The following is a 56,665-nucleotide window of genomic DNA, read 5'->3' on the forward strand; positions in this document are numbered from 1 at the left end:
GGTTGGGCGCGTGACGCCGACGCGGTCACGCCCTGCGGTCAGGGTTTCTGCGGGGCATGACTTGCGGCGAGTCCGGGTTGTGCCGCTGGTTGCGCCCGCCCGCCGGACCGACCACCACCGCCGCGACTTTCGCGCGGGCCACCAGCACCACCGCCGGGCTGTGCGTCACCGCCGGGTCGTGCGCTACCGCGGGGCCGCGCGCTACCGCTGGGCTGTGCGTCACCGCTGGGCTGTGCGTCACCGCCGGGTCGTGCGCTACCGCCGGGTTGTGCGTCACTGCTGGGCCGCGCGCTACCGCTGGGCTGTGCGTCACCGCGGGGCTCTGCGCTACCGCGGGGCCGCGCGCTGCCACTCGATCGCGCGCCACCAGCGATTCGTGCCCGCCCGAGATTCGCGCCATGTCCAGGAGCGGGGTGGCCGGAGGCCACCACATCGTCGACGTGGTGGCCTCCAGACTGCGCTGTGCTGTGCTGTGCGGGGGTGGTCAGTGGCCGGTGGAGGCGAGGTAGCGGTCCTCGTTCGGCATGAGGATCCAGAGGATCAGGTAGACGATCACCTGGGTGCCGGGCAGCAGCAGTGACAGCAGGAACAGCAGCCGGACCATCCCGGCGGACATGCCGAACCGCTGACCGAGGCCGGCGCAGACACCGGCGAGCATGCGCCCCTGGCGGGGCCGAACCAGTTTGCGACTCATCGTCGTACTCCCACTCTGCGGCGGTGCGCCGCGTCTGCAATCCACGGTAGAAAGGGGTGGCCGTCCTGCCCTCGGTCCCGAGGAGGATCAGCGGTCCATGGACCCGTAGGTACTTACCCGTGCGGCCCCGCTCGACGCCTCCGGCCCGCGCTCCCCGCGCGCAGGCCCCGCGCCCGCGCCCTGCCGGCAGCCCGCGCTCCCCGCGCGCAGGCCCCGCGCCCGCGGCCCGCCGGCAGGCCGCGCCTCTCAAGGTCGTGCTCGATCCTGGATGTAGTGGCTTTCCGCCACTCGCGAGGCCACTACAACAAGGATCGAGCGTGATCATGGAGGCTGCGCGAGGGTGGCCGGGCGGTGACCGGCGGGAGGCGGCCGGGTGGCCCCGCCGCCGTGCTCGGTTGAGGGGTGAGCTGGGCGGGTAGGCTCGCAGGTCGGGCACCCACACCCCGGGTGACCGGCGGCCACCCGACCGGGCGGCCACGAGCGGGGCTGCCGGACCGGCGGCCACGACCGGGCGGATCCCGTACGACGGGATGACGCCGAGGAAGCGCAGCCATGATCAGTGTTTTCGACCTCTTCAGCGTCGGCATCGGGCCGTCCAGCTCGCACACGGTCGGGCCGATGCGGGCCGCCCGTACGTTCGTGGCCGGGCTCAAGGCCGACGGGCTGCTCACCGAGACGGCGCGGGTGCAGGCCGAGCTGTTCGGTTCGCTGGGCGCGACCGGGCACGGGCACGGCAGCGACCGGGCGGTGCTGCTGGGGCTGGCCGGCGAGGCGCCGGAGACGGTCGACACCGACACCGTCGGTCCTCGGGTCGAGCGGATCCGCGCCGAGCGGCGGATCAGTCTGCTGGGTGCGCACGAGATCGACTTCGATCCGGACCGGGACCTGACGCTGCACCGTCGCCGGTCGCTGCCGTACCACCCGAACGGGATGACCTTCGTGGCCTTCGACGCGGCCGGGGAGCAGGTCCGGGCCCGCAGCTACTACTCCGTCGGCGGTGGCTTCGTGGTGGACGAGGCGGCGGCGGGCGCGGACCGCATCAAGCCGGACAGCACGCGGGTGCGATACCCGTTCCTGACCGGGGCGCAGCTGCTGGAGGTCACCACCCGCACCGGGCTGTCGATCAGCGAGGTGATGCTCGCCAACGAGCGCTCGTGGCGCAGCGAGGCGGAGATCCGGGCCGGCCTGCTGGAAATCTGGCGGGTCATGCGGGAGTGCGTGCAGCGCGGCTATGAGCGGGACGGCGTACTCCCTGGTGGTTTGAAGGTCCGGCGGCGCGCGGCGGAGTTGCGGCGCGGCCTGGAGGCGGAGGTCGGGACGCCCGATCCGCTGCACGCCATGGACTGGGTGACGCTGTTCGCCCTCGCGGTGAACGAGGAGAACGCGGCCGGCGGTCGGGTGGTGACCGCGCCGACGAACGGCGCGGCGGGGATCATCCCGGCGGTGCTGCACTACTACAGCCGCTTCATCGAAAAAGCCGACGACGACGGCGTGGTGCGGTTCCTGCTGGCGGCCGGCGCGATCGGCGTGCTGTTCAAGGAGAACGCGTCGATCTCCGGCGCGGAGGTCGGCTGTCAGGGTGAGGTCGGCTCGGCCTGCTCGATGGCGGCGGCGGGGCTGGCCGAGGTGCTCGGTGGCACTCCGGAACAGGTGGAGAACGCCGCCGAGATCGGGATGGAGCACAACCTCGGGTTGACCTGTGACCCGGTGGGTGGCCTGGTGCAGATCCCCTGCATCGAGCGGAACGCGGTGGCTAGCATCAAGGCGATCACGGCCGCCCGGTTGGCCCTGCGCGGCGACGGCGTGCACAAGGTGTCGCTGGACAAGGTCATCAAGACCATGCGGGAGACGGGCGCCGACATGAAGGTCAAGTACAAGGAGACGGCGCGGGGCGGTCTGGCCGTCAACGTGATCGAGTGCTGAACCCCGCCGATTCGGGGCATTCGTTCACCGACTGCTAACCTGGCGTCCGTTTTCAGGAGGCGGGAGGCTGCGGTGACCTCTGGCGTCGCGGCCCTGTGGTCGCACCGCAACTCGCTGCGCATCCTGGTCCGACGGGATCTGGCGGTCAAGTACCAGCAGTCGGTGCTGGGTTACTTCTGGTCGCTGATCGAGCCACTCGGCATGGGCGCCATCTACTGGTTCGTCTTCGGGGTGCTCTACTCCCGCGACACCGGTCGGCACCTCGGCGAGGCGGCCGGGTCGTACCCGTTGTTCCTGATCACCGGGATCTTCGCCTGGATGTGGGCCAGTTCGGCGCTGAGCGAGGCCACCAACGCGCTGACCGGCCAGTCCCGGCTGATCACCACGATGAACGTGCCGCGGCAGGTGTTCCCGATCGGCCGGGTCACCGGTCGGTTCGCCGAGTACGCGGCCGGCCTGCCGATCCTGATCGGCATCGCGGTGATCTACGCGGCGCGTGGCAAGATCCACCCCGGGTGGTCGCTGCTCGCCCTGCCGCTCGCGGTGGCGGTGCAGGCGGTGCTGCTGATCGGGCTGGCCCTGCTGTTGTCCGCGTGGAACGTGCTGATGCGCGACGTGGAGCGGTTCCTGCGGCTGATCATCCGGGTGCTGTTCTACGCCACGCCGATCATCTATCCGCTCAGCCTGGTCCGGGAGTCCGGCCTGCCGGGCTGGCTGAAGGTGGCGTACGAGCTGAACCCGCTGGTCGGGATCTTCCAGCTGCACCACGCGATCTGGTACCCGGACGAGTTCCCGGACACCCGCCTGCTCGCCACCACGGTCGTCGGCAGCCTGCTGGTGCTGGCCGCCGGTTGGTGGTCGTTCCGCCGGTTGGAACCCGCCGTGCTCAAGGAACTCTGACGTGGCCGCGCCGATCATCGAGGCGGACGGTCTGGGCATCCGGTTCGTCCGCAACCGGCGCCGCCAACTGCGGCTGCGCGAGCTGTTCATCCACCGGGGCGCCCGGGGCGCCCTGCCCGGCCAGTTCTGGCCGCTGCGCGACGTGTCGTTCACCGTCGAGCCGGGCGAGACCGTCGGGGTGATCGGCCGCAACGGCACCGGCAAGAGCACCCTGCTGCGGCTGATCGCCGGGGTGCTCATCCCCGACGAGGGCGACATCCGGGTGCACGGCGCGGTGGCGCCGCTGCTGGAGTTGTCCGCCGGCTTCTCCAACGACCTGACCGGGCGGGAGAACCTGCACCTGGTCGGTGGGCTGCACGGGCTGTCGACGAGCTACCTGAAGCGGCACTTCGACGAGATCGTCGAGTTCGCCGGTGAGCAGGTGGAACGGGCCATCGACACGTCGGTGCGGCACTACTCGTCGGGAATGAAGGTGCGGCTCGGCTTCGCGATCATCTCGCACCTGCCGCACCCGATCCTGTTGATGGACGAGGTGACCGCGGTCGGCGACGCGGAGTTCCGCAAGAAGTGTTACGCGACGATTGAACGTCTGCTCGGGGAGGGGCGCACGCTCGTGCTGGTGTCACACAACGAAAAGGACCTGACCCGGTTCTGCCGTCGGGGGTTGTACCTCGACGCGGGCCGGTTGACGCTCGACGGCACCATCGCCGAGGCGCTCGACGCGTACCACGCCGCGGTTGCGCGGTGACGCTCGCGATCGTGCTCGCCGCCGGGACGGCCGCGGCGAGCCTGCGCACCGCGTCCGGCGAGCCGCTGGCCGACCGACTCGCCGCCCAGCTGCGCCGGGCCGGGGCGGCCGACGTGCGCTTCGCCGCCACCCTCGACGAGCTGGCCGAGCTGGCCGAGCTGGCCGACGCCGCCGACGGGCCGCTGCTGATCAGTGGCACCGACCTGGTGGCGCACACCGCCGTACTGCGGCACCTCGCCACCAGCCCGGTGGGACCGACCGTGGCACTGGTGCTGACCGACCCGCCGGTGCCCGGACGGACCGCCGTGCGCGAGGAGCGCGGCCAGATCGTCGACGCCGGCCCGCTGGACGCCCTCGACGGTGACGCGACCGGCGTGTTCGGTGGCGCGTTGCGCGTCGGCGTCGACGACCTGCCGACCCTGGCCGCCGCCGCGCGGGCCGCCGCCGTCGGCGCGCGACCCCTTGCCGCCCCGATCGGGCCGGCCGGTGACGTGTCGCCGCTGCCGGCGGGCGGGGGCGCCGGCCACGACGAGCCCGGGCCCGCCGTGGACCGGCTCGTCGCGGGTCTCGCGGCGCTCGGCACCCTGATCTTCGCCCAGCGGGTACGCCTCCTCGTCGCGCACCGGGTCGAGGACCCGGCCGGGCTGGTCGCCGCCGAGGCGGCGGTGACGGCGGTCGACGAGGACCGCGCCGAGCTGCGGCTGTCGGTGAAGGAGCGGGACGACTTCTTCTCCACGTACTTCGTCAGCACCTGGTCGCCGTACGTGGTCCGGCTCGCGGCCCGGCTGCGGCTCACCCCGACCGGGGTCACGGTGATCTCGGTGCTGTTCGCGCTGGCCGCCGCCGTGCTGTTCGGGGTCGGCGGGCGACCCGCGCTGGTCGGCGGCGCGGTGCTGCTCTACCTCGGCTTCGTGCTGGACTGCGTGGACGGTCAGCTGGCCCGCTACACCCGGCACTTCAGCGCGTGGGGCGGCTGGCTGGACACGATGGCCGACCGGGCGAAGGAGTACCTGGTCTACGCCGGCCTGGGCTTTGGAGTCAGTCACGCCGGGCTGGGCAACGGCTGGGCGTTGGCGATCGCCGCGATGACGTTGCAGACCGTCCGGCACATGACCGACACCTGGTACGGGGTGCTGCACGACGAGGCGGCACGCCGGCCCCGGACGGCGGCGGGAGCCAGCGGCGGTATCGGTGACCGGCTGAACGCCGCGTCGACGCGGGTGCAGGCGGACACGGGCTCGCTGTCGTACTGGCTGAAGCGGACCGTGGTGTTCCCGATCGGTGAGCGGTGGGCGCTGATCGCGCTGACCGTGGCGCTGTTCAATCCGTTGGTCAGCCTCATCGCGGTGCTGGTCTGGGGTGGGTTGGCGTTCGCGTACACCGGGGCGTTGCGCACGTTGCGGGCCCGCTGGATGTGGGTGCCGGTGCTGGACACGGTCGACGCGACCCTGCACCGCGACGACGGCCCGCTGGCCCGCCGGCTGCCGGTGGTCCGCCCGATGGGGCCGCTCACTTTGGCGGTGATCGCCGCGCTCGGCCCGGCGGTGCTGCTTGTCGTCGCCCTGCTGGGCGACTCGCCGGCAGGGCTGCGGTGGGCGGTGCCGGTGGCGTTGCTGGTGCTGCTGGCCGGTGGCCTCGGCGCCGGGGCCGCGCACAACGGCCCGCTGGACTGGCTGGTGCCGGCGGCGCTGCGGGCCGCCGAGTACCTGTTCGCGATCGCCGTCGGGGTGGTCGGCGACGCGCCGGGCTGGCTGATCTTCGGCTACGTCTTCGTGCTCACCGTGCACCACTACGACCTGACGGCGCGACTGGAGAAGCGGCAGACGGCGCCGCCGCTGCACGTCGCCACGCTGGGCTGGGACGGACGTTCGGTGCTGCTGGCCCTCGCGGCGATTGTCGGCATCGTGAGTATCGGCATGGCTACACTCGGTGCGTACCTTCTCGTGGTTTTCGTGGCGAGCGTCGTCCTGGCCTGGTTCGTCCGGCCGGCCCGTAGCGCGCGGGCGTCGGCCGCGCCGGTGGGCGCGGGAGGTGTCGCGCCGCGCTGACGGAGGGACGGCCGGATGACCCTGATCAGTTTCGTGGTGCCGGCCTTCCGGGTGCAGGGGTATCTGCGCGAGTGCCTGGACTCGGTCCTCGGCCAGCCGGTGACCGACCTCGAGGTGATCGCCGTCGACGACTGCTCGCCCGACGCCAGCGGCGAGATCATCGACGAGTACGCGGCCCGCGACCAGCGGGTCCGGTCGGTCCGGCTGTCGGAGAACGTCGGCCTCGGTCCAGCCCGCAACATCGGGCTGGACCAGGCCGTCGGCGAGTACGTGTGGTTTCTCGACGGGGACGACTGGCTGGCGCCGGACTGCCTGCGGGAGGTGGCCGAGCGACTGCGCGCGACCCGGCCGGACGTGCTGCTGGTGGACCACGTCCGGACGCACTGGAACGACACCGCCACCCGCAGCGCGATGGCCGAGGTGTTCCCGGAGTCGCCCGGGGCGGCCACTTTCCGGCTGCGGGACCGGCCGGAGGCGATGCGGCTGCTGCACACCGCCTGGAACCGGCTGGTCCGCCGCGAGTTTCTGGTCGAGCTGGGGTTGCGCTTCTCGGACGGCTGGTACGAGGACGTCTCGTTCAGCTACCCGGTGCTGATGGCGGCGCAGCGGATCGGCGTACTGGATCGGGTCTGCGTCAACTACCGGCAGCGCCGTGCCGGCGCGATCACGAAGACCAGAGGGGACCGGCACTTCGAGGTGTTCCCGCAGTGGCACCGGGTCTTCCACCTGATGGACGCCTGGTCGCCGGCGGTGGACGCGCTGCGGCCGGCGGTCTTCGAACGGATGATCTGGCACTACCTGACCGTGCTCGGCAACGGTCAGCGGATCGCCCCGGAACTGCGGCCGGCGTTCTTCGCGCAGATCACCGCCGACTACGCGCGGTGGCTGCCGGAGGGCGGGTATCCCGTGCCGGAGGGCGTCGAGGGAGTCAAGCACCGGCTGGTGGCGGCCGGCCGGTGGCGGACGTTCAGCGCGTTGCGGGCCGCCAGCCGGGCCCGCGACACGGCCCGGAGGCAGGCGCGTACCGCCCGTCGTCGGGTCGGGCCGGTGGCCCGGCGTGGCGCGCGGCTGACCCGCGACGGGCTGCTGCACGAGTACTACCGGGCGGAGCTGCGCCGGCCGGTGGACCCGACGCTCGCGGTGTACGCGGCCTACTGGTACCGCGGGTACTCCTGCAACCCGGCCGCGATCTACGAGGCGGCCCGCCGGCTGGCCCCCGAGGTGCGGGGCGTGTGGATCGTGCGCCGCGACCGGGTGGACGATGTCCCGGCCGGGGTGGAGTACGTCGTCGCCGGCACCCCGGCGTACTACCGGGTCCTCGCGCGGGCCCGGTGGTTGGTCAACAACGTCAACTACCCGGACTTCGTGCGCAAGCGGCCGGAGCAGGTGCACGTGCAGACCCATCACGGCACCCCGGTCAAGGTGATGGGGCTCGACCAGCAGCGCTACCCGGTCGGCGCGGGCCGGATGGACTTCGCCGGCCTGCTGCGCCGGGTGGACCGTTGGGACTACAGCGTCAGCGCCAACAGCTTCTCCACCCAGATGTGGGACCGGGCCTATCCGGCCACCTACACGACGCTGGAGGTGGGCTATCCGCGCAACGACCGGCTGGTCACGGCCAGTCCGGACGAGGTACGCCGGCTCCGCGCGGAGTTCGGCTTCGGGCCCGACGAGCAGGTGGTCCTGTACGCCCCGACGCACCGCGAGCACCTGCCCGGCTACCGGCCGCCCTTCGACCCGGACCGGTTCGTCGCCGCGCTCGGTGACTCGGGGCGGCTGCTGATGCGCAGCCACTACTTCCACGACCGGGAGCGCCGGCCCGGCTGGCCGCTGGACTTCCAGCGGGTGCGCGACGTCAGCGGCTACCAGCGGGTGGAGGACCTCTACCTCGTCGCCGACGTGCTGGTCACCGACTACTCCTCGGCGATGTTCGACTATGCGGTGCTGGACCGGCCCATCGTGCTCTACACACCGGACTGGGAGGCGTACCGCCTGGCCCGGGGTGTCTACTTCGACGTCACCGCGGAGCCACCGGGGGCTGTGGCCACCACGTTCGCCGACCTGCTCGACCTGTTCCGCACGGACGCGGTGCGCTCGGACGCCGCGCACAAGGCCCGCCAGCACTTCCGGGGCCGGTTCTGCCGCCTGGACGACGGGCAGGCGGCCGAGCGGGTGGTGCGCCGGGTGTTCCTCGGCGAACAGCCCGAACCGTCGGCGGGCTGCTGACCGCGACGACACCTCGTCCCGGCGTAATAGCGGCGTCATGGGCCGAACACGAGACGTTTACCCGATGTGCGAATCGAATGATCCTGGTCACAGTCTTGTGGGGGTTCGGCCGACGACCTGGGGGAGGTGACGGTGAGCACCGTCGCGCTCAAAGATGTGACCAAAGTTTTCAAGGACGGCACGTTGGCCGTCGACAGCATAAATCTGGATGTGAACGACGGCGAGTTCATGGTGTTGCTGGGGCCATCCGGCTGCGGCAAGTCCACAGTGCTGCGCATGATCGCCGGTCTGGAGGACCCGACACAGGGCGCGGTGCTGCTGGACGGGGAGCTGGCCAACGACCTGCCGCCACGCGACCGCAAGATCGCGATGGTCTTCCAGGACTTCGCGCTCTATCCGCACATGACCGTTGGCGACAACATCGCCTTTCCGCTGCGGCTGGCCGGTGTCGAACCGGAGCCGCGCGGTGAGCGGGTGACCGACGTGGCGAGCGCCCTGGGCATCAGCGACGTGCTCGCCCGCAAGCCGGGCCAGCTCTCCGGCGGCCAGCGCCAGCGGGTCGCCATGGGCCGCGCAATCGTCCGACGACCGGGGCTGTTCCTGATGGACGAGCCGCTGTCGAACCTGGACAGTGGGCTGCGCGCCGAGCTGCGCGCGGAGATTTCCGGGCTGACCCGGGAGCTGGGCGTCACCACCGTCTACGTCACCCACGACCAGGCCGAGGCGCTGACCATGGCCGACCGGGTGGCCATCATGCGCCGCGGCGTGCTCCAGGACGTGGGCACACCCACCCAGGTGTACGGCCGCCCGGCGACGCTCTACGTGGCCGCCTTCCTGGGCAGCCCCCGGATGAACCTGCTGGAGGCGTCGGTCTACGTCCACCTCGACCGGTACGTCACGCTCAACCTCGGTGACCAGTCGCTCTACCTGCCGTGGAACGACATCCGCAGCCGGGCGGTGGCGCATTACCACGGCGAGCGGATCGTGGTCGGGATGCGGGCCGAGGCGCTCACCCCGGTCGCCCCGGACAGCCCCGGTGACGTGCTGCGCGGCCGGATCCGCTACCTGGAGCACCACGGGCACGAATCGCTGGCGTTCCTCGACATCGGGGCGACCGCGATCGTCGTGGACGAGATGGGCGCGCCTCTGGACCCGCCGCCCGTTGGCCAGCGAGGCCTGCGCCGGTTCGGTGCGGTGATGCAGCGGCTCACCGGCAAGCCGGTGGAGCCCCAGGAGGTCTCGAACGGCGCCACGCGGACCAGCGTCCTCCCCGACCCGGGCCGGCACCACCGTCGCCCGGCCGAGTTGGCGGTGCGGCTGGCGCCGTACCCGGCGGTCACCGCCGGTCATCCGCTCGCCGTGTCGGTTCGGATGGACGCGCTGCACTTCTTCGACGAGCGCGGGGCCCGGATCGACGTGGGTTGGCGGTGACGCCACGCCGTAGCGGGGTGGCGGGAGGTCCGTCCGGTGTCCTACCGTCTGCCCACCTAGTCCACTATGTGACACACCGAAAGGGGTGCACCCGTGTCGGGTGACCGTCCCAGCCCGCTCGTCATCGAGCGCATCCTGCGCGACCGGCAGGGCATCTGGCAGCAGATCGTGGCCGAGGGCGACCTCAACGCGCTGACCGGGCGGATGCTGGCCAGCTCCGCCATCGCGCTCGCCTGCTACGGCGCGGTGCTCGGGGCGTTCCACAGCCCGCTGATGGCGCTCACGTCCGCGCTGAAACTGCCGCTGCTGTTCCTGGTCACGCTGGCCATCTGCCTGCCCACGCTCTATCTGTTCAACCTGGTGTTCGGCGCCCGGCTGTCGGTGCGCCAGTCGCTAGCGCTGGTGATGGTCGCGATCACGGTCACGTCGATGCTCGCGGTGGCGTTCGCACCGATCAGCCTCTTCTTCCTGATCACCGCGCCCGACTACGGCTTCTTCAAGCTGCTCAACGTCGCCATCCTGACGCTGTCGGCGCTGGTCGGGCTGCGCTTTTTGACCGGCGGGATGCAGGTGCTCAACGACCACGGCCTGCTCGCCCCGGCGGTGGCCACGGCCGGGGCCGCGGGCCAGGTCAACGCCCAAGCGCCGGCGGTGCCGGCTGCCGTGCCCGCCGGTTCGGTGCCGGCCAGCGTGCCCGCCGGTGCGGCCTCGTCCGCCGATGCGGGTGCCGAGCCGGTCGCCGTGTCGGCGGGAGCAGCGGTGGCGGGGTCGGCCGCGAACGGTGGCACGCCCGCCGCGACGCCGACGGTGCAGACCCCGGCGCACGTCCCGGCCCACGTCCCGGCCCAGTGGGGCGGACAGCCGGCCCCCGGCTCGTTCCCGCCCGGCATGATGCCGCCCGGCTACCCGGCGGCGCAGCGTCCGTGGGCCACCCCGCCGGCCCGGCGCGGCGAGCCGACGCAGCGGCCGGCCAGCATGACGCTGCTCTACATCTGGATCCTGCTCTTCGGGTTCGTCGGCACCCAGTTGGCGTGGACGCTGCGTCCGTTCTTCGGTGACCCGGGTCAGGATTTCTCGCTCTTCCGCAGCATCGACGGCAACTTCTACGCGGAGATCCTGCGGACGATCGCCAACCTCTGACCCATCGGTAGCCGGGAAAAACCCTGGTTGCCGCCCTGGTTACCGAGAAGTAACGTCGGGCTATGACCATCGACTCCCGCCAGGTGGCGGCCGGCATCCTGGAAGCGGTGCCGTTCGCCCGTACGCTCGGCATCGAATTCGTCGAGGTGGCACCGGAGGCGGACGGCGGGGTGCGGGCCGTCGTCCGACTCCCCGACACGCCGGCGACCCACAACCACGTCGGCGGCCCGCACGCCGGGGCGATGTTCACGCTCGGCGAGACGGCCTCCGGCGCGGTCGTGCTGGCCGCCTTCGGGCAGCTGCTCGACCGTTGCGTGCCGCTCGCCGTCCGGGCCGAGATCGCCTACCGCAAGCTGGCCCGGGGGCCGGTGCTGGCCGCCGCGCGGCTCGGGCGGCCCGCCCCGGAGGTGATCGCCGAGCTGGAGTCCGGTCGGCGGCCCGAGTTCGCCGTCGAGGTGGAGATCGCCACCGAGGACGGCACGACCACCTCGGCGATGACGGTGATCTGGACGTTGCGGCCGAACTGAGCCAGGCCACGGGCGGCCGAAAACGGGTTTGCGGGCCGGGCCGGGTGGTTAGATTCGTACCGTGCTGGGCCTACCTGCTCATGTGACCGCCTGTCTCTTCGATCTGGACGGTGTGCTGACGCAGACCGCCCGGGTGCACAACGCCGCCTGGACGAAGACGTTCGACGAGTTCCTGCGGCAGCGGGCCACGGCAACCGGAGAACCCTTCCAGCCGTTCGACCCCGGCCCGGACTACAACCGCTACGTCGACGGCCGGCCCCGCGCCGACGGCGTCCGGTCGTTCCTCGGCTCCCGGGGGATCGTGCTCCCCGAGGGCAGCCCCGACGACCCGCCGGACGCCGACACCGTCAACGGTGTCGGCAACCGCAAGAACGTCCTGCTGCTGGAACAGCTGCGCACCTCCGGAGTCGAGGTCTACCCGGGTTCGGTGCGTTATCTGCGGGCGGCGGCCGCCGCCGGGCTGCGTCGGGCGGTGGTCACCGCGAGCGCCAACGGGCGCGAGGTGGTCGCCGCGGCCGGGCTGGAGGCCCTTCTGGAGGCGCGGGTCGACGGGCTCGTCGCCCGCGAGCAGAAGCTGCGCGGCAAGCCGCAGCCCGACACCTTCCTGGCCGGGGCCAGGATCCTCGGTGTGGACCCCACCCAGGCCGCCGTCTTCGAGGACGCGCTCTCCGGGGTGGCCGCCGGCCGGGCCGGCGGCTTCGGGTATGTGATCGGTGTCGACCGGGTGGGACAGGCCGACGAACTGCTCGCACACGGCGCCGACGTCGTGGTGAAGGATCTCGCCGACCTGCTCGACGCGGGCGACGCCGACCCGCCGGCGCCCCGCCCCGCCGGCGACACCGCTGGCCGGGCGCCCACCGGCGAGCGGGGCCTCGCGTGATCCGGGAACGGGCCTATCCCGTCGAGCCCTGGCACATCCGGGAGACCCGCCTGGACATGGACGTGCTGGCCCAGTCGGAGTCGGTCTTCGCGCTCTCCAACGGCCACGTCGGTCTGCGCGGCAACCTCGACGAGGGCGAGCCGCACGGCCTGCCCGGCACCTACCTCAACTCGTTCTACGAGCTGCGTCCGCTGCCGTACGCGGAGGCCGGCTACGGGTTCCCCGAGTCCGGGCAGACCATCGTCAACGTCACCAACGGCAAGCTGATCCGGCTGCTCGTCGACGACGAACCGCTCGACGTCCGCTACGGCGAGCTGCTGTCGCACGAGCGCATCCTCGACATGCGGGCCGGCACCCTGCACCGGGAGCTGCACTGGCGCTCGCCGGCCGGCCGTGAGGTCAAGGTCCGCAGCACCCGGCTCGTGTCGTTCACCCAGCGGTCGGTCGCCGCGATCAGCTACGAGGTGGAGGCCGTCGACGGCCCGCTGCGGCTGATCGTCCAGTCCGAACTGGTCGCCAACGAGTCGCTGCCGGCGCAGAGCAAGGACCCCCGGGTCGCGGCGGTGCTGGAGTCGCCGTTGCAGGCCGAGGAGGAGCTGACCACACCGGACGGCGGGCAGCTGATCCACCGCACCAAGGTCTCCGGGCTGCGGGTGGCCGCCGCCATGGAGCACGAGGTGCACGGCCCGGACCACACCACCATCGAGTCCGAGGGGTACGAGGACTGGGTTCGCACCACCGTCGGCTGCGTGCTCCGGCCCGGCGAGAAGCTGCGGGTGGTCAAGTACCTGACGTACAGCTGGTCCAGCCGCCGTTCGCTGCCCGCGCTCCGCGACCAGGTCGGCGCGGCGCTCGCCGGGGCCCGGCTGGACGGCTGGGACGGTCTGCACCGGGAGCAGCGCAACTACCTCGACGAGTTCTGGGACGCGGCCGACGTGCTGGTCGAGGGCGATCCGGAGATCCAGCAGGCCGTGCGGTTCGGTCTGTTCCACGTGCTCCAGGCCGGCGCCCGGGCCGAGCAGCGACCGATCTCGGCAAAGGGGTTGACCGGCCCCGGTTACGACGGGCACGCCTTCTGGGACACCGAGATGTTCGTCCTGCCGGTGCTCACGTACACCCAGCCGAGCGCGGTGCGCAGCGCCTTGCAGTGGCGGCACAGCACGCTGGGGCAGGCCCGGGAACGGGCCGAGACGCTCGGCTTCAAGGGCGCTGCCTTTCCCTGGCGGACCATCGAGGGGCCGGAATCCTCCGGGTACTGGCCGGCAGGCACCGCGGCGTTCCACATCGCCGCCGACATCGCCGACGCGGTCCGCCGGTACGTGCTGGTCACCGGGGACACCGTCATGGAGCGGGAGATCGGTCTGGAGCTGCTGGTCGAGACCGCCCGGCTGTGGCGCTCGATCGGGCACCACGACCGGCACGGCCAGTTCCACATCGACGGGGTCACCGGCCCCGACGAGTACACGGCGGTGAAGAACGACAACGTCTACACCAACCTGATGGCCCAGCGGAATTTGCTCACCGCCGCCGAGGTCGTGATGCGCTACCGGGATGAGGCGTTCCACCTCGGTGTCACCGACGAGGAGGCGGCGAGCTGGCGGGACGCGGCGACCTCGATGCACGTGCCGTACGACCACGAGCTGGACGTGCACCAGCAGGTGGAGGGGTTCACCCGGCTGCAGGAGTGGGACTTCCCGCACACGCCCGCGGAGAAGTACCCGCTGCTGCTGCACTACCCGTACTTCGATCTGTACCGCAAACAGGTTGTCAAGCAGGCTGACCTGGTCCTGGCCATGCACTGGCGGGGGGACGCGTTCACCCCCGAGCAGAAGGTGCGCAACTTCCTCTACTACGAACGACGGACGGTGCGCGACTCGTCGCTGTCGGCCTGTACCCAGTCGGTGCTCGCCGCCGAGGTGGGCCATCCCGACCTGGCGCACATCTACCTGCGCGAGGCCGCGCTCATGGACCTGCACGACCTCAACGAGAACACGCGCGACGGCGTGCACATGGCCTCGCTGGCCGGCGCGTGGCTCGCCCTGGTCAGCGGGTTCGGCGGGCTGCGCGATCACGACGGTGAGCTGTCGTTCGCGCCCCGGCTCTCCAGCCGGCTCAGCCGCCTGGAGTTCTCCGTTCAGTGGCGCGGGCTGGCGCTGCGGGTGGACGTCCGGCCGCACCAGACGACGTACTCGCTGCGCCACGGGGGCCCGGACGACGTCGTGGAGCTCCGCCACCACGACCAGATGCTGCGGGTCACCTGCAATGAGCCGGTGACCGTGCCGGTGCCGCCGGCCGAGCCCTCGGGGCCGCCGCCGGAGCAGCCACCGGGCCGGTCGCCGTTGCTGCGGCTGCCCGAGCACGAGCAGTGACGGCCGGGGCGGGAGCACTCCCGCCCCGGCCGTCACGCGCGTACGTCAGACCGGCTCGCCGGTCGAGGGCCGCCCGATCGCGTCGCGGGGTGCGGCCGCCTTGGGATCGTCGGGCAGCCGGGCCGAGGCGGCCTGGTCCCCGAAGTCCTGGTTGCGCTCCGCGTCCTGTTCACGTTGGTCGCGCTCGGTCATCTGCTGCTGCCGGGAGATCTGCTGCTTGGCCATGCTGATCCTCGCGATCCGTCGGGGCGCCGGTGCGCCGACACGGTCTGCGGTCGGTCGTCGCGTACCCGGCGGCCCACCCGGCAAACGCCGCCCCGGAAGCCGCGCGATGCGGCGGGCGCGGGGCGCGTGCGACGCGGCGGGTGGGGTAAGCGGGCCAGAGGCGAGCACGCGGAGGTGCGGCATGGACGAGCAGCGCAGCACGGTGACCATTCCGATCCGGGACGCCCAGCTTCCCGCCGATCTGATGCTGCCCCCACGGCCGGTCGGCGTGGTGCTGTTCGCGCACGGCAGCGGTAGCTCGCGGCACAGCCCACGCAACGTCGCGGTGGCCCGGACGCTGACCGACCGCGGCCTCGCCACCGTGCTGGTGGATCTGCTCACCCCGGACGAGGACGAGCTCGACACGCGCACCGCCGAACTGCGCTTCGACATCGGGATGTTGGCCAGCCGGCTGGCCGGGATCGTCGACTGGTTGGCGGTCGAGAGCCCCGCCGGTGACGTGCCGATCGGTCTCTTCGGTGCCAGCACGGGCGCCGCCGCCGCGCTGGTCGCGGCCGCGTACCGCGCCGACCGGGTGGGGGCGGTGGTCTCCCGGGGCGGCCGACCCGACCTGGCCGGCGCCGCCCTGGCCCAGGTGCGTACCCCGACGCTGCTGCTGGTCGGCGGCCTGGACGAGGAAGTGCTCACGCTCAACGAGCAGGCGCTCACCGAGCTGGGGGAGGTCGGCGAACTGTGGGTGGTGCCGGGGGCCACCCACCTCTTCGAGGAGCCCGGCGCGCTCGACCAGGTCGCCGAACACGCCGGCACCTGGTTCACCACCCATCTCGCCCGGACGACCGCCGCGCCGCGCCGCTCATGACAGTGCCGGCGCGTCCGTGGTGGAGCGGCGGCGCTGAACGGTGTCGATGACTCGCCAGAGAACGGCGGTGATCGGAACGCTGACGAAGGCGCCGGCGATGCCCGCGATCAGGGTGCCCGCGGTGACCGCCACCAGGATGACGGCCGGGTGCAGGCGCACCTGCCGCTTCATGACCAGCGGCTCCAACAGGTTGCCCTCGATCTGCTGCACCGCGACCACCGCGGCGAGGGTGAGCAGGGCGGTCGTCGGCCCGTTGGCCGCCAACGCCACCAGCACCGCCACCGCGCCGGCCACCGTCGCCCCGATGATCGGTACGAAGCCGCCGAGGAAGGTGATCAGCGCCAGCGGCAGGGCCAGCGGCACCCGTAGCAGCACCAGGGCCAGGCCGATGCCGATCGCGTCGATCGCGGCGATCAGCATGGTCCCCCGGCTGTACGCGCCCAGCGTCTGCCAGCCGGCCCGGCCGGCCTCGGCCACCACCGGTCGGTTCGGGCCGGTCATCCGGGACAGCACCCAGTGCCACATCGACCTGCCGTCCTTGAGCAGGAAGAAGAGCAGCACCAGGGCGAGCAGCGCGGAGCCGACGACCTCGCTGGCCGTCCGGGCGCCCGCCACCGGGTCCGGAGAACTGCCGCTGAGCCCCTCCCGGGCCTGGTCGACCAGCTTGTCGAGTTGGGCGTCGCTGACCGGCAGGGTGGAGGTGACGAAGTCACGGCTGCGGTCGAGCCCCTGGGTCAGCTCCTGACTGAGCTGGTCGAACTGGCTGGCGGTCAGGTTCCACACCAGCGCGCCGACCCCCACCAGGATGCCGAGCAGCAGCAGGACGGTGAGCAGCGCGGCCAGTGCCGCGGGCAGGCGCAGGCGGCGCAGCCGGAGCAGCACCGGGTCGAGCAGCGCGGTGAGGAAGATGGTGGCGGCCAGCGCGATGGCCAGTGGCGCCAGCAGGACGGCGATCCGGCCCAGCAGATAGAGCCCGGCGACGATCACCACCAGGCAGGCGCTCCACACCACCGCGCTTCGGACCAGCCAGGGCAGGCTGGCCCACGCCTGGCGCGGGCCGGTCTCACCGGTCTCACCGGTCGTCGCCGCGGTGCCGGTTGTGGACGCGGTGCCGGTTGTGGACGCGGTGCCGGTTGTCGGCGCGGCGTCCGCCCCGGGTTCGTCTGCCGTCATGTCGGCCCTCCTCGATCTCGGCGAGTCGGTACCCGGCCGGCGATGCACCGACACCCGAATCGCGCCATCCCCGTCCGGACCGTCGGTGTTTGCGCCGACAGGCCCAGGGAACGCAAGTGGAAACGATCCGAGGAGGAGCGCCGTGGGTGACTTCATGGACAAGGCCAAGGACGTCGCGGACAAGCACGACAAGCAGGTCGACCAGGGCATGGAGAAGGCCGGCGACATGGCCGACAAGCGCACGGGCGGCAAGTACGACGACCAGATCGACAAGGGCGTGGATCAGGCGCAGGCGCGTACCGGTGAGGGTGACCAGGTCCGCTGACGAACCGGACGTCTCCCGGGCCGCCGAGGTGTCGGCGGCCCGGGATTGTCCCTGTCGGACGGTACGTCGGTCAGCGCTGCTGCTTCTCGCGTAGCTCGTCCATCGACGTCGGCCGGTCGCGCAGTGCGTCACGCAGCCGGTCGATCAGCCCGGTGCCGGGGGCGAGCAGCTTGTTCGCCGGCGGGCGGTCCGGCGCGCTCGGGTGGGGCCGGGTCGGCGCCACCTTCTTGAACGCCGTCACCTTCCCGGCCAGCTCGACCAGCTCCTCACGGGCCGTGGCCGCGCGCAGCCGGGGGAAGAGGTCGTTCTCCTCGTCCTGCACGTGGTGACGGATGGTGCTGGTCAGGTTGGCGAGCAGCTCGTCGAAGCGGGGGTCGGACGGGTCAACCGACTCCAGGTCCTTCATGGTCCGTTCGGCGTCGGCGTGTTCGTCGATCTCGTGGTCGGCGATCTGGTCGCCGTCGGGCAGCGCCTTGCGAGCCGTCGGATAGACGTACGCCTCCTCGGCCACCGCATGCCGGACCAGCTCGGCGATCAGCACGTCGGTGAGCTGCCGGCGGTACTCGGGCGTGCCCTGCCGCGTCTCCAGCTCGACGAAGAGGGTCTCGACCTCGCGGTGGTCGGCGATGAGGATGTCGACGACATCCTCATCGCCGGTGGTCTGTGGATTGCTCATCTGGGCCCCTTACCGGTTGCGGTCGGTGGGTGTGTGGCCCCTGGTACCCCGCAGCGGTCGGGCAAACCTACGGTCGCCGATGGATTTGACGGCGGATCCGTCGTCCGTGGTCGCCCCGACGGCTGGTGCCAGCGGTGTCTCTGGTGTGTGCGGGACGGAGGGGCACGATTGGCCGGACGTCCCCGGGGTAACCGCCGCCATGGCCGACGACCGCCCACCAGCCGACCGGGACCGGTCACCGCTCGGCGAGGCCGCCGAGCGGAGCGGCCAGGCGGTCGAGCGGGTGCGACACCGCAGCGGGCAGGCCAGCCGGATCCGGGCCCGGCAGTGGGAGGTCACCCTGGTCATCTCGATCCAGGCTGGGCTGGCCGCCGCGCTCGCCGCCCTGATCGCCCAGCACTTCCTCGGCCCCGGAGCGCACGTCTTCGCCCCGGCTGCCGCCGTCGGTACGATCGCCACCGCCATCGGCCAGCGGGCCCGACGAACCTTCGAGCTGCTGTTCGGCGTCGGCCTGGGCATCGTCATCGGTGACGCGCTGCGCTTCATCGTCGGCTCCGGGCCGTGGCAGACCGGCGTGGTCGTCGCCCTGGCCGTCGCCAGCGCCCTCCTGGTGGCCGGTAAGGGCGGGCCGTTGGTCGGCCAGGCTGGCGGTACCGCGGTGCTGATCGCCACGCTGGCCCCGATGCAACGTGGCCTGGAGCTGCCCCGGATCTTCGACGCGCTCGTCGGCGGCGCGGTCGGCCTCCTGGTGGTCGCGCTGCTCCTGCCCATCAACCCGATACGGGTGCTCGACCGCGCCGCCACGCCGATCTTCGCGGTCCTGCGCGAGCAACTCGCCGAGCTGGCGGAGGCGGTACGGCAGCGCGACGTCGACCGAACGCAGGGTGTTCTGGAGCGGCTTCGCGGCACCGAGGGCGACGTGGGGCGCCTGAACGACTCGCTGAGTGGGGCGGAGGAGGTGGTCACCATCGCGCCGGCACGCTGGCACCGCCGTCAACAGTTCCACCGGTACGCCCGCAGCGCGTCGCACCTGGAGCGGCTGCTGCTGGACAGCCACGCGCTGGCCCGCTGGTCGACGACCGCCCTGCAGTACGACGAGCCGATTCCGGCGGAGCTGCCGGACGCGATCGCCCGGCTGGGACAGGCGGTGGCGGAGATGCGGACGGAGTGCCGGGTCGGCGAGACCCCGCGGTGCACCCGGAAGCTGGTCGAGGAGTGTGCCGAGCTGGCCGGACGGGCAGCCGCGACCGGGGTCAGGTCGTTCGGCGACGCCCTCGTCACCGGCCTGCGCACCGCGGCCAGCGACCTGCTCCGGGCGGCGGGGTGCGAGCCCGACGACGCCAACCGGATCGTGCGCAAGGCGGCCGGTGCCGGCGAGGCGGCCATCTCCCCGCCGACCCGACACCATCTGCACCGCGCCCGGCCGACTCGGGCCACCCGGGCGCGTCGGCGAGCGCACCACGCCTCCCGCAGACGCGACGACAGGGCCGGCCTCTCCGCGAGGAAGAGACCGGCCCGGTGAACCGTCAGGGTCAGGAGGAGTAGCCGCGCTCGGCGATCCAGTTGGCGACCTTCGGCAGGCTCATCCAGTACTCGCCGAGTGCCGGGTCGGCTGGGTCGGCGACGCGGATGCTGTCCCCGCCGTCGCGGTAGCCGACGAGCGTCAGGTAGTGGCCGCCCTCGTACGAGTGCGGGTTGCCGTCGGTGTCCACGGTCGTGCCCTTGATGTTGGCCACCACCGGTCGGCCGGCGTCGATCGCGGCCAGGACGTCCCGGCGCAGCTGCTCGACCTGGTCGGGGCGGGCCACCGAGTCACGGATCTCGGTGGTCCGGTAGCGACCGCCGGTCAGCTCGTTGAGCACGCGGGTGGTGTCCAGGGCCGACGGTGTGCCCGCCTCGGTGGTGCCGAGCCGCTTGGCCACCTCGTCCTGGGACAGCGCCTTGCCCTGCGCGGAGAGCGCAATCCGGGTCGCGGCCGGGCCGCAGTAGAAGAAGTTCGGCTGGGCCTGGTAGTCCACGTCGAGAATGCGCTCCGCGCTCCGGTTGGTCTGGCTCGACGAGGGCGGGGCGCCCTGCGCGGGCGCTGCCTGCGCGGCGACCGCAGGGCCGAGGGCGCAACCGCCGGCGACCAGCAGGCCGACGACGGACAGGCCGCTCTTCTGCACGATCGGGTTCATGGTCGAGTCTCCGTTCGGGGGTAGCCGCCTCCGTGGCGGTCTCGGCCGTGCGTACCGGGGACGTAACGGCCCTGCTTCGGCCGACATTCCGTCGCCGGCTGCCGCTGGGGGCGTCGTGACCAGGTGCAACGGCTACCGCCGGTGCGAGATTCCGCGAGACCGCGCGCGGCCGCGGGAGGGCCCCAAACGGGCATGGCGGCGTGAAGCGGACAGCGGGCCAGTGCGGCTCAGAGGCTCCCGAGCAGCCCGGTCACGGTGATCTCGATGACCACGCGCTCCGGATTCGGGCGCGGGGTCCGATACCGCTCGGCGTAGCGGCGCTCCGCCTCCGCGACGGCGGCTCGGTCCGACCGGAGCACCGCCCGGCCCTCGATCGTCAACCAGCGGCGGCCGTCCACGTGGCAGACCGCCACCGGAGTGCCGTCGGCGCCGGCGGCGGCCACCTGGCGAGCCTTGCGGGACGTACCCGAGGTGATCACCCGGGCCAGCCCGGCCGCCGGATCGAGAGTGACCCCGACGGGCACCACGTGCGGGGTGCCGTCGGCGCGCAGGGTGGTCAGTGTCGCCAGGTGCCGTTCCGCGCAGAAGGCGGCCACCCGGTCGTCGCGGATGTCCAGCCGATGATCGCCCGCCACGTCCGTCCCCCGTCCTGTGCGCCAACCTCGATCATCGTACGGAGCGGGCGCGGTCCGGATCCGGCGGCGCGTCCGGCTGCCCGGGCAGGCGAAGGCCGGCCGCCCGGCGCTTGTGCACGAGCCGCGTGAGATAGATCAGCGCGCCGGCCAGAACACCCATGTCGTCCAGGTAGATCGGGTCCGGGAGGATGTCCACCGGAAAGATCGTGTAGATCAGCGCCCCGTAGAAGGCGATCTTGCCGCCCGCGCCGAGCCCGGTCAGCAGCCGCCTCGTGCGCACCACCCGTACCGCCAGCACCACCGCGCCGACCAGTGTGGCGATCGCCAGGATGCCGGCGATCACCACGAGGACCCACGCCTGTCGGGACATGCCGTCACGCTAACCCACCAGCGCCGGCCCGGCCCGGTTCGCCGGGTCGCGAAACCGGAACCGCCGGGCCACCGGGTCAGAACGCCGGGACCGCCGCCCGACCGCGGGCGACCACCGCGTTCTCCCGGGTCTGCTCGGTCGGCGGCCGGAGGACCTCGCTGAGCGGCAGCACCGACGCCGACTCCGCCACCCGCCGCCCGGTCGCCGCGTGGGCCTCCTCGCGAAGGCTACGAGCCGCCGCCACGGCCAGCTCCGCGGCCCGCCAGGCCGCCTGCTCCCGCTCCTGGGCCGCGACGTGCCGGGCGGCCAGATTGTCGCGGATCGCCCGCTGCAGCACGAGTTCCTGATCGACGGGGTGCAGCCGCGGGTCCCAGCCGTCGCGGTGCGCGAAGACGTCGCTGAGCTGCTCCACCGACAGCTCCCGCCGCCAGTACGCGTCCAGCGCGGCCCGGTGCAGGTAGCGCTCGCGGTCGGCGTACTCGGCGGGGGTCCGGGCGGTCTGCGGCAGCGGCATCGCGGCCGCTGCGCCGAGCCGTCGTACGCCGGCCTCGGCCGCCTCCAGCGCCTGCCAGGCGGCTTCGACGGTCTCCTGCGCGGCCACCCACTCCGCCCGTCGACGCTGGGCGGTGGTGGTGGCGCGCTCGGCGGCCACCGCGACCTCCTGCGCGTAGCGGCTCTGCTCCCGCTCCTGGAGCGCCTGTTCGAGCTGGCTGGGCATGGCGGCGTTGCGGATCCGGGCGGCCGGGTCGAGGCGGAGCCGGCCGGGGCGCAGCAGGAGCGCGGCAACGGCGACCACCACCACCCCGAGCAGGCTCAGCCAGATGGCGGCGGCCCGGGGCACGTCGGGCAGGACGGCGGAGAGGACGGTCTGCATGATCAGCACCTCGCGGTCGAACGACGGTATCGACGGATGGGTCCTGACGGCACCGGGCCGGTCGCTCGACTGGTGTCGACGCGCCGGGCTCCGAGTGGTCGGGGTGAGCTGCGGATGGCCGCCCGAGGCTCGGGCCGATCCCCGCTGGGCGGGATCTCGCGAGCCGGATCGGGTCTGGCTGCGGGTAGCGCCGGTGGCGGCGACCCGAACACCGGGACGCACGACCCGGAGCCGGGTCACGGGGAGCGTCGGGTGGCCTGACGGCCTGAGATCAGCTGGTGGGAGGGCCGCGTCGGGGCGGGGTACCGCGGCCGGGCTCAACGGCCGACGTGTGCTCCGCGCCCGCGAGGACCGGGCCGGTCGGCGCGGCGACGATGGCGTCGCTGCTCGGCCGGGGCGCGGCCGGCTGGCTCGTCCGCTCGGTGGCCGCGACGGCCTCCGGCTGAACGGCGTCCACCCGGCTGCTCACGGCGCTGGGCCGCAGCTGCGCCTGAGCGGACGGCGGGGTGGCGGCGAGCGCGCCGCCGAGGCCGACCGCGAGCACCAGCGCGGTGACCGCCAGCCGGGTCAGCTCCCGCAGTGACCACAGCACGGCCCACCGGGCTGGGCGGACCAGGGCTGCGGACGACACCCGACCAACCTATCGCCCGACCCGGCATGGCGCAGCACGACAGCGGGCGAATGGGAGTGACCGCCACCACCGTCGCCACTGTGGACGGTGCTGACCTGCGGCCGCACCGTATCCCGGGGGCCGGGGGCCGGGGGCCGGGGGCCGGGGGCCGGGGGCCGGGGGCCGGGGGCCGGTGGCCGGTGGCCGAGGGCCGAGGGCCGAGGGCCGAGGGCCGAGGGCCGAGGGCCGAACCACGGTGACCCCCGCCGCAGCAGGCGGCAGGGGTCACTCGGGTATCTCATGCGGCGCCGGGCGCCGTCGGGGGGTCAGCCGGCGGTGCCGAGCACCGGCGGCGCGGCGTCCCCGCCGTCCTGCCACACCATCTCGTCCTCGGTCAGCCAGGTCAGCCGCTCGTCGGACTCGTCGTCCTCGGGGCGACCGTGCCCGCCGAGCACCCCGGGGCGGTTGGCGCCCCGGCCGTTGCCCGTCAGACCCTGGCGCCCACCCGCGGCCGACCGACCGGACTCACCGCGGCGGCCGTCGATGCTCCGCCCGACGCCACTGGCGGACCGGCTCTCGGCGGCGGCAGCGCCGCCGGTCGGCCGGGCCGCCGTGGTGGGCGTGCTGCTCGACCCGGCGAGCGCGGAGGTGCGCAGCACCCCACCGGCCGGCGCCCCGCCCGGTGCCCCGAAGAGCAGGCTCGGCCCGCCCGAGGCGCTGGCAGCCACGGTGGTGGTCGGCCCGGACAGCCCGGCCAGCCCGGCCGCCCCGCCGGTGAGCAGAGCCCCGCCGAGCAGCGGATCCGCGCTGGCGAGGGAGGTGGTGCTGCCCTCGGGGTCGCTACCGGTGCCCTCCGGCCCGATGGCGACGACCGAGGTGCCACCGTCCTGGCCGGGGACGGAACCGCCCCCGCCGGCCGGCGGAGGTGCCACCCCGTCGGGCGTCGCGACTGTCGCGCCGCCGGTGTGCGCGGTCAGGCCGGTGGCGGTCGGAGCGGCCGACGGCGTCGTGGTGGCCGGGCCGCTGCGCGGCGTCGGCCGGTCCTGATTGGTCGTCTTCGGCGTCTCCGGGTGGGGGTGGGGCGGGTCGACCACCCGGTCGTAGGCGGAGAGGTCGTAGCCGGCGGCCAGCTCGGCCACCACGTTCACCATCCGCTGGTGGGCCTTCTCCTGCTCTTCCTTGTCCTGCTGGTGGCCCATGATGCCCCCGACCACGGCACCGGGCAGGCCGAAGGCGGCCCCCTTGAGCGCGCCCGAGATGGCCTGGTCGTTGTCGTCGGTCTCTTCCGGGCTCTCGGCCTGCTTGTGCGCGGTGCGCAGCTGGTCGGCCATCATGGTGAGGCCCTGCTTGATGCCGGCCATGCCCTCGCCCAGCGCGTCGGAGTGATCGACGATCAGCGTCAGCCGGCGCTGGAACTCCCGACCCGCCGGGCCAGTCCAGGTGTTGCCGAGCTTCTCCAGGTCGCCGCTCAGCTCCCGGCCGAGGCCGTCCAGGATGCCCTTGAGGGCGGCCCACTGGGCGGCGATCCCCTCGATCTGCTCCGGCTTGCCGGCCATCACCGCGTCGTACAGCTCGCGGTGGCTCTTGTCCTGGTAGCGCTGGGTGTACTCAGACACTGCCGTCCCCCTTCGGCTGCAACGCCCGGTCGACACCGGTCAGCGCAGCCGTGATGTCGGTGGCGTTGGCCGCGTTACGCGCCTCGGCGGTGCGGTAGTTGGCAAGGATGGTGCTGGTCGCCTGCTGCGCCGCCTGCACCGCCTGCCGGAGCCGCTCGGCCTGATCCACGTACGACTGGTGGACCTCGCTGTAGCGGCGTGAGTTCTGGGCGGCGTCGGTGAACGAACCCAACGCCGGTGGACTGCACTGCATCTCGGTGTTGAGCTTGCGCAGCACCGACTCGGCCTGACTCAGCCGCGACGCCAGGTGCTTGTGGAAGTCCTCAAGGGACAGCAGGTCGACTTCCGTACGCCCGGTCATGGCAAACATCCCCGTCGTTCTGGTTGACAACCGTCAGCGAACCCAGGTTAGTCCACTGCCGCGACCCGGGGCGACCCGTCCGAACGGCTCAGCCGTCGGCGCCGGTCGATGCCCTGGGCAGCCCACCGCCCGTGCCGCCGCTCGCCGGGGCGCCCGTGGCCGTGGTGGACGACGTCGGCTGCGGCACGGACGCGGACGCCGGCGCGTCACCGGGTGCGAACTGCACGAGCGCGTCCTCCCGGTCCAGGGTGGGCCCGGTCGGGATCAACGCGAGCAGCGAGCCGGGCACCGCCAGCGGGGTGACCCCTTCGTAGCCGAGCGCCCCCAGCGTCTCGGCGGAACCGAGCGGATACCGGACGCCCTGCGGGCTGATCAGGTAGACCGTCGCGCCGGCGGCACCGGACCCGCTGGTGCCGGCGCCGGGCGCGGCCTGGGCCAGTACGCCCTTGCCGCCGGGCAGCAGCACCGACTCTGCCGTGCGCACCGCGTCCCGGTTGGTCTGGCGCACCGGCACCGAGCCGGGCTCGTCCGCCGTCAACTCCGCCGGAGCCCGGTCGAAGACCTCCAGTGTGGTGGTCGGGGGACCACCGGCGCTGCCGGCCCGGTACGTCGCGCAGAGCAGCGTCTGCCCGGCCCGGGCCTGGTACAGGGTGGGCAGCGTCCGGGGCATTCCGTCCGCGTCCACCCGCTGCTCGGTCAACAGCCGACCCGCCTGGTCCGGCGTGATGTCGGTGATCTGACCGCCGCCACTGATGAGCAGCAGGGCGGTGATCTCACTGATGGAGACGAGACCCTCCCGCGCGAGCACGTAGTGCTGCCCCGCCGCCTGGAAGACCTGACCGATGGTGGCGGGTCGGCCGGCGACGCTCAGCCCGCTGCGGTCGCCCATTCCGGGCAGCGACGGCTTGCGCAGCGGCGGCCCGGCCGGCACGGCGTTGAGCAGCTGCTGCCCGACCGGCAGCGGTGCCGTGCCGGTCATCCGCAGCGCCGCGACCGCCTGGTCACCGCCGCGTACCTCGAGCCGGGAGTTGCCGGTGAGCAGGTGCCGCTGACCGTCCACGGTGACCAGCACCGCCCGGTCACCGAGCGGCGCACCGCCGGGCAGCGCGCGGTCGATCACGACGCGGGTGGTGGAGTGGCGCGGGTCGGCCGCGTCGGGCACGTCGCAGACGGACCACGGCAGGCCGGTCAACGACTTGCGGTCCGGCAACGCGTCGGGCGCGCCGACGATGCCGACGGTGTGCCCCCGTGGCCGGTCGCGCAGCGCCGCCTGCGACATGGTGCGCACCGTGGGGTCGGGCTCGTTGAGGATCAGCCGTGCCGAGGCGTAGTTGAGCGTCGGATGCAGCTGTCCCTCGGCGAACACGTACGTCGCGCCGGTCTCCCGCTCGATGACCAGGCTGTTCTCCTCCAGTGGCGCGGTGTTCCCGGTCAACTGGCCGTACGCGCCCACGCCGCCGAGCACCACCGCCGCGGCGATCACACTGCCGAAGACCGCCATGCCGAGCCGTCGCATCGGCAGGTTGGTCGTCTCCGGATCGCCCGACACGAGCGCGGAGACGATCCGACGGGTGACGAAGCGGTACGCCTGCACCTGATCGCGGCGGGTCCGCATGACTTACCTCCGGCGGGGTGGATCCGCGACGATGTCCTCGGGGTGCCGTCGCGGGCTTCCCTACGATAAGGGGCCGACGGCGGGTCCTCGGGGCCGCCGCCGGATCTGTGCCGGGTCGACCCGGCGCAGAGTCGTACCGTCCAGGAGGGACAGTCAGCGATGACGCAGGTTCAGGCGCCACCCGCGGATGCGGTCGCGAGGCCGTCCGACGTCCCGGTACGGGCTACCCCGGCGGCCGATCGGCCGGGTCGGGGTCGCATCGGTCCGGTGCTGGTCGGCCAGCTCGTCGTACTCGAGGTGTGTGCCCTCGCCGTCTGGGCCGCGACGGCCGGGCCGAGCTGGCTGCTCGCCACGGTCGCCGCCCTGGCGGTCGCGGTCGTGGTGGCCGCGTTCGCCCGCCGTGGCGGTCGCTGGTGGTTCGACGACGTGCTGCTGCGTCGCCGGCTGCGCCGCCGCCGCGAACGGGCGGCGGCCGCGCTGGCCGGCGGGACGGCCGTGGACCCCCGGCTGGCCGCGCTCGCACCCGAGCTGGGCGTCATCGAGTTGACCGACCGGGGCACCCGGCTCGGCATCGGGCAGGACGAGCAGGGCTGGTTCGCCGCTGTCGCGCTGCAACCGGTCACCGGCGCCGCGGTCGGCTCGGTGGACGCGGCGACCGTGGACCGCGCGTTGCGGGTCCTCGCCGACTTCTCGGCCCCGGTGTCCAGGGCCCAGGTGGTCGCGCACACCCTGGTCTGGTACCCGGCTCCCGGTGCGCCGCCGGCGGCGCACCGGACCGTCTGGGTGGCGCTGCGGCTCACGGTCCACGACGCGCGGGTCGAGACGGTGAGCCGGGGCGGCGGGCTGCCCGGCGTCCACCGGACGCTGGCCGCCGGAATCGGCCGGTTGGGCAAGGCGCTGACGGCGGCCGGGTTGGCCCACCGGCCGCTGGGTCGCGACGAGCTGCGCGCCGCCGTGGTGTCGGCCGCCGGGCTGGACCTGGTGCCGGAGCCGCCGACGGAGAGCTGGCGGGGGCTGCGCGGCGGCGGCTGGACGCACCGCTGCCTGACCCTGCGGGGCCGCCCGGACGCGCCGCTGGGCCCGCTGGTGGACGCGATCACCGCCACGTCGGCCCCCTCGCACACGGTGGCCGCGGCGGTGTCGCCCGACGGGCGCATGGCGGCGCCCCTGCTCCGGGTCGCGGCCATGGACAACCACGTCGAGGCGCTGGTCAAGGTCGTCCGGGACGTCGCGCACCGCGCCGGCACGCCGGCCCGGCCGATGGACGGGCAGCACGGCCCGGGCGTCTACGCCAGCGCGCCGGTCGCGTCGGCGCTGGGCGGCGCCGGTCGTCGGCAACCCCGCTGACGGCGCGCTGGAGCCTCCCCGGTCAGGGCCGCAGGTTGACGATCCAGCCGTACAGGCCGCAGACCCAGACGGCGAGCGGCACCAGCGCGATGATCAGCATGATCTCGACGATGTCGAGCAACCGGCCCCACACCGGCGAGATGCGCTTGCCGGCGACGGTCAGGCCGTAGATCAGGCTGACCACGGCAGCCAGCAGCAGGCCACCGAGGATCAGGCCGAGCCGGACCGGAAGCGATCCACCGGCGAAGGTCGCCGCGGCGGCCAGGCCCAGTCCGACGGTGCCGGCGAGCAGCACCGGAACGCGCTGGGCCCGACCCAGGAGCGGACGCGCCCGCAGCAACGACAGCAGGGCCAGCACCAGGCAGAGCAGCACCGCCGGCAGGCGGCCGTCCAGGGCCAGCACGAGCTGCGCGCCGAGCACCAGCAGCGAGACCGTCCACAGCAGACCGGTGAGGAACTGGTCGGCCCGGTCGCTCCGCTCGAGCACCTGCCGCCCGTCGACCGACTCGCTGTCGGTCTTCAGGTCGTCCGGGCCGGTCGGGATCGACGGCACCGGCAGCCGGGCCAGCCGGTAGGCCACCATCGGCAGCGCCGGCACCACGCCGAACGCCACCGCCGCCACCACCGCGGCCCCGGCCGCGGCGTCGATGCGGAGGGCCAGGCAGAGCAGCGCGCCCAGACCCGTCCCCGCGCCCACCCCGATCGCGGCGAAGAAGAGGGGGTACCGGTCACCGACGGCCAGCACGGCCACCGCCCCGGCGACCACCACGGCGGTGGCCGCGAGCAGGACGTGCGGACTGGCCAGCTCGGTCAGCTTCCGGTCACCGGCGAGCAGCAGCAGGCCACCGGTGCCCGCGTGCACCAGCCCGACCATAGCCAGCACAGAGCCCGTCCCGCTGTCACCCGCGGCCCGGGCGAGCACCGCAGCGCCGACCAGCAGCGCCACCGCGACCAGCAGGGCGGCCAGCGCGCCGGGCAGGTGGGGAGGGCCGGTGAACAGGGCGGCCAGGGCGCCGGCGCCGAACGCCGCGGCGGCGAACAGCACCGCGAACGATCGGGTCGCCCCGACCTGCCAGGAGCCCGGCCGCCGGGTGGTCGCGGTGGCGACCGCGTCCACCACGTCGTCGAATACGACCTCCGGCGCGGAGGCGGAACGGGGGTTGAAGTACAACACCTCGCCGTCGCGGACACCGAGCTGCGCGGCGGTACGACCACCCTCCAGAGGTGCGCCACCCAGGCGGGACAGCGCCCAGCCGCCGTGCCGCACCCCGTCGTCGGCCAGGTCCTCCCCGGCGTAGCGCAGCAGGGTGGGCAGAAGGTCCGCCATCGGCACGTCCGACGGCAGGGCCAGATCAATCCGGGTACGGGGGGCCACAATGGTGATCCGGCTCAGACCACCGGTCGCCGTCTTCGTCGCCACAGTGGCCTCCTGGTGTCCATCTACGATCGGCGGGCCGGGGTCCCGCGGTGCGGGTGCACCGCGCCCACGGGAGATTACCTACGATGACGGGCACGTACAGTGCCCACCCGCGGGCTTCGGGCCGCGCCGGCACGACAGCAGGGCCGCTTCTGGGGAGGAGACAGCCGTGAGCACGGTCGTGTTCCGCCGACCTCCGCGCCAGCCGGGGCCGGCCTTGCCGCGCGGTGAGGTGCTGCTGGAGTCCCCGCCCGAGCTGCCCGAGCCGACGCCCCGCGGGATGGGGCAACTGCTCATGATCCTGCCGATGGTCTGCGGTGTCGGTGCGATGGCGTTCCTCTACGCCGGTCGGGGCGGCGGCATGATGACGTACGTCGCCGGTGGCCTGTTCGGCGTCTCGATGCTCGGCATGGCCATCGGCTCGCTCAGCAACGGCGGCAACGACAAGGCCGAGCTGAACGCGGACCGCCGCGACTACATGCGCTACCTGGCGCAGATGCGCAAGCGCACCCGGCGGGCGGCGGCCCAGCAGCGGGATGCGATGAACTGGCGACACCCCGAGCCGGACGCGCTCTGGTCGATCGCGGAGTCCCGCCGGCTGTGGGAGCGGCGGATCACCGAGCCCGACTTCGGTGAGACCAGGATCGCGCTCGGCCCGCAGCGGCTGGCCGTGGAGATCGTCCCCCCGGAGACCAAGCCGGTCGAGGACCTGGAACCGATGAGCGCCATCGCGCTGCGTCGGTTCGTCCGCGCACACTCCACTGTGCCCGACCTGCCGACCGCGCTGTCGGTGCGCGCGTTCAGCCGGGTGGTGCTGCGCGGCGACCGGGAGCCCGTGCTCGATCTGACCCGGGCGGCCCTGGGCCAACTGGCGACGTTCCACGCCCCGGACGACCTGGTCGTCGCCGTGGTCGCCGCGCCCGACCGGCAGTTGGCCTGGAACTGGGTGAAGTGGCTTCCCCACGCCCACCACAGCGGCCGGACGGACGCGGCCGGCGCGCGCCGGCTGGTCTTCGCCAGCCTGGCCGAGGCCGAGGAGTCTCTCGCGGCCGAGCTGGCCGGGCGACCCCGGTTCGCCGCCGAGGCCAAGCCGCTGACCACCGCGCCACACGTGGTCGTGGTGGTCGACGGTGGCGAGATCTCCCCGACCTGCCAGCTGGTGGGCCAGGGGCTGCTCGGCGTCACTCTGATCGACCTCTCCGGGACGGTGCCGCGCGACGTCGGCCGCTGGCTGCTCTGCCTGGACGTGGGCGACGGCACCACCCTCGACCTGATCCGGGGCAGCTCGTCGTCGCGGCTCGGACGACCCGACCGGCTCACCGCCGAGGCCGCCGAGGGGCTGGCCCGGCAGATCGCGCCGTACCGGCTGTCGCAGCAGCAGACCAGCAACGAGGAGCCGCTGGCCCGCAGCACGGAGCTGCCCGACCTGCTCGGCGTCGGTGACGCCGCCGCCGTGGACGTGCACCAGACCTGGCGGCCGCGCGGTCACCGGGACCGGCTGCGCATCCCGCTCGGCGTCGGCCCGGACGGCAACGTCGTCGAACTCGACTTCAAGGAGTCGGCGCACGAGGGTATGGGCCCACACGGCCTGGTCATCGGCGCGACCGGCTCGGGCAAGAGCGAGCTGCTCCGTACGGTGGTGGCCGCCCTGGCGGTGACCCACTCGTCGGAGGAGCTGAACTTCGTCCTGGTGGACTTCAAGGGCGGCGCGACGTTCGCCTCCCTGGAGGCGTTGCCGCACACCAGCGCGGTGATCACCAACCTGGCCGACGAGCTGCCGTTGGTCGACCGGATGCGCGACGCGCTGGCCGGTGAGATGGTGCGCCGGCAGGAGCTGCTGCGCGCGGCGGGCAACTACGTGTCCCGGTTCGAGTACGAGAAGGCCCGGGCGGCCGGTGAGCCGTTGGCGCCGATGCCGAGCTTGTTGATCATTTGTGACGAGTTCAGCGAGTTGCTGGCCGCGAAGCCGGACTTCATCGACCTGTTCGTGATGATCGGCCGGCTGGGTCGGTCGCTCGGTGTGCACCTGTTGCTGGCCTCGCAGCGCCTGGAGGAGGGCAAGCTGCGCGGTCTGGACACCCACCTGTCGTACCGGATCGGTCTGCGCACCTTCTCGGCGGTGGAGAGCCGGATCGTGCTCGGCGTGCCGGACGCCTACGAGCTGCCGAACGCGCCCGGGCACGGCTACCTCAAGACGGACACCAGCACCATGCTGCGGTTCCGGGCCGCGTACGTCTCGGGGCCGTACCGGGCGCCCGGCCAGCAGGCCTCCGCGTCGCAGGCCCTGGTGCAGCGCCGGATCGTGCCGTACGGCGTCAGCTTCATTCCGGCGCAGGCCACGCAGGTGTCGGTGGACGCCATGCCGGAGCCGGAGCAGCCGGCCGACGGCAAGGCCGTCGCGATGCTGGACGTCCTGATCGACCAGCTCAAGGGTCGGGGCCGCCCCGCGCACCAGGTGTGGCTGCCGCCGCTGGCGGAACCGCCGGGCCTGGGCGAGCTGCTCGGTCCGCTGGCCGTCGACCCGACCTACGGGTTGTGCACGGCGTCCTGGCCGGGCCGGGGTCGCCTCACCGTGCCGGTGGGCGTGGTGGACCGCCCGTACGAGCAGCGCCGCGACCCGATGATGGTCGAGCTGGCCGGAGCGGGCGGCAACGTGGTCATCGTCGGCGGTTCGCTCAGCGGCAAGAGCACCATGCTGCGGTCGCTGCTGGCCTCGCTGGCGCTCACCCACACGCCGCGCGAGGTGCAGTTCTTCTGTCTGGACTTCGGCGGTGGCGCGCTGCGCAGCCTGGAGCGCCTGCCGCACATGGCCGGGGTGGCCGGCCGGCGCGACGTCGAGGCGGTGCGGCGCACGGTGGCCGAGGTGGTCGCGGTCCTGGACGAGCGGGAGATGCGCTTCGCCCAGTACGGCATCGACTCGGTGGCGAGCTACCGCCGTCGCCGGGCGGCCGGCGAGTTCGCCGACGACCCGTTCGGCGACGTGTTCCTGGTGGTGGACGGCTGGAACACCCTGCGCCAGGATTACGAGGAGCTGGAGCAGACCATCACGACGCTCGCCAACCGGGGTCTCGGCTTCGGGGTGCACGTGGTGCTCACTGCGGTGCGCTGGGCGGAGATCCGGATCAACATGCGCGATCTGCTCGGCACCAAGCTGGAGTTGCGCCTGGGCGACGCGGCGGAGTCCGAGATCGACAGGCGCTCGGCGATGAACGTGCCGGAGAAGTCGCCCGGTCGCGGCCTGACCCGGGACAAGCTGCACTTCCTCACCGCGATCTCGCGGATCGACGGTCGGCGCGACATCGAGGATCTGAGCGAGGCGTCGGTCGCGCTCGCCGGGCACGTGGCGGCGAACTGGCCGGGGCGTCCGGCGCCGAAGGTGCGGCTGCTGCCGCGCCGGCTGCCGGTGTCCGAGCTGGCCCGGATCATCGACCGGTCGGCCCCCGGTCTGCCGATCGGCGTCAACGAGTCGGCGCTCGCGCCGGTCTACCTGGACCTGGCCAACGAGCCGCACCTGACCGTCTTCGGCGACGCCGAGTGCGGCAAGACCAACCTGCTGCGGCTGATCGCCCGGGGCATCACCGAGCGGTACACGCCGGCCCAGGCGCGGCTGGTGATCGCCGACTACCGGCGTGGGCTGCTGGGCGCGGTTGAGGGCGATCACCTGCTCGACTACGCGCCGTCCAACCAGGCGTTCGCGCAGGGGCTCGGCTCGATCCGCAGCGCGCTGTCCAACCGGCTGCCCGGCCCGGACGTGACCACCGCCCAACTGCGGGACCGCAGCTGGTGGAAGGGCCCGGACCTGTACATCCTGGTGGACGACTACGACCTGGTGGCCTCCGGTGGCAGCAACCCGCTGAGTGCCCTGCACGAGCTGCTGCCGCAGGCCCGTGACATCGGTCTGCACCTGATCGTCACGCGTCGGGTCGGCGGGGTGTCCCGGGCGCTCTACGAGCCCGTGCTGCAACGGCTCCGCGAGCTGGACTCGCCCGGCCTGCTGATGTCCGGCAACCGGGAGGAGGGCACCGTCTTCGGCACGCTGCGTCCGAGCCCGCAGCCACCCGGGCGGGGCACGCTCGTCCGCCGACGCGACGGCCAGCAGTTGATCCAGACCGCCTGGTCCGAGCCAGCCTGACCGAGCCGTCACGGGGCTCGCTGAGCCGGCGGTCCGGAATCGGCGGGTGACCATGCGTGGTCGCGGGGCCGTTCGGGTCGGATTCCCGTCCGAACGGGCCGCACAAACGACGTGATTCACCGCCATCCATCGAACGCGGCCGGTCTGGGCTGCGGTGGCTGGACAGATTCCGCTACGGTCTCAGGTGGAGTGTCCGTCGGTGGGGTGTTGCTGCCTTGCCGCGGGGGAGGGGCGCGGCAAAGCCGCCGCCACAACATGACGGAAGGGTGTGAAGCATGGCGTTCGAGGTCGAAGCTGCGACTCTGCATACCGCCGCGAGTGACGTGCGGTCCACGCGCAGCGAGGTCGACGGCGAGCTGAAGAAGCTGTGGAACGTAGTCGACGACCTGGCCATGGCGTGGAAGGGTCAGGCGTCCACGGGGTTCCAGTCGCTCATGGCTCGCTGGAACGAGGACACGGTGGGCCTGCTGACCGCGATGGACAACATCGCGGACCTGCTCGACAAGTCGGGTACGACGCACCAGGTCAACGACGAGGAGCAGCAGCAGATGCTGGACAAGTTCCACTCTGCTCTCAACCCGTGATCCGTAGCCAGCAGAGGAGGAAGTCGTGACGATCAAGGTTGACTACGCGGTCCTCGAGAGCAGCAACCAGCAGATGCAGGCCATCTCGAAGACCATCGACGAGAAGCTGGACACGCTGCGGTCGATGCTGTCCAAGCTGCAGTGGGAGGGCGAGGACCGGACCGCCTACGAGCAGCACCAGGCGAAGTGGGACTCGTCGGTCCGGGACATCAACCGGATCCTGAACGAGATCGGTGGTGCCGTCGGCATCGCCCGCGAAAACTACGTCTCCACCGAGATGAGCAACTCCAAGGTGTGGGGCTGACACAATCACCAATGCGGCTCCGGTCCGGCTTCGACCGGGCCGGAGCCGCATTGTGTTGGCGTCGGCGAGGTACTGGGAGAGCGATGCGTACGGGGAAGCCTTTCCGATCGACACGGGCCGTGGGCGCGGCCGCGCTGGCGCTGTGCGCCGCGCTGGCCCCCGCGGTGACAGTCGCGCCGGCACCGGCTCGGGCCGCTGACACGGTCCGTGGCCTTCAGTGGTACCTGGACTACCTTAAGATCCCCGCTGCGCACAAGATCACCAAGGGCGCGGGTGTCGTGGTCGCCGTCGTCGACACCGGGGTCGAGGCCAGTCATCCGGACCTGCGCGGGCAGGTGCTCGCGGGGCACGGCACCAACGCCACGGCCGCCCCGGACGGCCGGCGTGACGACGACAAGGTGAAGGGGCACGGCACCTCGATGGCCGGCATCGTCGCGGGACGCGGCGGTGGCGAGATGCACGAGTTGGGCATCGCCCCGGCCGCGAAGATTCTCCCGGTCTCGATGGGCGCCAATTTCGATAACCAGGACGTGGTCCTGGGAATCCGTTGGGCTGCGGACAACGGCGCTGACGTCATCAACCTCTCGCTCGGCGACGAGGGGACGGCTCAGCCGGAGCTGGTGGACGCCATCAACTACGCACTGAGCAAGGACGCCGTGGTGGTCGCCTCGGCGGGCAACATCGAGCAGGGCGACCGACAGGTCACCTCACCCGCCAACATCCCGGGCGTCATCGCCGTCTCCGGGTTCGACAAGCGCGGCGGGTTCTTCGCCGGCTCGGTGCAGGGCCCGGAGATCGTGATCGCGAGTCCGATGGAGAGCATCATCGCCCCGGCGCCCAAGGCGGTCTCGCCGAACGGCTACACGCTGGCCAGCGGCACCAGTTCGGCGGCCGCCATCATGTCCGGTGTGGTGGCGCTGATGCGCTCGAAGTACCCGAAGCTCGATGCGCCCAACATCATCAGCCGTCTGATCGAGACCGCCCGCGATGCCGGTCCGGCCGGCCGGGACCCGCAGTTCGGCTTCGGCAGGGTCGACCCGCTCGCCGCGCTGACGCGGTCGGTTCCCCCGGTGACGGCGAACCCGCTGTTGGAGGGCGCGGCGGCCGGTCCGACCCGCTCCGGCGGGGCCGCTCGGCCCGGCAACGACGACGACGGACCGGCGGTCGAGTTCGGCGTCTCGAACAAGGCCGGCGCGATCGTCCAGGTGGGACTCTGCCTCGGCGTGCCGATCATCGGGCTGATCGTGCTGTTGATGGTGCTGCGACGCCGCAAGCGGCGCGCACCACCGGCCGCCGTCGGCCCGTACCCCGGCGCACCCGGCGTGCCGCCACCCGGCTGGCCCGCCCAGCCGCCGCCGGCCTACGGCCCGCCGCAGCAGCCGGTCCCCGGGTACGGCCCGCCGCCGGGCCAGCCCGGGCAGGGGTACCCGCCGCCCGGCCATCCCGCGCCGGGCCATCCGCCGGCGCCGACCGCGCCGGGGCCGTCCGGCTGGCCGGGCTCGGGCCCGCCGCCGAACGGCCCACAGCAGCAGTGAACGCAGACCACCAGTCAGGGTTTCGGGGAGGGGACCGATGACGGACGACAGGACCACCCAGCCGGCACGGTACGTGAACGACGACCTCTACATCCCGATCCCGGTGGGCGGGATGCCGACGTCGGGCCTCGCCCTGACCGGCCTGGAGATGGACAACGTCGACCACGCCGCGACGCCGAAGGGCCTGGTCACCGCGCCCGGTGAGGCAGGCGTCAAGACCGAGTGGGACGCGACCAGCCTGGACTCGGCCATCACCTGGCTGGAGACCCACGCCGCCTACCTGAACAAGCTCTCCTACGACATGGTCGACATCCAGGACCTGATGGGGGGCGCGGCCAGCGGCGTGGCGGGTGGGGCGGGCGGCCAGCCGAGCCCGCTCGGGGGGTTCGACTGGGCGGCCCGGTTGGCAGCCAAGCACCAGGGGCTCTACCAGGGCACGGAGTCCGGTGTCCGGAAGCTCTCGCAGAGCCTGTACGACGCGGCGGAGGCGCTGCGCCAGGTCAAGCAGAACTACGAGACGGCGGAGGAGCAGAACAGGATGTCCGCCGCCGACATGCAGCGTGTCTTCGGCGACGTGGCCGGCAATGGCGACGGACGCTAGGACGGGGGAGGACGGCAGATGGGCCTGAGCTGGGAAGAGATGTGCCAGAAGGTCGTCATCGACGGCCGGCCGGGTGACGTGGAGAGCGCCGCCCTCGGCTGGGAACAGCTGATCAAGAATCTCAACAACGTCAAGCAGAGCCTCGACACCAACATCAAGGACCTGGGTACGACCTGGAAGGGTCCGGCGTACGAGGCGTTCAAGGGTCACATCGAGCAGATCTCCAAGGACACCGGGCAGATCGTGGCGGACGCGGAGAAGGGCACCGGCATCGTCCAGTCGCTCAAGACCGCCGCCGACAAGCTCACCGCGGCCCAGCGGGACTTCCCGGTCCCGGCGACCTGCGTCAACGACGTGTTGGAGGCGCGTAACGCCAAGCTGACCCTCGGGGTCGGCTTCTTCGAAGCGAAGGTCTCGCCGGACTTCCTGGGCTGGTTCGACCCGGTGACCGCGATCGCCGACTGGATCAACGACCAGTCGGAGGACGCGGCCCGGGTCTACGAGCAGGTGAGCGGTGACTACCAGGCCATCGCGCCCGGCACTCCGGGCGATGCCGGCCCCCCCACCACACAGAGCCCGACGACCGAGATTCCCGATCTGGGCACCGGTGGTGGCGGTGGTGGCGGTGGCGGTGGCGTGCCGAAGCTCGGCGGCGGCCCGTCCACCGGCGGCCTGGGGGCCACGCCCTCGATCGGCGCCACCGACATGCCGGGCACCGGCAACCTGCCCAGCGGGTCCGGTGCCCATCCCGACCTCTCGGGCGGGTACGACTCCGGCACGGGCACCTACCCGAGCACCGGTGGCGTCCCGGGCGTCGGCGGTGCGGACGACGAATTCAGCAGTGGCCTCGCGGGTGCGGGTGGTGGCGGTTCGCCCGGTCTCGGCTCCGGTCTCGGCTCCGGTCTCGGGGGCGGCCTGGGCTCGGGTGGCCTGGGCTCGTCCGGCGGGCTCGGCAGCGGCGGTGGCGGCCTGGGCGGCGCCGGTGCTCTCGCGGGCGGCGGCGCGCTCGGCCGGGCGGTCTCGCCGGGCATGGGCCCGATGATGGGCGGCGGCGCGGCGGGTGCCGGTCGTGGCGGTGGCCGGGGCGCCGGTGGCCGACTCGGCGCGGGCGGCAAGCTGGGCGGCGGCATGGCACCCGGTATGGGTGGCGTCGCCGGTGGCGGCGGTGCCGGCGCCGGTCGGGGCGGCGCCGGGCGTGGCGCGGCGGGGGCCGGTGGTCGGGGCGCGGGTGCTCGCGGCGCCGGTGGCGTGGCCGGGACGGGCGGCGGTGCCGGCTACGGCGAGGAGGACACCGCCCGCAACACCTGGTTGGAGGAGGACGAGGACGTGTGGGGCGCCGACAGCGGTGGCACCTCCGGCATCCTGCGCTGAGCTTTCCGCGTCACGGCGCTGCTGCGGTCGACCGCAGCAGCGCCGTGACGTGTCCCACGGACCAACCGTCCCGGGGGGTGTGCCGGCCGCTCAGCCGGTGACCGGTTCGTCGGTACGTCGGCCCGGCCGCCAGCCGCGCCGGCGGCCGCGCGCCACGATCGGTCGCGTGATCAGCAGCAGTACGGCGAGTAGAGCTCCCACCGCGGCGGCCCAGATCGCGACGGTGCGCTGCCAGCTCAGCGGGTCGGCCGCCGGGGCGGGTGCGGCAAGCGCGTCGACCGGCGGGTTGGTGCGGGTGCCAAGCAGGCTCGACACCGCCCGGTACGGGTTGACCACGCCGTAGCCGACCTCGGCGTTGCGCCCCTGCGGCGGGTTGTCCGCCGTCCGCTCCAACCGGTCGGCGACCTGCTCCGGAGTGAGATCCGGGTAGGCGGCCCGCACCAGCGCGGCCACCCCCGAGACGTACGCGGCCGCGAAGCTGGTGCCACCCGTCGGCTCGGCGCGGTAGCCGGATCCACCCGGCGCCGGGCCGATGATGTTCAGTCCCGGCGCGGCGACGTCGACGAAGGTGCCGCTGACCGAGGTGCCCACGTGCCCGCCCTGCTCGTCCACGCCGCCGACGGCGATGACCCCGGGGTACGCCGCCGGGTAGGCGGGCCTGTCCTCCTGGGTCTCCTGCCGGTTGCCGGCGGCGGCGACCAGCACCACCCGCTTGGCGAGGGCGCGTTCGACGGCCTGTGCCAGTTCGGGGCGGGGCAGGGTCACCAGGGACAGGTTGATCACGTCGGCGCCGTTGTCGACCGCCCAGTCGATGGCTGCGGCGATCTGCCCGGGCAGCCCCTCGTCGTTGGTGCCCTTGGCGTCCGGCAGGACCCGGATGGGCAGGATGCGCGCCGCCGGGGCGATACCGCTGAACGGCACCCCGGTGCCGTCCCTGCCGGCGATGATGCCGGCGACCATCGTGCCGTGACCGGCCAGGTCACACTGCCCCCGGTTGGCCGGCAGGTTGTTGAAGTCGCGGCCCTCGAGCACCTGACCCTTCAGGGCCGGGTGGATGGCGGAGACCCCGGAGTCGATGACCGCGACCGTCACCCCGGCACCCCGGGACAGCGGCCACGCCGAGGCCGGATCCACCCTTCGCAGCGCCCACGGCATCTGCACCAGACCGTCCTCGCCGGCCGGGCCGCAGGTGGGCGGCGCCGCGACCGCCGGGGAGGAGGGGACCACCAGGGCGGCGCCGAGCAGGGCCGCCAGCGTTCCACTGAGGACAGCTCGGACGGCACGGCGGGACGGCTCGGTCGCGCTCGGCGGCAGGCATTCGCGCACCCGCAGAGATTACCGCTGCACCGCGTCGGGCAGCGGCCCGGCGACGCCGTTCCGGGCGGGAACGATGACGTCGCTCAGCGGCGGGCGCGACGACGCCGGTCCGGGCCGGTGTGTCGCCGCTCGAAGCCGGCGTGCGGCGACGCCGGTCCAGGCCGGCGTGCGGCGACGCCGGTCCGGGCGGGTAGCGGGTCGCCGCGCCAAGCCGGCGTGCGGCGGCGACGGTCAGGGCCGGGACGCGACGTCGTCGGCAGGTGCTTCGGCGAACAGCGCGAGCAGGTCGCCGACCTGGCGGTCGGCCTCGGCGGGGTGCCGGAACCGGCCGGCGGGGTTCAGGGTGTACTCGTTGCGACGCCCCACCCGGGTGCGGTGCAGGTAACCACCGGCCTCCAGGTCGGCGACGATGGCCTGGGCGGCCCGTTCGGTGACGCCCACCTCGGCCGCCACGTCGCGCAGTCGCGCGGTGGGATCGCGGGCGATGGCCAGCAGCACATGCCCGTGGTTGGTGAGGAACGTCCAGTTCCGGCCGCCTCCGGCCGTCGCCGCGCTCGTCATGGTGGAGCCGCCTCTCCGGTTGTCCGTCCCACCTCCGTGCCCGCCGGAGGGTCGGGCCAGGTGCCGACGGACCGGCCCGGTCCCAACGGCCGCAGGGCCGGTTCGGGGGTCAACGTATGAAATCTAAATCACGCATATCTTGACGCATCTTGCGGTGCGTGTGACCGTGGAGCCCGAGCCAGCGCCCACCGCCGGCCCGGCTGAAAAGCCTCTTGAGCAGGTCAAACGCGTGGAGACGAGGTGCGGGGATGAGCCGTTCCGGTACCCTTGGCGGGCAGCCGGGCCCGCAGCGGGCCGCCGATCGAGCGCCGACGCCGACCGAGCCGGCCCGAGCGTACGCCGAGCTGGCCGCGGGCAACCGGCGCTTCGTCAGCGGAGCGCCGCGCCACCCCAACCAGGACGCCGGGCACCGGGCCGCCGTGGCCGACGGGCAGCACCCGTTCGCGGTGATCGTGGGCTGCTCCGACTCCCGCCTGGCGGCTGAGATCATCTTCGACCGGGGGCTGGGCGACCTCTTCGTGGTCCGTACGGCCGGACACACCGCGGGCCCGGAGGTGCTGGGCAGCGTGGAGTACGCGGTGACGGTGCTCGGAACCCCACTGGTGGTGGTCCTCGGCCACGACTCGTGCGGTGCCGTGCAGGCCGCCCGTGAGGCGGCCGCCACCGGCGTCGCGCCGCCGGGACACCTGCCCGCGGTGGTCGACGCGGTGCTGCCCAGCCTGCGACGTGCCACCGCCGAGGGCGTGGACGACGTCGACGGCATCGTCGACATCCACATCGCGCAGACCGTCGAGACGCTGCTCGGGCAGTCGCCCGTGCTGGCCGACGAGGTGGCGCAGGGGCGGTGTGCGGTGGTGGGCATGTCGTACCGGCTCGCCGCCGGTGTGGTGCGCGCGGTTACCCCCGCACCGGCGGGTGCCGCGACGTTCGACGCGCCCGGCGCCTCGGACGACCCGGCAGCTTCCGCCGCCGCCTGACGCGGACCGCCCCGGCAACTTCCGCCGCCTGACGCGACGAGGGCCGCCCCGCCTGATGCGGGACGGCCCTCGACTTCTTGGCACCGGGTCAGAGCAGCGACATGTGCACGTGGTCGGTGTGGTTCGACGGTCCGCTGTACGACTTCCAGCCGGTCGCCGGGAACCAGATCTGCCGGTTCCAGATCACGTAGTAGATGCCGAGGCGGTCGGCGTTGCGGATGAGGAACGCGGCGACGTTGTTGCCGTACATGCGGGTGTCGTTGTTGTGCCACGGGCTGAAGCCGCTCTTCTGCAACGACCAGTCACAGGCGCGGCCCTTCGGGTGCTCGAACGGGCCACCGTTGCGGTGGCAGCCGACGAACCGGTTGAACCCGGCCCGCTTGACCTCCTTGTACGCGTGCAGGGTGCGCGGCGTGACACAACCGGAGGTGGTGGGGTCGTCCTCGCTGCATGACTCGGCCTTCCAGTCGCCGTCGGCGGTGCGACCCGGGCCGATCCGGGCGACCGGCGAGACGGCGTCGACCAGACCGCCGGTGAAACCCTGACCGCCGACCAGCGCGAGCGCCTTGTCCGCGTCGCGCTTGTCCTTCGCCATCAGGGCGGTCTGCTTCTGCTGCTCGCGGACCTCCGCGTCGAGGGCCAGCTTGGCCTGCTCGGCGCGGGTCTTGACCGTGTTGACCTCGGCGAGCTTCTTCTCGTTGACCATGTTCATCTCGTCGAGCGCCGCGGCCCGTCGGACGAACGAGTCCGGGGCGTCGCTCTCCAGCAGCATCGCGATCGCGCCGATCCGCCCGGTCCGGTACGACTGGGCGGCGATCTGCCCGACCTGCGGGGCCAGCGCCTCCAGGTCGGCCTTCGCCCGCTCGACCTGCAACGCCAGCTCAAGCTGCCGCTTCTTGGACTTGTCCAGCTTGGACTTGGCCGCCACGTAGTCCCGGTTGGTCTGCTCGATGACGTCGTTGAGGAGCTTGGGTTCGTCTTCCTCTTCGTGCCCGGACGGTGTGGGGGTCGTCGGGGCGGCGTGGGCCGGGAGGGGCCCGGCGAACACGGTCAGCGCAGCGAGCACGGCCACCACGGGTGTCAACCAGCGGCGTAGGGGTGCCGTCACAATGTTCCCTTCCGTCGACCGCCGACCGGGTTAGCTGACGGGTTCGGGGCGGAAGTGGCCCCTACCGCTGTCGCGGATTCACCCCACGTACCTGGGTCCCCGGCTCGCCGGTTGGCGATTGGGCGGTGGCACCGCAGGCGCCGCTGCGCGCCTTCGTCGGTGACCGGCAGCGAGGTTACCCGAGAGTCCACCGCCTGAGCTACGTCCTGATGCCGACTAAAAGCGTCATTTCGCCATGGCGTTGAGTGACCAGTGACGCGGTTCTCAGGGCGTAGGCCCGATCCGGTCACGCTGAGGAGTGTCACCATGCCGTATCCGTGCTCCTGTTCGGCTCTGGCCACCCGGTGGTGGCGGTGGATGGGGGTGCGCTCCGCTCCGGGTCGGGCCCGTCGGACCGACCCGCTGGCGGGGAGCTGAGGGCGGCCAACGCCTCCGTCCGGTCCGGACGGGGGCGCGGCGTCAGGACGTCGGCGGCCGCGTCCTGCGCCGGCGTCGACCCGGCCGCGGTCACCACGGCGGCGAGCCCGGTGGTGAGGGGTACGGCGGCGATCAGGCCGAGCGTGGCGACCGCGCTGCGGACGATCTCCTGGGCGAGGAACTCGCTGGTCAGGATCTGCCCGAGGGGGCGGGTGTCGGCGGTGAGCAGAAGCAGCAGCGGAAGTGAGGCGCCCGCGTACGCCAGGACGATGGTGTTGACCGTGGAGGCGATGTGCGCCCGGCCGACCCGGGTGGCCGCCCGGTAGAGCTGCAGCCGGCTCAGGCCGGGGTTGGCGTTCGCCAGCTCGGTGACCGTGGCGGCCTGGGTGACGGTCACGTCGTCGAGCACCCCGAGTGAGCCGATGATGATCCCGGCGAGCAGCAGGCCACGCAGATCGACATCGGCCTGGAACATCGACAGCGTGGTGGCGTCCTCGCTGCCGAAGCCGGTCAGGTGGGTGGCGGCGGTGGCGATGGTCGCGAGCACGCCGGTGAGCACCAGGCTGCCCAGGGTGCCGAGCACCGCGACCGAGGTCTGCGCGGTCACCCCGTGTGTCAGGTAGAGCACCACGAACATGATCAGGGCTGCGCCAACCACCGCCACCAGCAGCGGTGACCGGCCGGCGCTGATGCCCGGCAACACGAAGGTGAGCAGGATGGCGAAGCTGGCGGCCAGCCCTGCCAGCGCGGCCAGGCCCCGCCACCGGCCGAACGCGACGATCGCGGCGGCGAAGACCACCGCGAGCCACACCAGCGGCTTTCCGCGCTGATGCTCGGCGATGTTCCAGCTGCTGGTGGCGGGATCGGTCGGGTCGGTCAGCTCGACCAGGACGACGTCGTCGCCGACCTCGACCCGCGGAGCGCCGGGCCCGGCGGGGACGGGCGTTTGCACCTGCTGGCCGGCGCTCGGCCCGTCCTCGATCCGTACGTCCACGGTCCCGCACGGCCCGGTGGCCGGCGTGCCCTCCGGGTTGGCCGACGGTGGGCAGGGTTCGGTCACCACCCGGGTGACCGTGCCGTGGTGGCGCGGCGCGTCCGTGCCGCCGCCGGTCTGCGGCGCCCCGTCCCGTGGCCAGAGCACCACGGCGGCGACGACGGTGGCCACGAAGAGTGGCACCACCGTCGCGACGAGGATCCGCCGGACCCGGGGTGGGACGGGCGGAGCGGTACGGCTGTGGTCGGAACCCAATGCGAGAACTCCCAACGATCCGGTGCGGGGTACGTGCCGACGGGCCGGTCGGTTCACCTCCGCCGGTCGAACGCGGTGCCGGGCGCATCGGATTGCCGGCTGGCGACCCGGTGATCACACAGGGTGAGCCGTCGGACCGGCCGGTCGGCGGAGGCGCCGCGCCGTGGCGGCGCCGGTGCCCGACTGGGCGGTGGGGTCCGGTAGGCCATCGCCGGAAATGCTAGCCAGCCGGACCGGGTGTCGCAGGTCGTGGCGGAGTGTCGGATGGTCGAACCGCCCGCGCGGCGTCGCCCGGAGCGGCATGTTGGAGTCATGCCCGCGTCCGAGCCCGCCCCTGAGCAGGCCGCCGACCAGAGCCAGCACGCGACGCCGGCCGGCCACGATCAGCACGCCGGCCCGGAGAGGCACGCCGGCCAGGACAAGCACGCCGGCCACGACAAGCACGCCGGCCACGACCCGGCGATGTTCCGCCGCCGGTTCTGGGTCTGCCTGGTGCTCACCCTGCCGGTGGTGCTGACCAGCCACCTGGTGGTGGACGGGCTCGGGCTCCGGTGGGACGTTCCGGGCCGCTCCTGGGTCGGGCCGGTGCTCGGATCGGTGATTTTCCTCTGGGGTGGCTGGCCGTTCCTGGTCGGTGCGGTGCGCGAGATCCGGGACCGGGCACCGGGAATGATGCTGCTGGTCGCGATGGCGATCACGGTGGCGTACTCGGCGTCGTTGGCCACCAGCCTGGGCGCCTTCGACCTGGACTTCTGGTGGGAGTTGGCCGCGCTGGTCACCATCATGCTGCTCGGGCACTGGCAGGAGATGAAGGCCATCGGGCAGGCCCGGGGGGCGCTGGCGGCGTTGGCCGCGTTGCTGCCCGACGAGGCCGAGCGCGTGGCGGCGGACGGGCAGGCCGAGCCGGTGCCGGTCGGCGCGTTGCGGGTGGGCGACGTGGTGCTTGTCCGGCCCGGGGGTCGGGTGCCGGCGGACGGCCGGATCGTCGATGGCGACGCCGAACTGGACGAGTCGATGATCACCGGTGAATCGCGGCCGGTGGCCCGGTCGACGGGCGAGCGGGTGGTGGCCGGCACGGTCGCCACCGACTCGGCGATCCGGGTCCGGGTCGAGGCGCTGGGTGACGAGACCGCGCTCGCCGGCATTCAGCGCATGGTCGCGCAGGCGCAGCGCTCGGGTGGGCAGGCCCAACTGCTGGCCGACCGGTTCGCCGCCGCGCTGTTCTACGTGGCCGCCGGCACAGCCGTGGTGACGCTGGCGGTCTGGACCGCGCTCGGTGAGCCCGACCAGGCGGTGGTCCGTACGGTCACCGTCCTGGTGATCGCCTGCCCGCACGCGCTCGGCCTGGCCATCCCGCTGGTCGTGGCGCTCTCCACCGCCCTGGCGGCGCGGCGCGGGATCCTGGTCAAGGACCGGTTGGCGCTGGAGCGCATGCGGACCGTCGACGCGGTGCTCTTCGACAAGACCGGCACGCTGACCCGGGGTGAGCACGCGGTGAGCGACCTGGTGACGACCCAGGGGCTGGAGCGGGAGGAAGCGCTGCGGATCGCCGCCGGCGTCGAGTCCGACAGCGAGCATCCGCTGGCTCGGGCGATCGTGACGGCGGCCGGGTCCGCCGGCCCGGCGCGTGCCACCGGCTTCCGGTCGCTGCCGGGCCGCGGCGTGCGGGCCACCGTCGACGGTACGGAGTACGCGGTGGGCGGCCCGGCGTTGCTGCGGGATCTGGGCCGAGCGCTCCCGGACGACCTGAAGGCGGCGACCGGCCGATGGTCGGCGCGCGGGGCCGTGGTGCTGTACCTGGTGCGGCTGCCGGGCACCGTGCTCGGGGCGTTCGCGCTCACCGACGAGGTGCGTCCGGAGGCCCGGCAGGCCATCGCCGAGCTCCGTGCCGAAGGCGTCCGCACCATCGCCATGATCACCGGCGACGCGCGGTCGGTGGCCGAGTCGGTGGCCGCCGATCTCGGCTTCCGGTCGGGGGTGGACGAGGTCTTCGCCGAGGTGCTGCCGGCCGAGAAGGACAGCCGGGTCGCGGAGCTCCAGCGGCGAGGGCTGACCGTGGCGATGGTCGGCGACGGGGTGAACGACGCGCCGGCGCTGGCCCGCTCCGACGTCGGCATCGCGATCGGGGCGGGGACCGATGTGGCGATCGAGTCCGCCGGGGTGGTGCTGGCGTCGTCCGACCCGCGCGGTGTCGGTGCCGTGGTCCGGCTCTCCCGGGCGTCGTACCGCAAGATGCGGCAGAACCTGGCCTGGGCCGCCGGCTACAACGTGGTGGCGTTGCCCCTGGCGGCCGGGGTGCTCGCCTGGGCCGGGGTGGCGTTGAGCCCGGCGGTGGCGGCGGTGCTGATGTCGGCGTCCACCATCGTGGTGGCGCTCAACGCCCAGTTGCTCCGCCGGGTACGCCTCGACGCGGAGCCCGACTGACCGGCTCAGCCGCGTTTCATGAGTCGGCCGACGGCCGCCATCATCTCGGTGGCCATCTCGTCGGCCCGGCCCTCGGCCGCCCCCTCGTGCATGCAGTGCCGGGCGTGCCCGTCGAGCAGGCCCAGGGCCACCTTGTCGAGCGCGGCCTGGATCGCGGAGATCTGGGTGAGGACGTCGATGCAGTAACGGTCGTCGTCGACCATCTTCTCGATGCCCCGGACCTGCCCCTCGACGCGGCGGAGCCGCGCGAGCAGCTGGTCCTTGCTGGCGGTGTAGCCGCGGATCGGCGTGGGTGCGGTCATGGCGACGAGGATAGCGTACCCCTGGGGGGTATGGTAACGTCCCTCGTGTCCGATACCCCCACCGGGTACCGGTACATGACCGGTCACGAGTCTGCCTCGGCCTTACCCCTGGGGGGTATAGGCTGGCAGGCGACGAAGGGAGAGATTCGATGGTCGACACGACGTTCCAGGTGCGGGGCATGACCTGCGGGCACTGCGTCAGCGCGGTCAGCGCCGAGGTGGGCGCCATCGCCGGGGTGCGCGACGTGCAGGTGGATCTCGCCACCGGCCGGGTCACCGTCACCAGCGAGCAACCCGTGGACGCGGAGTCCGTCCGGGCGGCGGTCGACGAGGCCGGTTACGACCTCGTCGAGGCGTGAGCGGGAAGCCCGGGATGAACACGGTGACCAGAATGGGCGGGTTCGCCCTCGGTCTCGCGGCGGTCTTCGGCGCGGCGTACGGGATCGGCCGGGTGGTCGACCCGGCCGCCCCGGTCGCCGAGAGTCGGCCCGACGGCGGCGTCGCCCACAGCTCGGGCCCCACCGCGCACGACGAGGTGACCGACCGGACTCCCGGCGGTCTGCTCGTCTCCGACCGTGGCTACACGCTCGTTCCGGTCGCCGCTCCGGCCGGTGAGTTCGCCTTCCGGATCGGCGGGCCGGACGGCCGCCCGGTGACCGGGTACGACGTGGCACACGACAAGCGGATGCACCTGATCGTCGCCCGGCGGGACCTGTCCGGCTTCCGCCACGTGCACCCCGACCTCGCCCCGGACGGCACCTGGCGGGTCGACACCCCGCTGGACGGCCCGGGGCAGTGGCGGGCGTTCGCCGACTTCACGCCGACCGGGGGCGAGGCGCTGACCCTCGGGGTGGACGTGACCGTCCCCGGTGAGCTGACCGAACGGCCGCTGCCCGCCCCGGCCACCAGCACCACGGTCGACGGCTACACCGTCACCCTGGCCGGCGTGCCGCAGCCCGGCCGCACCTCGTCACTCACCCTGAGCGTCAGCCGCGACGGGCGACCGGTCACCGACCTGGAGCCCTACCTGGGCGCGTACGGGCACCTGGTGGCGCTGCGCCGGGGCGATCTCGCGTACCTGCACGTACACCCGGACGGAACACCCGGCGACGGGCGCACCCGGCCCGGTCCGGAGGTCACCTTCCTCGCCGAGGTGCCCTCGGCCGGCAGCTACCGGCTCTACCTCGACTTCCGGCACGGCGGGCGGGTGCACACCGCCGAGTTCACCGTCGTCGCCGGCACCGCCACGACCGGGGGCGACCCCACTCCGAGCGGGCCGGCGCCGACCGAGCACGGCACCCCCGGCCACGGGCACAACTGACGGGATCGGACGATGACCACCACCAGCAGACCACTGCCCGAGGCGCCGAACCGGATCGAGCTGGCCATCGGGGGAATGACCTGCGCCGCCTGCGCCGCCCGGATCGAGAAGAAGCTGAACCGGATGGACGGGGTGAGCGCCACCGTCAACTACGCCACCGAGAAGGCCACCGTCCGGTACGTCGACAGCGTCACCCCGGACGACCTGATCGACACGGTGCAGAAGACCGGCTACACGGCGGCCCTGCCGGCTCCGCCGACGACCGAGCAGCCGGTCGACCCGCTGCGGGGTCCGCGTACCCGTCTGTGGGTGTCGGCGGTGCTCAGCGTGCCGGTGGTCCTGCTGGCCATGGTGCCGCCCTGGCAGTTCGACTACTGGCAGTGGCTCTCGCTGACCCTCGCCGCCCCGGTGGTGGTCTGGGGCGGGCTGCCGTTCCACCGGGCCGCGTGGACCAACCTGCGGCACGGCGCCGCGACCATGGACACCCTGGTCTCGCTGGGCACCCTGGCCGCGTTCGGCTGGTCGCTCTGGGCGCTCTTCCTGGGCGACGCCGGGATACCCGGGATGACGCATCCCTTCCGCTTCGCCATCACCCGCACCGACGGCGCCGGCAACATCTACCTGGAGGCGGCCGCCGGGGTGACCGTGTTCATCCTGGCCGGCCGCTACTTCGAGGCCCGATCCAAGCGGACCGCCGGGGCGGCCCTGCGCGCCCTTCTCGAACTCGGCGCCCGGGACGTGGCGGTGCTGCGCGACGGGGTGGAGACCCGGATCCCGGTGGACCGGCTCGTCGTCGGTGACCGGTTCGTGGTCCGCCCCGGCGAGAAGATCGCCACCGACGGGGTCGTCGACGAGGGCACGTCCGCCGTCGACGCCAGCATGCTGACCGGCGAGTCGGTGCCGGTCGAGGTCGGCCCGGGCGACGGTGTGGTCGGCGCCACGATCAACGCGGGCGGCCGGCTGGTCGTCACCGCCACCCGGGTCGGCGCGGACACCCAGCTCGCCCGGATGGCCGACCTCGTCGAGCAGGCGCAGAGCGGCAAGGCGGCCGTGCAGCGGCTGGCCGACCGGATCTCCGGCGTCTTCGTGCCGATCGTCATCACCCTCGCGGTGGGCACCCTCGGCTGGTGGCTCGGCACCGGAGCCGGTCCGACCACCGCGTTCACCGCCGCGGTGGCCGTGCTGATCATCGCCTGCCCGTGTGCCCTCGGCCTGGCCACGCCGACCGCGCTGCTGGTCGGCACCGGTCGCGGCGCCCAGCTCGGCGTGCTGATCAAGGGGCCGGAGGTGCTGGAGTCCACCCGTCGCGTCGACACCGTCGTGCTGGACAAGACCGGAACCGTGACGACCGGCCGGATGACCCTGGTGGACGTCGTGCCGGCGAGCGGCGAGGACCGCGCCGAGCTGCTCCGGCTCGCCGGGGCCGTGGAGGCCGCCTCCGAGCACCCGATCGCCCGGGCCGTCGCCGCGGGCGCCGCCGAGGCCGGAGCGCTGCCCCCGGTTACCGGCTTCGCCAACCTCGAAGGGTTGGGCGTCACCGGCACAGTCGACGGTCGGACCGTGCTGGTCGGCCGGCTCCGGCTGCTGCGCGAGCGCGGTGTCGACGTACCGCCGGAGGTCGATCTGGCCGTGCGTGACGCGGAGGCCGCCGGGCGTACGGCGATCGTCGCCGGCTGGGACGGACGGGCGCGGGGCGTGCTCGCGGTCGCCGACGTGGTCCGGCCGACCAGCCGGACGGCCGTGGCCCGGCTGCGCGCCCTGGGGCTCACCCCGGTCCTGCTGACCGGGGACAACCCCACCGTGGCCGGGGCGGTCGCCGCCGAGGTGGGCATCGACGAGGTGATCGCCGAGGTGCTGCCCGCCGGCAAGGTCGACGTCGTCCGGCGGCTCCAGGCGCAGGGGCGGTCGGTGGCGATGGTCGGCGACGGGGTGAACGACGCGCCGGCGTTGGCCCAGGCCGATCTGGGGCTGGCGATGGGCACCGGCACCGACGTGGCGATCGAGGCGTCCGATCTCACGCTCGTCCGGGGCGACCTGGACGCGGCGGTGGACGCCATCCGGCTGTCCCGGCGCACGCTCGGGATCATCCGGGGCAACCTGTTCTGGGCCTTCGGCTACAACGTGGCGGCGCTGCCGCTGGCCGCCGCCGGCCTGCTCAACCCGATGATCGCCGGTGCCACCATGGCGCTGTCCTCGGTCTTCGTGGTGGCCAACAGCCTGCGCCTGCGCCGGTTCCGTTCCGCCGCCGATCGCGGATTGTGACGGCGGTGATGGTTGGGCGGTGGACTGCGGGGGTACTGCTGAGGTCGTAGCGACGCTCGCAATGGAGGTTGGCACATGGGTATCGATGACAAGATCAACAACGCCAGCGAGGACGCGGCCGGCAAGCTCAAGGAAGGCGCCGGTCGGGCCACCGACAACGAGCAGCTCGAGGCCGAGGGGCGCGCAGACCAGTCCACGGCCAAGCTCAAGCAGGCGGGCGAGAAGATCAAGGACGCTTTCAAGAGCTGACGTACGACGTAACCCGCACGCCGGGCCGGTGATCATTCACCGGCCCGGCGTGCTGTGTGCCCGGGGCCGTGAACCCTGAGATCCCCCCTGATCGACCAGGTGGTGCCCGCCCGGGGCACCCGCTGCCCGGCCGTCGACGTGTCGAGCTGACCGACACCCCGGTCGCCGCGCGACAGCGCCGCGCGGCGACCGGGCCGTGTCGTGGTCAGCGCGACACGCGGTACGTCAGGTGCGTGACGGCCGGCCCGCCAGCCGGGCGGCTCTCAGCTCCAGGTAGCGCTGCTCGGGCAGGCTCGTCGTGCCGCGCGCGGCCGCCAGGTACGCCTCCCGTGCCGCGCCCGGCTCCCCGGCCAGCTCCAGCAGGTGCGCCCGGACCGCGGCGAGCCGGTGGTGCCCGGCCATCCGCTCGTCGGCGTCCAGCGGGGTGAGCAGGGCGAGCCCCGCCCGCGGCCCGTCCACCATGGCCACGGCCACCGCCTGGTTGAGCGTGACCATCGGGTTCGGAGCGATCCGGGCCAGCAGCCGGTAGAGCGCCACGATCTGCGCCCAGTCCGTCTCCGCGGCCGTCGGCGCCTCGGCATGCACCGCCGCGATCGCCGCCTGGAGCTGGTACGGGCCGGGCGGCGACCAGGTCAGCGCCTCGGTGACCAGGGCGACTCCCTCCGCGATGGCACCGGCGTCCCACCGGGTGCGGTCCTGCTCGGTCAGCGGCACCAACTCGCCGTTCTCGCCGACCCGGGCCGCCCGGTGCGCGTCGGTGAGCAGCATCAGCGCCAGCAGCCCGGTCACCTCACCGTCGTCGGGCAGCAGCCCGTGCAGGACGCGGGCCAGTCGGATCGCCTCGCCGGTCAGCTCGGCCCGTCGCAGATCCGGTCCGCTGGACGCGGTGTACCCCTCGTTGAAGATCAGGTAGAGCACCCGGAGCACGGTCCGCAGCCGCTCGCCGCGCTCACCCGGCCCGGGCATCAGGAACCGGGCCCCGGCGGCCTCGATTCGCTGCTTGGCCCGCCGGATCCGCTGGCTCATCGTCGCCTCGGGCAGCAGGTGCGCCCGGGCGATCTGGGCGGTGCTGAGCCCGCCGGCCGCCCGCAGGGTCAGCGCCACCTGCGCCGAGGGCGCCAGCGCCGGATGGCAGCAGAGGAAGAGCAGGGTGAGGGTGTCGTCCGCGTCCGCCACTGCCGGCTCCGCGTCGGCCGCCGGCGCCACCTGGGCGTACGCCGGCTCGCGCAGCGCCACCGCCACCTCGCGGTCCCGGCGGGCGCTCTCGCTGCGCCACTCGTCGGTGAGCCGGCGGGTGGCCACGGTGAGCAACCATGCGCGCGGATTGTCCGGTACGCCCTGCGCGGGCCACTGCGTCGCGGCGGCGAGCAACGCCTCCTGGACCGCGTCCTCGCACCTGTCGAACTGGCCGTGCCGGCGGACCAGCAGGCCGAGGACCTGCGGCGCGAGCGTGCGCAGCAGATCCTCGACCGTCCGGTCGTCGGTCACATCTCCGTCCCGGCCTGCTCCATGATCGGGCGGACCTCCATCGCCCCGCCGAAGCGCACGTCCGGCCACCGGGCGGCGATCTCGGCGGCCCGCTGCGGGCTGTCGCAGTCGACGGTCAGGTAGCCGGCGAACTGCTCCTTGCTCTCCATGAACGGCCCGTCGACGATTTCCGGGTGACCGCCGGCGAGCCGGACCGTCTGCGTCTGCGACGGGTTGGCCAGCGCCTGGCCGTCGACCAGCTCGCCGCTCTCGGTCAGCTCCTTCATGATCTCGTCCACCTCGCCGAACAGGGCGTTACGGTCCTCTTCGGTCAACTCCTCGGTGAAGCCGGGCCGGTTCCAGATCAGCAGCATGTACTTCACGGCGATGCTCCTCGCTTGGCTGGCCGCCTCCCGGTTTGGGCGCGGCTCACCGGAGGGTCGGAGCCGAGACCCCGTTCCCTACCGCGTACCGAAGAAAATCGCAGAAAGACTCTCCGGCGGTGGTCCCACGCCGTGCGGATCAGGGTCGGCCCGGCACCTGTCGAGGCCGCTGGCCGCCGCCGAGGTCGAGCGCGGCACGGTCGGCGGCCGAGGTGCCGGACGACCAGCCCTCGGCGTCGCGGACGCTGAGCCGGTGTCGGGTGACACCCGGAAAGAGGGCGCCCAGCCGCTCCTGGACCGCCTCGCCACGGGCGGCGAGCACCGGTAGCAGACGCTCCGGGCCGGCCGTCTCGGCAGCCGCCTGGTCGGCCGCCTCGGTGGCCGCGCGCAGCCGCTCACCGATCCGCAGCGCGAACGCGTTGAGGAAGGACTCGTCCCACACCTTCGTCCGCCGGCCCGACCCCGGCCGGCGCTCGGTGCGCCCGCGCAGCATCGCGGCGGTGGCCTGCACCAGCAGCGAGGTGTAGAGCAGTTCCACCGCCACGAGGTCCGCCGGCCACCCCAGCACGGTGGTGAAACCGAGGTCGTCGGACCAGACCGCCTCGCACCGGTTCGCCGCCGCCACCTCCTGCACCAGCAGCGCCTTCGCCCCCGCGTACGGGGTCTCGGTGCCCAGCCGGACCCCGCCCGGCACATCGCCGGGCTCCGCCCCGGCGGCCAGCAACGCCTCGTCGATGCTGTGCCGGGCGATCAGTTCCTGCGCCTTCCCGGTCAACGCCTCCGCCTCGGCCGGGAAGGTGGTCGACTCGGCCTTCGCGAGCAGCGCGCGTACCCGGTCCAGCATCGGCGACCCGCTGCGGACCGTACCGGCAGTGCGGGGGATCGTCGCCCCGGTCGAGCCGGGCGGCGGGCGTAGCACCGCGATCGGCGGCAGGCTCTCCACCAGCGCGAGCACGTCGACAGCGGCGCGGAGAGCGTCGGCCCGGTCCAGTCCCTCCGCGGCGGTCCAGGCGGCCAGCAGGTCGTCGCCGTCGTCCCGGCCCTCGGCGGCCAGAGCACGTAGCTGGTCGTCCCACCAGTCGGGGACCGGCCCGGCCTGCTCGCGTCGCTGAGCGGCCAGCGCGTCCCGGACCAGCCGGGCCGCCCGTGCGTCGAGCCGCCGCGCGGTGATCCGGTGCACGTCGACCGGCTGCCAGCCGCGTGGCCAGAGCTGCCCGAGGCCACGGACCAGCCGACGCCGCAGGGCCGCGTCCACCGCCGTGGCGCCGTCCGCCGCGCCGGTGCCGACCATCAGCCGGTCCAGCTGCCGTTCGGCCTGTCGTACGTCGGTGCCGCGCACCGCCGCGAGCGCGTCGGCGACGAGTTCGTCCGCGTCCGGCACAGGCACCCCCTTCGGTCTCCGCTGCCGGCGAGGCATCCGGCCGCCCCACCCAATGATCATGCCGGCACGGCTTCGGCGGGCATGACTCGGCCAGTTTGGGGTAGTTCGGCCGTGACCCGGGCGGATGCGAGGTGTGTGGTGGTCGGTTCGAGCCTGCCGCGGGGGCGTCCCGTCGCCGCGCCGGACCGCCGGTCGTCCACGCTCGCGGGCGTCCTGATCGGGGTCGCGATCATGGCCGCCGTGGACGAGATCGTCTTTCACCAGTTGCTGGCCTGGCACCACTTCTACGACCGGTCCACCCCGTCGGTGGCGCTGCTCTCGGACGGGCTGCTGCACGCCGCTGAGGTGATCGCCCTGGTCGGTGGGTTCTTCTGGTTCGCCGATCTGCGCCGACGGCTGGCCCTGTCACCCCGGCTGGTCTGGGGTGGCTTCCTGCTCGGCGCCGGAGGATTCCAGCTCTTCGACGGGCTGGTCGACCACAAGGTGCTCCGGGTGCACCAGATCCGCTACGGCGTCCACCTGGTGCCGTACGACGTGGTGTGGAACGTGGGCGGCGCGGTCCTGCTGCTGGCCGGCGCGGCGCTGGTCTGGCGGACGCGGTCCCGCCGACCGGATGACGGCCCCCGGTGACGGCAGTCGCCCCGGGCCGGGCGGCGGTGGTGCCATGGGCGCACGGGGGCCACCCGGCGGACGGGCCGGGCTGGTTGCCGCTGCTCCCGGTCGCGGTGCTGGCCGTCGGCTACCTGCTGGCCGCCGTACGCGACCCGCGTGGCTGGGACCATCGGCGTACCGTCGCCTGGCTGGCCGGGTGCACCGTGCTGGCGGTCGCGGTCGGGCCGCTGGCCCACCTCTCGGACGACCCGCGCGGGCACATGGCGCAGCACCTGCTGCTCGGCATGTTGGCACCGCTCGGGCTGGTCCTCGGCGCCCCGGTGACGCTGCTGCTGCACGTCGCGCCCACCTCGACGCGTCGGCGGGTGGGCCGGCTGCTGCGCGCCCGCGCGCTGCACCTGATCGCCCACCCGGTCACCGCCGCGCTGCTGAGCACGGGTGGGCTGGCGCTGGTGCTGCTCACCCCGCTGTACGCGACGGCGGAACGCCAGCCAGCCCTGCACCACGGCGTACACCTGCACTACCTGGGCGCGGGCTACCTGTTCGCCTGGTCGCTGGCCGGGCCGGACCCCGCGCCCCGCCGCCCCGGGCTGGCCGTGCGGGTCGGCGCGCTGCTCGGCGCGTCGGCTGGCCACGCCGCGCTCGCCAAGTACCTCTACGCGCAGGCCGGTACCCTGCCCCCGGGGCTGACCGACCCGGACGCCGCGGCGTTCGGATCGGCCGCCCACCTCATGTACTACGGCGGCGACGTCGCGGAGCTGCTGCTGGCGGTGGCACTCTTCGCAACCTGGTACCACCGCTCCCGCCCACCCCTGGTGAACAGGAGTTTCGCGTCACGACACCGCGATGCCGTGACGCGAACCTCTTGATCAACTCTGTGCGGGCGGGGCCGCCAGGGCGGCGGAGAGCCGCCGGAAGAACGCGCGGATGTCGTCCTCGCTGTGGTGCGTCTCGGCCTGGTCGTTCAGCGGGCCCGAGTAGAGCAGCGCCTGCTCCAGCGCGTCCCGCGTCTCGGCCCGGCCACCCGGGTAGAGCCCGGCGGCCACCCCGTCGGCGACCCGGGTCACCACCGAATCGTCGAGCGACCTGTCGAACTGGACCCCGTAGAGGATCCCGTTGACGTGGCCCTTCCAACTGTCCGTACCCATGCTCGTCGACTCCCCTAGAAGATCCGGCCGCCATCCCAGCCCAGAATCGGAACCCCGTTGACGCCGTTGCGCTTGAACTCGGCGTCGAGATTGGCCATGTGGCTGGGCTCGGGCTGGTAATGACCGCTGCGCGCCGTGGCGTACTGGACCCTACCGTCCTTGACGACCAGCTCGCCGGCCGCGGCGACCGGGTTTCCGCCGCCCAGAGTGGAGTGGTGGAAGTCGCCGACCTTCTGGTAGTTGGACGCGTAGAGGTTGCCGTTGCGGTCCATCACGAAGATCGCTTGACCGTTTCCGCTGAACACGGTCTGCGCGCTCGACGTGTCGAACGGCTCGCCGTTGCGCGCGCTGCGCAGCACGCCGTTGCTGTCGAAGAAGACCCGGTGCTGTTCCAGCTCCTCGGGGCTGAGCCGGCGCACGGCCGTCGGAAAGTGCCCTCCGGGCAGATGCTCGTTGCGGTACTTGTCGAGCATCGGCTTGGTGTTGGAGTAGCGCGGGGTGGTGTGCGGGCCGGGCACGCCGGGCCGCTTCGGGCCGCCGCGCTTCGCGCCCTTTCGGGTGAAGCGGCGCAGCAGTGTCTTCGCGCGCTTCAACAACTGCGGGATGATCTCCTTGACGACCTTCTCAATGACCTCCTTGATGACCCGCTGGATCGCCATCCGGGCCAGGCCGATCGAGACGGGGATCTGGGCCAGCGAGGCGCCGAAGCTGGGTGCCGCCGCCGCCAACGCGATCGCCACCTGAATGACCAGGATCGTCAACTGGACGATCACGATGATCTTCTGCGTCAGGGTGATGATGGCCATCACCAGCAACGCCATGCCGATCAGCTCGGCCGCCTGCGCGCCGTCCTCCATGCGGCGCGGCGCACCCTCCTCGTCCTGCCACGCCTGCTCGAACGCCCGGATGTCGTCGCCGCTGTTGGTCGTGCTGACCTGCGCCGCGCCCGCCTGGGCCTCCCCGACCGCCGTCCGCAGCCGGCCGGCGAACGCGAACCACATCTGGGACGCCTCGAACAGCAACTCCTCGTCGGCTGTCGGCCAGGTGAAGCCGACCCAGCCCAGCGCCTCGGCGAGCTCAGGAGGAAGCTGCATACCCACTGGGCAGCTCCATCCTCGTGAAGAGTTCCGCGTTGGCGAGGTCGGTCGCCTCGTGCGCGTCGGCACCGAGGTCGAGGTTTTCGGCGGCCTCCAACAACTGGTCGGCCATCGACCGGTACACGTCGAGCGCATGCGTCAGGACCTCGACGTACACGGCCCCGAAGAGGGAGCCCGCCTCGTCGGCGCCCCAGGGATTACCCGCCCCGTTCACCGTCGACTCGAGGCCGCTGACCGCCTCGCCGAGCTGCTGGCCGGTTGTCGCGATCGACGCGGCTGCGGCGTGCAGAGCGTCGACGTCCACCTGAATTCCGTCGGACATGGCTCAGCGACGATCCATCCGGCGGGTGGCCGCGTCCAGGTCACCGATCATCTGTTGGAAGCCACGGAACGCCTGCTCGGAGACCCGTTCGAGCTGCTGGGTGAGGGCCGTGCTGTCGACCTGGGCCCCGGCCGTCAGGTCGGCCCGGCGGGCGCGCTCGTCGGCCTGTGCCGCCTGGACCGCCTCCAGGACGTACTCGGCGATCGTGCTCGTGCCGGCCCGGGACAGGCTCGGGTCGATCACCAGCGTCTGCAGGGCGCCGAACGCGGAGACCTCCGCCTCGACGAGACCGTCACCGCCGGTGCCCCGCCCGACCATCTGCTCGGCGTCCGGCGCGGGCCCGTCGCCGTCACCCGGTTGCGCCGTGACAGCACC

General features: G+C 73.1%; 53 protein-coding genes and 1 riboswitch (1 of these 54 only partly in view). Of the genes, 28 read left to right on the forward strand and 25 right to left on the reverse strand.

All coding sequences use genetic code 11. From position 1 onward, the window contains the following. Positions 1 to 484: 484 nt before the first annotated feature. Positions 485 to 694, reverse strand: coding sequence for a PspC domain-containing protein (locus tag ABZT87_RS08330; protein ID WP_007454856.1), 210 nt, complete (start codon positions 692 to 694; stop codon positions 485 to 487). A gap of 552 nt (positions 695 to 1,246) precedes the next feature. On the opposite strand from ABZT87_RS08330, the gene ABZT87_RS08335 reads away from it, so the two are divergent. The 10 genes from ABZT87_RS08335 (at position 1,247) to ABZT87_RS08380 (ending at position 14,886) form a co-directional block, all read left to right on the forward strand. Further along, positions 1,247 to 2,617, forward strand: coding sequence for an L-serine ammonia-lyase (locus ABZT87_RS08335; protein ID WP_355134447.1), 1,371 nt, complete (start codon positions 1,247 to 1,249; stop codon positions 2,615 to 2,617). Positions 2,618 to 2,689: 72 nt separating this feature from the next. Further along, the gene (locus tag ABZT87_RS08340) at positions 2,690 to 3,517 is read left to right on the forward strand and encodes an ABC transporter permease (protein WP_355066676.1); all 828 of its coding nucleotides are present in this window, start codon (positions 2,690 to 2,692) and stop codon (positions 3,515 to 3,517) included. Between the two features lies 1 nt (position 3,518). Next, positions 3,519 to 4,265, forward strand: a complete 747-nt coding sequence (locus ABZT87_RS08345) for an ABC transporter ATP-binding protein (RefSeq protein ID WP_355134449.1) — start codon at positions 3,519 to 3,521, stop codon at positions 4,263 to 4,265. Positions 4,266 to 4,306: 41 nt separating this feature from the next. Then, complete coding sequence (locus ABZT87_RS08350; RefSeq protein WP_355134620.1) at positions 4,307 to 6,313, forward strand: DUF5941 domain-containing protein; 2,007 nt, start codon at positions 4,307 to 4,309, stop codon at positions 6,311 to 6,313. A gap of 15 nt (positions 6,314 to 6,328) precedes the next feature. Continuing rightward, positions 6,329 to 8,539, forward strand: a complete 2,211-nt coding sequence (locus ABZT87_RS08355; protein ID WP_355134451.1) for a bifunctional glycosyltransferase family 2 protein/CDP-glycerol:glycerophosphate glycerophosphotransferase — start codon at positions 6,329 to 6,331, stop codon at positions 8,537 to 8,539. 132 nt (positions 8,540 to 8,671) lie between these two features. Then, the gene (locus ABZT87_RS08360) at positions 8,672 to 9,970 is read left to right on the forward strand and encodes an ABC transporter ATP-binding protein (protein WP_354861948.1); all 1,299 of its coding nucleotides are present in this window, start codon (positions 8,672 to 8,674) and stop codon (positions 9,968 to 9,970) included. A gap of 93 nt (positions 9,971 to 10,063) precedes the next feature. After that, a complete protein-coding gene (locus ABZT87_RS08365) occupies positions 10,064 to 11,110 on the forward strand; it encodes a hypothetical protein (protein ID WP_355066674.1) in 1,047 nt (348 codons plus the stop codon). A 62-nt stretch (positions 11,111 to 11,172) separates the two neighbouring features. Continuing rightward, complete coding sequence (locus tag ABZT87_RS08370) at positions 11,173 to 11,637, forward strand: DUF4442 domain-containing protein (RefSeq protein ID WP_355066673.1); 465 nt, start codon at positions 11,173 to 11,175, stop codon at positions 11,635 to 11,637. Positions 11,638 to 11,698: 61 nt separating this feature from the next. Continuing rightward, a complete protein-coding gene (locus ABZT87_RS08375) occupies positions 11,699 to 12,517 on the forward strand; it encodes a beta-phosphoglucomutase family hydrolase (RefSeq protein ID WP_355066672.1) in 819 nt (272 codons plus the stop codon). Further along, positions 12,514 to 14,886: a glycoside hydrolase family 65 protein gene (locus tag ABZT87_RS08380; protein WP_355066671.1), complete on the forward strand. Its 2,373-nt coding sequence runs from the start codon at positions 12,514 to 12,516 to the stop codon at positions 14,884 to 14,886. Before ABZT87_RS08375 ends, ABZT87_RS08380 begins: the two co-directional genes overlap by 4 nt. Positions 14,887 to 14,931: 45 nt before the next feature. Here ABZT87_RS08380 and ABZT87_RS08385 read toward each other — a convergent pair whose 3' ends face one another. After that, positions 14,932 to 15,111 (reverse strand): hypothetical protein, encoded by a 180-nt coding sequence (locus ABZT87_RS08385; protein WP_354861957.1) that lies wholly within the window; start codon positions 15,109 to 15,111, stop codon positions 14,932 to 14,934. Positions 15,112 to 15,292: 181 nt separating this feature from the next. Here ABZT87_RS08385 and ABZT87_RS08390 point away from each other — a divergent pair, with 181 nt between their 5' ends. Then, positions 15,293 to 15,970, forward strand: a complete 678-nt coding sequence (locus tag ABZT87_RS08390; protein ID WP_354861958.1) for a dienelactone hydrolase family protein — start codon at positions 15,293 to 15,295, stop codon at positions 15,968 to 15,970. Here ABZT87_RS08390 and ABZT87_RS08395 read toward each other — a convergent pair. Beyond that, positions 15,965 to 17,143 (reverse strand): AI-2E family transporter, encoded by a 1,179-nt coding sequence (locus tag ABZT87_RS08395; protein WP_355134453.1) that lies wholly within the window; start codon positions 17,141 to 17,143, stop codon positions 15,965 to 15,967. The genes ABZT87_RS08390 and ABZT87_RS08395 overlap by 6 nt on opposite strands. A 142-nt stretch (positions 17,144 to 17,285) precedes the next feature. Here ABZT87_RS08395 and ABZT87_RS08400 point away from each other — a divergent pair, with 142 nt between their 5' ends. Further along, entirely contained in the window at positions 17,286 to 17,468 is a 183-nt protein-coding gene (locus ABZT87_RS08400) for an antitoxin (RefSeq protein ID WP_007454882.1), read from the forward strand. Between the two features lie 70 nt (positions 17,469 to 17,538). On the opposite strand, the gene ABZT87_RS08405 is transcribed toward ABZT87_RS08400, so the two are convergent. Further along, positions 17,539 to 18,144, reverse strand: coding sequence for a hemerythrin domain-containing protein (locus tag ABZT87_RS08405; protein WP_354861962.1), 606 nt, complete (start codon positions 18,142 to 18,144; stop codon positions 17,539 to 17,541). A gap of 199 nt (positions 18,145 to 18,343) precedes the next feature. Here ABZT87_RS08405 and ABZT87_RS08410 point away from each other — a divergent pair, with 199 nt between their 5' ends. Further along, the gene (locus ABZT87_RS08410) at positions 18,344 to 19,666 is read left to right on the forward strand and encodes an FUSC family protein (RefSeq protein WP_355134455.1); all 1,323 of its coding nucleotides are present in this window, start codon (positions 18,344 to 18,346) and stop codon (positions 19,664 to 19,666) included. 10 nt (positions 19,667 to 19,676) lie between these two features. Here the strand turns inward: ABZT87_RS08410 and ABZT87_RS08415 are convergent, their stop codons facing one another. From ABZT87_RS08415 to eccB, 8 genes are all read right to left on the reverse strand, one after another. Continuing rightward, on the reverse strand, positions 19,677 to 20,321 hold the full coding sequence (locus tag ABZT87_RS08415) for a C39 family peptidase (RefSeq protein WP_354861907.1): 645 nt from the start codon (positions 20,319 to 20,321) through the stop codon (positions 19,677 to 19,679). A 227-nt stretch (positions 20,322 to 20,548) separates the two neighbouring features. Next, positions 20,549 to 20,956, reverse strand: a complete 408-nt coding sequence (locus tag ABZT87_RS08420; protein ID WP_354861908.1) for a TIGR03618 family F420-dependent PPOX class oxidoreductase — start codon at positions 20,954 to 20,956, stop codon at positions 20,549 to 20,551. A gap of 31 nt (positions 20,957 to 20,987) precedes the next feature. Next, positions 20,988 to 21,326, reverse strand: a complete 339-nt coding sequence (locus ABZT87_RS08425) for a YkvA family protein (RefSeq protein WP_354861910.1) — start codon at positions 21,324 to 21,326, stop codon at positions 20,988 to 20,990. A gap of 76 nt (positions 21,327 to 21,402) precedes the next feature. Beyond that, positions 21,403 to 22,200 carry a hypothetical protein gene (locus ABZT87_RS08430; RefSeq protein ID WP_354861912.1) on the reverse strand — a complete coding sequence of 266 codons (798 nt, stop codon included), beginning with the start codon at positions 22,198 to 22,200 and terminating at the stop codon, positions 21,403 to 21,405. A gap of 271 nt (positions 22,201 to 22,471) precedes the next feature. Continuing rightward, a complete protein-coding gene (locus ABZT87_RS08435; RefSeq protein ID WP_354861914.1) occupies positions 22,472 to 22,831 on the reverse strand; it encodes a hypothetical protein in 360 nt (119 codons plus the stop codon). A gap of 305 nt (positions 22,832 to 23,136) precedes the next feature. Next, entirely contained in the window at positions 23,137 to 24,426 is a 1,290-nt protein-coding gene (locus ABZT87_RS08440; protein ID WP_355134457.1) for a hypothetical protein, read from the reverse strand. After that, entirely contained in the window at positions 24,419 to 24,787 is a 369-nt protein-coding gene (locus ABZT87_RS08445) for a hypothetical protein (RefSeq protein ID WP_355134459.1), read from the reverse strand. Before ABZT87_RS08445 ends, ABZT87_RS08440 begins: the two co-directional genes overlap by 8 nt. 88 nt (positions 24,788 to 24,875) lie before the next feature. Then, complete coding sequence (gene eccB, locus ABZT87_RS08450) at positions 24,876 to 26,402, reverse strand: type VII secretion protein EccB (RefSeq protein WP_355134461.1); 1,527 nt, start codon at positions 26,400 to 26,402, stop codon at positions 24,876 to 24,878. A gap of 159 nt (positions 26,403 to 26,561) precedes the next feature. Here eccB and ABZT87_RS08455 point away from each other — a divergent pair, with 159 nt between their 5' ends. Continuing rightward, entirely contained in the window at positions 26,562 to 27,749 is a 1,188-nt protein-coding gene (locus ABZT87_RS08455) for a type VII secretion protein EccE (protein ID WP_355134463.1), read from the forward strand. Between the two features lie 22 nt (positions 27,750 to 27,771). Here the strand turns inward: ABZT87_RS08455 and eccD are convergent, their stop codons facing one another. Further along, a complete protein-coding gene (gene eccD, locus ABZT87_RS08460; RefSeq protein WP_355134465.1) occupies positions 27,772 to 29,169 on the reverse strand; it encodes a type VII secretion integral membrane protein EccD in 1,398 nt (465 codons plus the stop codon). A 166-nt stretch (positions 29,170 to 29,335) separates the two neighbouring features. Here eccD and eccCa point away from each other — a divergent pair, with 166 nt between their 5' ends. The 6 genes from eccCa to ABZT87_RS08490 all read left to right on the forward strand — a co-directional run bounded on the left by eccCa (position 29,336) and on the right by ABZT87_RS08490 (position 37,693). Continuing rightward, complete coding sequence (gene eccCa, locus ABZT87_RS08465) at positions 29,336 to 33,298, forward strand: type VII secretion protein EccCa (protein ID WP_355134467.1); 3,963 nt, start codon at positions 29,336 to 29,338, stop codon at positions 33,296 to 33,298. Positions 33,299 to 33,573: 275 nt separating this feature from the next. Continuing rightward, positions 33,574 to 33,882 (forward strand): WXG100 family type VII secretion target, encoded by a 309-nt coding sequence (locus ABZT87_RS08470; RefSeq protein ID WP_354855538.1) that lies wholly within the window; start codon positions 33,574 to 33,576, stop codon positions 33,880 to 33,882. Between the two features lie 25 nt (positions 33,883 to 33,907). Next, on the forward strand, positions 33,908 to 34,186 hold the full coding sequence (locus ABZT87_RS08475) for a WXG100 family type VII secretion target (RefSeq protein WP_354855539.1): 279 nt from the start codon (positions 33,908 to 33,910) through the stop codon (positions 34,184 to 34,186). 119 nt (positions 34,187 to 34,305) lie between these two features. Next, entirely contained in the window at positions 34,306 to 35,721 is a 1,416-nt protein-coding gene (locus ABZT87_RS08480) for a S8 family serine peptidase (protein WP_355134469.1), read from the forward strand. 37 nt (positions 35,722 to 35,758) lie between these two features. Further along, positions 35,759 to 36,322 (forward strand): hypothetical protein, encoded by a 564-nt coding sequence (locus tag ABZT87_RS08485; RefSeq protein ID WP_354855541.1) that lies wholly within the window; start codon positions 35,759 to 35,761, stop codon positions 36,320 to 36,322. An 18-nt stretch (positions 36,323 to 36,340) separates the two neighbouring features. Next, entirely contained in the window at positions 36,341 to 37,693 is a 1,353-nt protein-coding gene (locus ABZT87_RS08490) for a WXG100 family type VII secretion target (protein WP_355134471.1), read from the forward strand. Between the two features lie 90 nt (positions 37,694 to 37,783). Here ABZT87_RS08490 and mycP read toward each other — a convergent pair whose 3' ends face one another. Then, positions 37,784 to 39,019, reverse strand: a complete 1,236-nt coding sequence (gene mycP / locus ABZT87_RS08495; RefSeq protein WP_355134473.1) for a type VII secretion-associated serine protease mycosin — start codon at positions 39,017 to 39,019, stop codon at positions 37,784 to 37,786. 222 nt (positions 39,020 to 39,241) lie between these two features. Beyond that, positions 39,242 to 39,571, reverse strand: coding sequence for a MarR family winged helix-turn-helix transcriptional regulator (locus ABZT87_RS08500; RefSeq protein ID WP_354855544.1), 330 nt, complete (start codon positions 39,569 to 39,571; stop codon positions 39,242 to 39,244). A 248-nt stretch (positions 39,572 to 39,819) separates the two neighbouring features. Here ABZT87_RS08500 and ABZT87_RS08505 point away from each other — a divergent pair, with 248 nt between their 5' ends. Beyond that, positions 39,820 to 40,548 carry a carbonic anhydrase gene (locus ABZT87_RS08505; protein ID WP_355134475.1) on the forward strand — a complete coding sequence of 243 codons (729 nt, stop codon included), beginning with the start codon at positions 39,820 to 39,822 and terminating at the stop codon, positions 40,546 to 40,548. A gap of 88 nt (positions 40,549 to 40,636) precedes the next feature. Here ABZT87_RS08505 and ABZT87_RS08510 read toward each other — a convergent pair whose 3' ends face one another. Then, positions 40,637 to 41,656 (reverse strand): hypothetical protein, encoded by a 1,020-nt coding sequence (locus ABZT87_RS08510; RefSeq protein WP_354855546.1) that lies wholly within the window; start codon positions 41,654 to 41,656, stop codon positions 40,637 to 40,639. A 4-nt stretch (positions 41,657 to 41,660) separates the two neighbouring features. Further along, a riboswitch (cyclic di-AMP (ydaO/yuaA leader) is annotated at positions 41,661 to 41,791 on the reverse strand. Between the two features lie 166 nt (positions 41,792 to 41,957). Further along, a complete protein-coding gene (locus ABZT87_RS08515) occupies positions 41,958 to 43,322 on the reverse strand; it encodes a YibE/F family protein (protein ID WP_355134477.1) in 1,365 nt (454 codons plus the stop codon). 462 nt (positions 43,323 to 43,784) lie between these two features. Here ABZT87_RS08515 and ABZT87_RS08520 point away from each other — a divergent pair, with 462 nt between their 5' ends. Then, on the forward strand, positions 43,785 to 45,746 hold the full coding sequence (locus ABZT87_RS08520; protein ID WP_355066681.1) for a heavy metal translocating P-type ATPase: 1,962 nt from the start codon (positions 43,785 to 43,787) through the stop codon (positions 45,744 to 45,746). Between the two features lie 5 nt (positions 45,747 to 45,751). Here ABZT87_RS08520 and ABZT87_RS08525 read toward each other — a convergent pair whose 3' ends face one another. Then, the gene (locus ABZT87_RS08525; protein ID WP_030329541.1) at positions 45,752 to 46,048 is read right to left on the reverse strand and encodes a metal-sensitive transcriptional regulator; all 297 of its coding nucleotides are present in this window, start codon (positions 46,046 to 46,048) and stop codon (positions 45,752 to 45,754) included. Between the two features lie 149 nt (positions 46,049 to 46,197). On the opposite strand from ABZT87_RS08525, the gene ABZT87_RS08530 reads away from it, so the two are divergent. From ABZT87_RS08530 to ABZT87_RS08545, 4 genes are all read left to right on the forward strand, one after another. Further along, a complete protein-coding gene (locus ABZT87_RS08530) occupies positions 46,198 to 46,407 on the forward strand; it encodes a copper ion binding protein (protein ID WP_354855548.1) in 210 nt (69 codons plus the stop codon). A 14-nt stretch (positions 46,408 to 46,421) separates the two neighbouring features. Continuing rightward, entirely contained in the window at positions 46,422 to 47,369 is a 948-nt protein-coding gene (locus ABZT87_RS08535) for a hypothetical protein (RefSeq protein ID WP_355134622.1), read from the forward strand. 12 nt (positions 47,370 to 47,381) lie between these two features. Then, entirely contained in the window at positions 47,382 to 49,631 is a 2,250-nt protein-coding gene (locus tag ABZT87_RS08540) for a heavy metal translocating P-type ATPase (RefSeq protein WP_355134479.1), read from the forward strand. 75 nt (positions 49,632 to 49,706) lie between these two features. Then, a complete protein-coding gene (locus ABZT87_RS08545; RefSeq protein WP_139583988.1) occupies positions 49,707 to 49,880 on the forward strand; it encodes a CsbD family protein in 174 nt (57 codons plus the stop codon). 225 nt (positions 49,881 to 50,105) lie between these two features. Here ABZT87_RS08545 and ABZT87_RS08550 read toward each other — a convergent pair whose 3' ends face one another. The 3 genes from ABZT87_RS08550 to ABZT87_RS08560 all read right to left on the reverse strand — a co-directional run bounded on the left by ABZT87_RS08550 (position 50,106) and on the right by ABZT87_RS08560 (position 53,111). Continuing rightward, positions 50,106 to 51,368: a DUF6596 domain-containing protein gene (locus ABZT87_RS08550; protein WP_355134481.1), complete on the reverse strand. Its 1,263-nt coding sequence runs from the start codon at positions 51,366 to 51,368 to the stop codon at positions 50,106 to 50,108. Then, positions 51,365 to 51,721 carry a YciI family protein gene (locus ABZT87_RS08555; RefSeq protein WP_355134624.1) on the reverse strand — a complete coding sequence of 119 codons (357 nt, stop codon included), beginning with the start codon at positions 51,719 to 51,721 and terminating at the stop codon, positions 51,365 to 51,367. The genes ABZT87_RS08550 and ABZT87_RS08555 overlap by 4 nt, the downstream gene beginning before the upstream one ends. A gap of 148 nt (positions 51,722 to 51,869) precedes the next feature. Continuing rightward, positions 51,870 to 53,111, reverse strand: coding sequence for a DUF2786 domain-containing protein (locus ABZT87_RS08560; RefSeq protein ID WP_354855551.1), 1,242 nt, complete (start codon positions 53,109 to 53,111; stop codon positions 51,870 to 51,872). A 138-nt stretch (positions 53,112 to 53,249) separates the two neighbouring features. Between ABZT87_RS08560 and ABZT87_RS08565 the strand changes: the two genes are divergently transcribed. Together ABZT87_RS08565 and ABZT87_RS08570 are read left to right on the forward strand one after the other, a co-directional pair. Next, complete coding sequence (locus tag ABZT87_RS08565) at positions 53,250 to 53,741, forward strand: DUF2243 domain-containing protein (protein ID WP_354855552.1); 492 nt, start codon at positions 53,250 to 53,252, stop codon at positions 53,739 to 53,741. Beyond that, positions 53,738 to 54,592 carry a cytochrome c oxidase assembly protein gene (locus tag ABZT87_RS08570; protein ID WP_355134483.1) on the forward strand — a complete coding sequence of 285 codons (855 nt, stop codon included), beginning with the start codon at positions 53,738 to 53,740 and terminating at the stop codon, positions 54,590 to 54,592. The genes ABZT87_RS08565 and ABZT87_RS08570 overlap by 4 nt, the downstream gene beginning before the upstream one ends. Here ABZT87_RS08570 and ABZT87_RS08575 read toward each other — a convergent pair whose 3' ends face one another. The 4 genes in view from ABZT87_RS08575 to ABZT87_RS08590 are tightly spaced (at most 14 nt apart) and all read right to left on the reverse strand, a layout consistent with a single transcriptional unit that may run on beyond the window. Then, positions 54,593 to 54,871, reverse strand: coding sequence for a hypothetical protein (locus ABZT87_RS08575; RefSeq protein WP_354855554.1), 279 nt, complete (start codon positions 54,869 to 54,871; stop codon positions 54,593 to 54,595). Between the two features lie 14 nt (positions 54,872 to 54,885). Continuing rightward, a complete protein-coding gene (locus ABZT87_RS08580; protein ID WP_355134485.1) occupies positions 54,886 to 55,971 on the reverse strand; it encodes a hypothetical protein in 1,086 nt (361 codons plus the stop codon). Then, on the reverse strand, positions 55,949 to 56,290 hold the full coding sequence (locus ABZT87_RS08585) for a hypothetical protein (RefSeq protein WP_354855556.1): 342 nt from the start codon (positions 56,288 to 56,290) through the stop codon (positions 55,949 to 55,951). The genes ABZT87_RS08580 and ABZT87_RS08585 overlap by 23 nt, the downstream gene beginning before the upstream one ends. 3 nt (positions 56,291 to 56,293) lie before the next feature. Next, positions 56,294 to 56,665, reverse strand: partial view of a YbaB/EbfC family nucleoid-associated protein gene (locus tag ABZT87_RS08590; protein WP_354855557.1) — the 3' portion only. Its footprint extends 75 nt past the window's final position; 372 of the gene's 447 nt are visible here — the last part of the coding sequence; the start codon falls outside the window, past its right edge — the gene reads right to left on this strand; the stop codon is at positions 56,294 to 56,296.

It is taken from the genome of Micromonospora sp. NPDC005237, assembly GCF_040607775.1.
Taxonomy (GTDB): Bacteria; Actinomycetota; Actinomycetes; order Mycobacteriales; family Micromonosporaceae; genus Micromonospora.

What these genes read in the sequence shown, in the direction of transcription:
- ABZT87_RS08520 (WP_355066681.1), top strand. Translation starts at nt 43,785, where the DNA reads ATGTTCCGCCGCCGGTTCTGGGTCTGCCTGGTGCTCACCCTGCCGGTG.
- ABZT87_RS08535 (WP_355134622.1), top strand. Translation starts at nt 46,422, where the DNA reads ATGAACACGGTGACCAGAATGGGCGGGTTCGCCCTCGGTCTCGCGGCG.
- ABZT87_RS08500 (WP_354855544.1), bottom strand. Translation starts at nt 39,571, where the DNA reads ATGACGAGCGCGGCGACGGCCGGAGGCGGCCGGAACTGGACGTTCCTC.
- ABZT87_RS08575 (WP_354855554.1), bottom strand. Translation starts at nt 54,871, where the DNA reads ATGGGTACGGACAGTTGGAAGGGCCACGTCAACGGGATCCTCTACGGG.
- ABZT87_RS08455 (WP_355134463.1), top strand. Translation starts at nt 26,562, where the DNA reads ATGACGCAGGTTCAGGCGCCACCCGCGGATGCGGTCGCGAGGCCGTCC.
- ABZT87_RS08540 (WP_355134479.1), top strand. Translation starts at nt 47,382, where the DNA reads ATGACCACCACCAGCAGACCACTGCCCGAGGCGCCGAACCGGATCGAG.
- ABZT87_RS08585 (WP_354855556.1), bottom strand. Translation starts at nt 56,290, where the DNA reads ATGTCCGACGGAATTCAGGTGGACGTCGACGCTCTGCACGCCGCAGCC.
- ABZT87_RS08410 (WP_355134455.1), top strand. Translation starts at nt 18,344, where the DNA reads ATGGCCGACGACCGCCCACCAGCCGACCGGGACCGGTCACCGCTCGGC.
- eccB (WP_355134461.1), bottom strand. Translation starts at nt 26,402, where the DNA reads ATGCGGACCCGCCGCGATCAGGTGCAGGCGTACCGCTTCGTCACCCGT.
- ABZT87_RS08545 (WP_139583988.1), top strand. Translation starts at nt 49,707, where the DNA reads ATGGGTATCGATGACAAGATCAACAACGCCAGCGAGGACGCGGCCGGC.
- ABZT87_RS08425 (WP_354861910.1), bottom strand. Translation starts at nt 21,326, where the DNA reads ATGTCCCGACAGGCGTGGGTCCTCGTGGTGATCGCCGGCATCCTGGCG.
- ABZT87_RS08415 (WP_354861907.1), bottom strand. Translation starts at nt 20,321, where the DNA reads ATGAACCCGATCGTGCAGAAGAGCGGCCTGTCCGTCGTCGGCCTGCTG.
- ABZT87_RS08485 (WP_354855541.1), top strand. Translation starts at nt 35,759, where the DNA reads ATGACGGACGACAGGACCACCCAGCCGGCACGGTACGTGAACGACGAC.
- ABZT87_RS08385 (WP_354861957.1), bottom strand. Translation starts at nt 15,111, where the DNA reads ATGGCCAAGCAGCAGATCTCCCGGCAGCAGCAGATGACCGAGCGCGAC.
- ABZT87_RS08395 (WP_355134453.1), bottom strand. Translation starts at nt 17,143, where the DNA reads ATGACGGCAGACGAACCCGGGGCGGACGCCGCGCCGACAACCGGCACC.
- ABZT87_RS08490 (WP_355134471.1), top strand. Translation starts at nt 36,341, where the DNA reads ATGGGCCTGAGCTGGGAAGAGATGTGCCAGAAGGTCGTCATCGACGGC.
- ABZT87_RS08355 (WP_355134451.1), top strand. Translation starts at nt 6,329, where the DNA reads ATGACCCTGATCAGTTTCGTGGTGCCGGCCTTCCGGGTGCAGGGGTAT.
- ABZT87_RS08405 (WP_354861962.1), bottom strand. Translation starts at nt 18,144, where the DNA reads ATGAGCAATCCACAGACCACCGGCGATGAGGATGTCGTCGACATCCTC.
- ABZT87_RS08390 (WP_354861958.1), top strand. Translation starts at nt 15,293, where the DNA reads ATGGACGAGCAGCGCAGCACGGTGACCATTCCGATCCGGGACGCCCAG.
- ABZT87_RS08505 (WP_355134475.1), top strand. Translation starts at nt 39,820, where the DNA reads ATGAGCCGTTCCGGTACCCTTGGCGGGCAGCCGGGCCCGCAGCGGGCC.
- ABZT87_RS08445 (WP_355134459.1), bottom strand. Translation starts at nt 24,787, where the DNA reads ATGACCGGGCGTACGGAAGTCGACCTGCTGTCCCTTGAGGACTTCCAC.
- ABZT87_RS08525 (WP_030329541.1), bottom strand. Translation starts at nt 46,048, where the DNA reads ATGACCGCACCCACGCCGATCCGCGGCTACACCGCCAGCAAGGACCAG.
- ABZT87_RS08555 (WP_355134624.1), bottom strand. Translation starts at nt 51,721, where the DNA reads ATGCTGCTGATCTGGAACCGGCCCGGCTTCACCGAGGAGTTGACCGAA.
- ABZT87_RS08335 (WP_355134447.1), top strand. Translation starts at nt 1,247, where the DNA reads ATGATCAGTGTTTTCGACCTCTTCAGCGTCGGCATCGGGCCGTCCAGC.
- ABZT87_RS08330 (WP_007454856.1), bottom strand. Translation starts at nt 694, where the DNA reads ATGAGTCGCAAACTGGTTCGGCCCCGCCAGGGGCGCATGCTCGCCGGT.
- ABZT87_RS08530 (WP_354855548.1), top strand. Translation starts at nt 46,198, where the DNA reads ATGGTCGACACGACGTTCCAGGTGCGGGGCATGACCTGCGGGCACTGC.
- ABZT87_RS08470 (WP_354855538.1), top strand. Translation starts at nt 33,574, where the DNA reads ATGGCGTTCGAGGTCGAAGCTGCGACTCTGCATACCGCCGCGAGTGAC.
- ABZT87_RS08430 (WP_354861912.1), bottom strand. Translation starts at nt 22,200, where the DNA reads ATGCAGACCGTCCTCTCCGCCGTCCTGCCCGACGTGCCCCGGGCCGCC.
- ABZT87_RS08370 (WP_355066673.1), top strand. Translation starts at nt 11,173, where the DNA reads ATGACCATCGACTCCCGCCAGGTGGCGGCCGGCATCCTGGAAGCGGTG.